General features: G+C 63.0%; 41 protein-coding genes, 1 tRNA gene and 1 pseudogene. 25 read left to right on the top strand and 18 right to left on the bottom strand.

Translation table 11 applies throughout. The features are described from left to right. The 5 genes from BEN48_RS19055 to BEN48_RS06265 all read left to right on the top strand — a co-directional run. Window positions 1–849: hypothetical protein (locus tag BEN48_RS19055; protein ID WP_070733751.1), on the top strand; the 849-nt coding region annotated here is incomplete at its 5' end. Between the two features lie 21 nt (window positions 850–870). Beyond that, the gene (locus BEN48_RS06250; RefSeq protein WP_070733752.1) at window positions 871–1,545 is read left to right on the top strand and encodes a response regulator transcription factor; all 675 of its coding nucleotides are present in this window, start codon (window positions 871–873) and stop codon (window positions 1,543–1,545) included. An 82-nt stretch (window positions 1,546–1,627) separates the two neighbouring features. Further along, a complete protein-coding gene (locus tag BEN48_RS06255; protein WP_070733753.1) occupies window positions 1,628–2,962 on the top strand; it encodes a sensor histidine kinase in 1,335 nt (444 codons plus the stop codon). A 203-nt stretch (window positions 2,963–3,165) separates the two neighbouring features. After that, window positions 3,166–5,754: a T9SS type A sorting domain-containing protein gene (locus BEN48_RS06260; RefSeq protein ID WP_125932504.1), complete on the top strand. Its 2,589-nt coding sequence runs from the start codon at window positions 3,166–3,168 to the stop codon at window positions 5,752–5,754. Between the two features lie 501 nt (window positions 5,755–6,255). Next, on the top strand, window positions 6,256–9,735 hold the full coding sequence (locus BEN48_RS06265) for a class I SAM-dependent DNA methyltransferase (RefSeq protein WP_070733755.1): 3,480 nt from the start codon (window positions 6,256–6,258) through the stop codon (window positions 9,733–9,735). Window positions 9,736–9,745: 10 nt separating this feature from the next. Here the strand turns inward: BEN48_RS06265 and BEN48_RS06270 are convergent, their stop codons facing one another. Further along, window positions 9,746–10,162, bottom strand: a complete 417-nt coding sequence (locus BEN48_RS06270) for a hypothetical protein (protein WP_070733756.1) — start codon at window positions 10,160–10,162, stop codon at window positions 9,746–9,748. A gap of 873 nt (window positions 10,163–11,035) precedes the next feature. On the opposite strand from BEN48_RS06270, the gene BEN48_RS06275 reads away from it, so the two are divergent. Next, entirely contained in the window at window positions 11,036–11,437 is a 402-nt protein-coding gene (locus tag BEN48_RS06275) for a DUF6122 family protein (RefSeq protein WP_193408658.1), read from the top strand. 55 nt (window positions 11,438–11,492) lie between these two features. Here the strand turns inward: BEN48_RS06275 and BEN48_RS06280 are convergent, their stop codons facing one another. The 4 genes from BEN48_RS06280 to BEN48_RS06295 form a co-directional block, all read right to left on the bottom strand. Continuing rightward, complete coding sequence (locus BEN48_RS06280; protein ID WP_070733758.1) at window positions 11,493–13,943, bottom strand: multicopper oxidase domain-containing protein; 2,451 nt, start codon at window positions 13,941–13,943, stop codon at window positions 11,493–11,495. 34 nt (window positions 13,944–13,977) lie between these two features. Continuing rightward, window positions 13,978–15,135 carry a DUF2231 domain-containing protein gene (locus BEN48_RS06285; protein ID WP_070733759.1) on the bottom strand — a complete coding sequence of 386 codons (1,158 nt, stop codon included), beginning with the start codon at window positions 15,133–15,135 and terminating at the stop codon, window positions 13,978–13,980. Between the two features lie 279 nt (window positions 15,136–15,414). After that, window positions 15,415–16,095 (bottom strand): class I SAM-dependent methyltransferase, encoded by a 681-nt coding sequence (locus BEN48_RS06290; protein ID WP_083320816.1) that lies wholly within the window; start codon window positions 16,093–16,095, stop codon window positions 15,415–15,417. 217 nt (window positions 16,096–16,312) lie between these two features. Next, window positions 16,313–17,035, bottom strand: coding sequence for a ceramidase domain-containing protein (locus BEN48_RS06295; protein WP_070733760.1), 723 nt, complete (start codon window positions 17,033–17,035; stop codon window positions 16,313–16,315). Window positions 17,036–17,072: 37 nt separating this feature from the next. Between BEN48_RS06295 and BEN48_RS06300 the strand changes: the two genes are divergently transcribed. Then, a complete protein-coding gene (locus tag BEN48_RS06300) occupies window positions 17,073–17,516 on the top strand; it encodes a transposase (protein ID WP_158010113.1) in 444 nt (147 codons plus the stop codon). Between the two features lie 28 nt (window positions 17,517–17,544). Here BEN48_RS06300 and BEN48_RS06305 read toward each other — a convergent pair whose 3' ends face one another. The 7 genes and pseudogenes from BEN48_RS06305 to BEN48_RS19665 form a co-directional block, all read right to left on the bottom strand. Beyond that, the gene (locus BEN48_RS06305; RefSeq protein WP_070733762.1) at window positions 17,545–19,704 is read right to left on the bottom strand and encodes a heavy metal translocating P-type ATPase; all 2,160 of its coding nucleotides are present in this window, start codon (window positions 19,702–19,704) and stop codon (window positions 17,545–17,547) included. Window positions 19,705–19,753: 49 nt separating this feature from the next. Further along, window positions 19,754–20,938 carry an efflux RND transporter periplasmic adaptor subunit gene (locus BEN48_RS06310; protein WP_070733763.1) on the bottom strand — a complete coding sequence of 395 codons (1,185 nt, stop codon included), beginning with the start codon at window positions 20,936–20,938 and terminating at the stop codon, window positions 19,754–19,756. A 33-nt stretch (window positions 20,939–20,971) separates the two neighbouring features. Beyond that, window positions 20,972–25,450: pseudogene (locus tag BEN48_RS06315) on the bottom strand (CusA/CzcA family heavy metal efflux RND transporter). A gap of 62 nt (window positions 25,451–25,512) precedes the next feature. Next, a complete protein-coding gene (gene pcaF / locus BEN48_RS06320; RefSeq protein WP_070733764.1) occupies window positions 25,513–26,718 on the bottom strand; it encodes a 3-oxoadipyl-CoA thiolase in 1,206 nt (401 codons plus the stop codon). A gap of 306 nt (window positions 26,719–27,024) precedes the next feature. Beyond that, on the bottom strand, window positions 27,025–31,383 hold the full coding sequence (locus BEN48_RS06325) for a DUF4394 domain-containing protein (RefSeq protein ID WP_083320819.1): 4,359 nt from the start codon (window positions 31,381–31,383) through the stop codon (window positions 27,025–27,027). 370 nt (window positions 31,384–31,753) lie between these two features. Next, window positions 31,754–32,653 (bottom strand): TonB-dependent receptor, encoded by a 900-nt coding sequence (locus tag BEN48_RS19660; RefSeq protein WP_394330925.1) that lies wholly within the window; start codon window positions 32,651–32,653, stop codon window positions 31,754–31,756. Continuing rightward, window positions 32,626–34,194, bottom strand: coding sequence for a TonB-dependent receptor (locus BEN48_RS19665; protein WP_241502195.1), 1,569 nt, complete (start codon window positions 34,192–34,194; stop codon window positions 32,626–32,628). Before BEN48_RS19665 ends, BEN48_RS19660 begins: the two co-directional genes overlap by 28 nt. Before the next feature lie 206 nt (window positions 34,195–34,400). On the opposite strand from BEN48_RS19665, the gene BEN48_RS06335 reads away from it, so the two are divergent. Further along, the gene (locus tag BEN48_RS06335) at window positions 34,401–34,931 is read left to right on the top strand and encodes a fasciclin domain-containing protein (RefSeq protein ID WP_394330926.1); all 531 of its coding nucleotides are present in this window, start codon (window positions 34,401–34,403) and stop codon (window positions 34,929–34,931) included. Window positions 34,932–35,148: 217 nt separating this feature from the next. Here BEN48_RS06335 and BEN48_RS06340 read toward each other — a convergent pair whose 3' ends face one another. Beyond that, window positions 35,149–36,288 (bottom strand): J domain-containing protein, encoded by a 1,140-nt coding sequence (locus BEN48_RS06340; protein WP_158010115.1) that lies wholly within the window; start codon window positions 36,286–36,288, stop codon window positions 35,149–35,151. 146 nt (window positions 36,289–36,434) lie between these two features. Here BEN48_RS06340 and BEN48_RS06345 point away from each other — a divergent pair, with 146 nt between their 5' ends. From BEN48_RS06345 to BEN48_RS06355, 3 genes are read left to right on the top strand one after another with little or no spacing between them, the layout of a single operon-like run. Continuing rightward, window positions 36,435–36,812, top strand: a complete 378-nt coding sequence (locus BEN48_RS06345) for a phage holin family protein (RefSeq protein ID WP_070733768.1) — start codon at window positions 36,435–36,437, stop codon at window positions 36,810–36,812. A gap of 6 nt (window positions 36,813–36,818) precedes the next feature. Continuing rightward, window positions 36,819–37,700 carry a hypothetical protein gene (locus BEN48_RS06350; RefSeq protein WP_070733769.1) on the top strand — a complete coding sequence of 294 codons (882 nt, stop codon included), beginning with the start codon at window positions 36,819–36,821 and terminating at the stop codon, window positions 37,698–37,700. Continuing rightward, window positions 37,672–38,487: a geranylgeranylglyceryl/heptaprenylglyceryl phosphate synthase gene (locus BEN48_RS06355; RefSeq protein WP_070733770.1), complete on the top strand. Its 816-nt coding sequence runs from the start codon at window positions 37,672–37,674 to the stop codon at window positions 38,485–38,487. The genes BEN48_RS06350 and BEN48_RS06355 overlap by 29 nt, the downstream gene beginning before the upstream one ends. Before the next feature lie 62 nt (window positions 38,488–38,549). Here BEN48_RS06355 and BEN48_RS06360 read toward each other — a convergent pair. Next, a tRNA-Thr gene (locus tag BEN48_RS06360) sits at window positions 38,550–38,625 on the bottom strand. A 285-nt stretch (window positions 38,626–38,910) separates the two neighbouring features. Between BEN48_RS06360 and BEN48_RS06365 the strand changes: the two genes are divergently transcribed. From BEN48_RS06365 to BEN48_RS06375, 3 genes are all read left to right on the top strand, one after another. Beyond that, window positions 38,911–39,168 carry a hypothetical protein gene (locus BEN48_RS06365; RefSeq protein WP_070733771.1) on the top strand — a complete coding sequence of 86 codons (258 nt, stop codon included), beginning with the start codon at window positions 38,911–38,913 and terminating at the stop codon, window positions 39,166–39,168. A gap of 138 nt (window positions 39,169–39,306) precedes the next feature. Next, entirely contained in the window at window positions 39,307–41,895 is a 2,589-nt protein-coding gene (locus BEN48_RS06370; protein WP_070733772.1) for a YfhO family protein, read from the top strand. Between the two features lie 201 nt (window positions 41,896–42,096). Beyond that, window positions 42,097–43,014: a 1-aminocyclopropane-1-carboxylate deaminase/D-cysteine desulfhydrase gene (locus BEN48_RS06375; protein ID WP_070733773.1), complete on the top strand. Its 918-nt coding sequence runs from the start codon at window positions 42,097–42,099 to the stop codon at window positions 43,012–43,014. A gap of 8 nt (window positions 43,015–43,022) precedes the next feature. Here BEN48_RS06375 and BEN48_RS06380 read toward each other — a convergent pair whose 3' ends face one another. Next, a complete protein-coding gene (locus BEN48_RS06380; protein ID WP_070733774.1) occupies window positions 43,023–44,183 on the bottom strand; it encodes a hypothetical protein in 1,161 nt (386 codons plus the stop codon). A 64-nt stretch (window positions 44,184–44,247) separates the two neighbouring features. Here BEN48_RS06380 and BEN48_RS06385 point away from each other — a divergent pair, with 64 nt between their 5' ends. After that, window positions 44,248–44,883 carry a DUF4230 domain-containing protein gene (locus BEN48_RS06385; RefSeq protein WP_070733775.1) on the top strand — a complete coding sequence of 212 codons (636 nt, stop codon included), beginning with the start codon at window positions 44,248–44,250 and terminating at the stop codon, window positions 44,881–44,883. 13 nt (window positions 44,884–44,896) lie between these two features. Here BEN48_RS06385 and BEN48_RS06390 read toward each other — a convergent pair whose 3' ends face one another. Then, entirely contained in the window at window positions 44,897–46,321 is a 1,425-nt protein-coding gene (locus BEN48_RS06390) for a Crp/Fnr family transcriptional regulator (RefSeq protein ID WP_070733776.1), read from the bottom strand. 129 nt (window positions 46,322–46,450) lie between these two features. Further along, the gene (locus tag BEN48_RS06395; RefSeq protein ID WP_070733777.1) at window positions 46,451–46,957 is read right to left on the bottom strand and encodes a regulatory protein RecX; all 507 of its coding nucleotides are present in this window, start codon (window positions 46,955–46,957) and stop codon (window positions 46,451–46,453) included. 109 nt (window positions 46,958–47,066) lie between these two features. On the opposite strand from BEN48_RS06395, the gene BEN48_RS06400 reads away from it, so the two are divergent. The 9 genes from BEN48_RS06400 (at window position 47,067) to BEN48_RS06440 (ending at window position 55,495) form a co-directional block, all read left to right on the top strand. Next, window positions 47,067–47,984, top strand: coding sequence for a DMT family transporter (locus tag BEN48_RS06400; RefSeq protein WP_241502196.1), 918 nt, complete (start codon window positions 47,067–47,069; stop codon window positions 47,982–47,984). A 233-nt stretch (window positions 47,985–48,217) separates the two neighbouring features. Then, complete coding sequence (locus tag BEN48_RS06405) at window positions 48,218–48,841, top strand: hypothetical protein (RefSeq protein ID WP_070733778.1); 624 nt, start codon at window positions 48,218–48,220, stop codon at window positions 48,839–48,841. 42 nt (window positions 48,842–48,883) lie between these two features. Continuing rightward, window positions 48,884–49,459, top strand: a complete 576-nt coding sequence (locus BEN48_RS06410; protein ID WP_070733779.1) for a hypothetical protein — start codon at window positions 48,884–48,886, stop codon at window positions 49,457–49,459. Between the two features lie 167 nt (window positions 49,460–49,626). Next, complete coding sequence (locus BEN48_RS06415) at window positions 49,627–49,887, top strand: AbrB/MazE/SpoVT family DNA-binding domain-containing protein (RefSeq protein WP_070733780.1); 261 nt, start codon at window positions 49,627–49,629, stop codon at window positions 49,885–49,887. Beyond that, complete coding sequence (locus tag BEN48_RS06420) at window positions 49,875–50,207, top strand: type II toxin-antitoxin system PemK/MazF family toxin (RefSeq protein WP_070733781.1); 333 nt, start codon at window positions 49,875–49,877, stop codon at window positions 50,205–50,207. The genes BEN48_RS06415 and BEN48_RS06420 overlap by 13 nt, the downstream gene beginning before the upstream one ends. A gap of 287 nt (window positions 50,208–50,494) precedes the next feature. After that, a complete protein-coding gene (locus BEN48_RS06425; protein ID WP_083320823.1) occupies window positions 50,495–53,137 on the top strand; it encodes a DUF5686 and carboxypeptidase regulatory-like domain-containing protein in 2,643 nt (880 codons plus the stop codon). Between the two features lie 272 nt (window positions 53,138–53,409). Beyond that, window positions 53,410–54,564: a BamA/TamA family outer membrane protein gene (locus tag BEN48_RS06430; protein ID WP_083320824.1), complete on the top strand. Its 1,155-nt coding sequence runs from the start codon at window positions 53,410–53,412 to the stop codon at window positions 54,562–54,564. A 10-nt stretch (window positions 54,565–54,574) separates the two neighbouring features. Then, on the top strand, window positions 54,575–55,189 hold the full coding sequence (locus BEN48_RS06435; protein WP_070733783.1) for a methyltransferase family protein: 615 nt from the start codon (window positions 54,575–54,577) through the stop codon (window positions 55,187–55,189). A 93-nt stretch (window positions 55,190–55,282) separates the two neighbouring features. Next, a complete protein-coding gene (locus tag BEN48_RS06440; protein WP_125932505.1) occupies window positions 55,283–55,495 on the top strand; it encodes a hypothetical protein in 213 nt (70 codons plus the stop codon). A 29-nt stretch (window positions 55,496–55,524) separates the two neighbouring features. On the opposite strand, the gene BEN48_RS06445 is transcribed toward BEN48_RS06440, so the two are convergent. Further along, window positions 55,525–55,917 carry a hypothetical protein gene (locus BEN48_RS06445; RefSeq protein WP_070733785.1) on the bottom strand — a complete coding sequence of 131 codons (393 nt, stop codon included), beginning with the start codon at window positions 55,915–55,917 and terminating at the stop codon, window positions 55,525–55,527. Window positions 55,918–56,400: 483 nt separating this feature from the next. On the opposite strand from BEN48_RS06445, the gene BEN48_RS06450 reads away from it, so the two are divergent. Continuing rightward, on the top strand, window positions 56,401–57,567 hold the full coding sequence (locus BEN48_RS06450) for a hypothetical protein (protein ID WP_070733786.1): 1,167 nt from the start codon (window positions 56,401–56,403) through the stop codon (window positions 57,565–57,567). Window positions 57,568–57,671: the final 104 nt, after the last annotated feature.

Below are 57,671 nucleotides of genomic sequence, written 5' to 3' on the forward strand. Positions count from 1 at the left end.
ATGGGGTGGCTGCTCGGCAGCCGGCCGGCCGCCGGACAGGCTGTGGGCAGCGGCCAGCCCACGGGCAGCCCGGCCGTGGGCGCCGACAGCGTGGCCCGGCACGGCGGCTTCACGGCGGCGCTCAACTACGGCAGCAACTCCTCGTTCTTCGGGCGCACCCAAACCACCCGCTACCCTTACCTGGCTGGCGAGCTCACCTACAAAAGCAAGTTTGGCGTGTGGGGATCGGCCGTGAGCTACGACTTGTTCGGCACCAGCAGCTTCGTGGACGAAACGGACCTGTCGGCGGGCTGGGACTTCGACTTGTCGAAGCAAGTAGACGCTTCGGTGAGCTATTCGCGCTTCCTGTTTGCGGCCAATAGCCCGCTGGTGAAGTCCAGCGTCAACAACTCGGTTGATGGCTACCTGGGCTGGGACTGGGGCTACGTATACTCGCGGCTGAACGCGGCCTACCTATTCGGCGACACCAGCGACTTTTTCTTTGTGCTCGACAACTCCCGCAATTTCGAGTTTGAGGAAGTATTTACGCCCAAGGGCTACCTAGCCATCGAGCCGCGCGTGAGCGTGACGGCCGGTACGCAGCGCTTTGCCGAAACCAGCTTGCAGCAGCAAATTGGGCGGGGCAAGGGCAAAGGCCCCGGCCGGGGCAACGGCGGCACCACCACCACTGTAACGACCACCACCCGCCTCCAGGTGCTCAACTACGAGCTGCGCCTGCCCGTGACCTACTCGCTGGGCGCCGTATCGGTGCAGGTGGCCTGGCGCTACGCCGTGCCCGTAAACCTGCTGCCCGACGACGTGTCGGGGGCGCGCTCCTACTTCACCAGCAGCCTGTCGCTGAACCTATAGCCTCTTTTTCCGGCACCGCGCATGACCGTTTTAATCGTTGAGGATGAGCGCACGCTGGCCCGCGAGCTGGGCATCTTCCTGCACAACCAGAATTTTGCCTGCACCGTGGCCCGCACCGCTGCCGAGGCCCGCTGGCAGCTGGCCGACACGCCCTTCGATTTCGTGCTGCTGGACCTGGGCCTACCCGACGGCGACGGGCTGGACGTGCTGGCCGAAGCCAAGCAGAACGAGCTGGCGGCGGCCGTCATCATCCTCACCGCCCGTTCGGCCGTGGAGGACCGCATCGGCGGGCTGGAGCTGGGGGCCGATGACTACCTGGCCAAGCCCTTTTCGCTGCCCGAGCTGCTGGCCCGCATGCACGCCATCACGCGCCGCCGCTTTGGGCTGCACAAGCCCACGGTGCCGGTGGGCGCGTTTTCCCTCGACCTGCAAAACCGCCGGCTACTGCATGCGGGCCAGGAGGTGGGCCTTTCGGTGAAGGAATACGACGTGCTGAGCTACCTGGTGCTCAATAAAAACCGAGTGCTGACGCGCCTGCAGCTCACCGAGCACATCTGGGGCAATCTCTCCGAAGCGGGCTTTGATTCCAACTATATTGACGCCCACATCAAAAACCTGCGCAAAAAGCTGGGCCAGCACGCCGATACCGACTGGCTCGAAACCGTGCGCGGCCTCGGCTACCGCGTGCGGGTGTGAGGCGGGGATGAATACACAAATTAAGAACGTCATGTCTCGGCTGCGCTCGACATGACGTTCTTCCTTATTTCAACTCATTTTCTTGAAGCTCAGCACCAAATTCTCCCTCTTCAACGCCGGTTCCCGCGTGGCCATTCTGCTGCTGCTGGTGCTGGGCCTGCCGCCGGTGATGAGCCGGCTGGCCCTGCTGAGCACCGACCAGCGGCTGGGCCAGAAAAAAGAGAAAGTGCTGAAGCTGATTCGCCGCAACGGCATCTCGGCTTTTATCGATGGCGAGCAGTCGTCCTACGGCAGCTACAACCTGCTCAAGGAGGAATTTATCTCCATTGAAGCCATTGTGCCGGGGCCAAAGATTGACGTCATCGAGGACTCGAAGCGGGCCGTGGAGGACGAAATTGTCGAATACCGGGTGCTGAGCTACTCGTTTGCTGAGGGCCGGCAAAACTACCTGCTCGAAATCGGGCGCAGCACGGGCAGCATCGGCGAAACGGAGCGCAACTTCCGCCGCTACGCCCTGTACATGCTGCTGGTGGCCGTGGCCCTCACCACGCTCGCCGACCTGGCCTTTTTTCGCTACCTGCTGGCCCCATTTTACACCATCATCCAGAAGCGGCTCAAAAACAGCCACTACCCGCCGGCCTTCGTCTTCGACCCCATCGAAACCAGCACCGATGATTTCCGCTACCTCGACGAGAGCCTGCGCGAGATGATGAGCACCATTCAGGCCTCCTTCACCAAGGAGCGGAAGTTTATTGCCGACGCCTCGCACGAGCTGCTCACACCGCTGGCCGCCCTGCAGTACCGCTTCGACAACATGCTGGCCGACGAAGGCCTGTCGGACGAGAACCTGATGCGGGTCGTGGAGTCGCAGCGCACCGTGTACCGGCTGCGCACCATCATTAAGTCCTTGCTGATGATATCCAAAATTGAGAACGACCAGTTTGTGCGCACCGACACCGTGTCGCTGGCCGGGCTGGTGACTGAGGTGTGCGAGGAAGTGCAGGACCGGCTGGAAGTGCTGCACCTCACGCTTACGCACGCCGTGGAACCCGATTTCACGGTGCGTAACTGCAACCGCGGGCTGCTGTTCACGCTCGTATTCAACCTGGTGAGCAACGCCATCAAGTACAACCGCGAGGGTGGGCTCATCTACGTGTTGGGCCGGCCCGCGCCGGCCGGGGCGGGCTACGTGCTGGAGGTGCGCGACACGGGCCACGGCATTGCCAAGGCGCAACTGCCGCACTTGTTTCACCGCTTCGACAAGGGTGCGACCACCGACCCGGACAGCTACGGGCTCGGGCTGAGCATTGCCCGCACCATTGCCGACCTGCACGGCGTGGAAATTGACGTGAACTCCATCGAAGGGCTGGGTACCTCGTTTCTGCTTACTTTTCCGGCTGCTTTGCCTAGCAGGTAGCCGCGCGGTGGCGGGTTATCATGTTCGCATCATGTTGGGCCGCTAGCCTTGTGCACTGGCTTGGGCTAGGGAGTGCTAATAACTGCTTCTTATCGACTAGTTTAGCGCATTCGGGCAGGCCCGAATTAAACTCTACGGTTCAGGGCATGTCTACGGTCTCACCGCTTTCATCCAATCCCAATTTCTCACACTTTTTTTCTTTTATGACGACACCCCTACGCTCAAACCGCTCGCTGAAAGAGTGGTATCGCCCAATGGCATGGCTCTGGCTGCTGGCCGCTTGCTGGTTGCCCAGCCAAGTCCTGGCGCAGTCGCCGGGTCCCGATGGCGGCACGCTGAGCCCGGCCACCAGCACGGTGTGCTCCGGCTTCAACTCCGGCACCCTCACGCTCACGGGCTTCACGGGCTCCATTCTGAAGTACCAGGCGGACAATGGCAGCGGCTACGTCGACATCGCCAATACCGCCCCGACCTACACGTTTTCCAACCTGCAAACCACCACCAGCTTTCGGGCCGTGGTGCAGAACGGCGCCAACCCCGCAGTGACTTCCACGGTAGCCACCGTGACGGTGAACCAGCCGCCCACGGCCACCATCAACTCGCAGGGGCCGACGCGGTTTTGCCAGCAGGGCACCATTTACCTGGTGGCGGGGCCGAGCGGCAACTTCACCTACCAGTTTCTGCGCAACGGCATCAACATTGCCGGAGCCACGAGCCAGGTGTATTCGTCTCTCGTCACGACCAGCGGCAGCTACTCCGTGCGGGTGACCGACGCGGCCGGGTGCTCTGCGATTTCCTCTTCTATTCAAATTCAGGTGCAGCCGCAGAACGTGGTGAACCTGAGCACGAACACGCCCACCACCTTTTGCCAGGGCGGCTCGGTGCTGCTCTCGGCCAACGTGAGCGGCACAGGAGCCAGCGGCTACACCTACCAGTTTTTGAAGGACGGCAACCAGATTCCCGGCGCCACTAACGCCACCTACTCGGCCACGACCAGCGGCAGCTACACCGTGGTGGTTGATAACCCGGCCACGTGCTCGTCCACGTCCAACGCCGTGACGGTGACCGTGACGCAGCCCACCGTGGCCACCATTAACTACCCGGCTGCCAGCTACTGCCAGAGCGGCGCAACCAACCCCACGGCTACGGTTACGCCCACGGGCGGCACGTTCTCCTCCACCGCGGGCCTGAGTCTGAACACCACCACGGGCACTATTGCCCTGGCGCAGAGCCAGCCCGGCACCTATAGCGTGGCCTATACCAGCGGCGGCAGCTGCCCCGGCACTGCCTCGGCCAACATTACCATTACGGCCGCCCCGACGGCGGGCTTCAGCTACGCGGGCGGCAGCCGCTGCGCCGGTACCACCGGCACGCTCACGCCAACTGCGGCCACTGGCGCCACGGCCGGCACCTATTCGGCTAGCCCGGCGGGCCTGAGCTTGAACGCCGGCACCGGGGCCATTGATTTGAGCCAAAGCCAGCCCGGCTCCTACACCGTGACCAACACGGTGGCCGCTGCCAATGGCTGCGCGGCTGTGTCGGCCACCACTTCGGTGGTGCTCACGGCCCAGCCCGTGGCCACGCTGGTGGCCGGCGGGGCCACCACCTTCTGCCAGGGCGGCAGCGTGGTGCTTACCGCCAGCGGCGGGGCCGCCGGCGCTACCTACCAGTTTCTGAACAACGGCCAGCCCGTGGCCGGCGCTACGAATGCGACGTTCACGGCCTCGGCGGGGGGCAGCTACAGCGTGGTCATCACCAATCCGGGGGGCTGTGCCAGCACCTCGGCCCCTACCACCGTAACGGTGAACCCGCAAACCACGGCTACCTTCTCCTACAGCGCGGGGGCGTATTGCCAGAACAGCGGCACCACGCCCACGCCCACCATCACGGGCACAGGGGGCGGCGCCTTCACGTCGGCTCCCGCGGGCCTGAGCAGCAACGCCAGCACCGGTGCCATCAACCTGGCGGCCAGCACGTCGGGTACCTACACGGTGACCTACAGCGTGGGCGGGCCGTGCCCAAGCACAAGCACGGCCAGCGTGACCATCACGGCTCCGGCCGTGGCCACGTTTAGCTACGCCAGCAGCAGCTACTGCGCCACCGGAACAACTGCCGCTACGTTGGCCACGGGTGGCGCCGCGGGCACGTTCACGTCCACCACCGGGCTGAGCCTGAACGCAACCACGGGCACCATCGATTTGAGCCAAAGCCAGCCCGGTACTTACGCCGTGACCAATACGGTAGCAGGTGGCGGAGGCTGCGCGGCAGCTTCGGCCACGGCCACGGCCACGCTCACCATCAACGCACTGCCGGCACAGCCCACGCTCACAAGCAGCGGAACGCTGCTCACGGCCTCGGCCGCGCCGGGCGCCACGTACCAGTTCTACCTGAACGGGGTGGCAGTAGCCGGCGCCACAAACGCAACCTACACCGCCACTCAGAGCGGCAGCTACACCGTGGTGGTGACCAACGCCACGGGCTGCGCTTCGCTGCCTTCGGCCCCGGTGGCAGTGGTGGTGGTGGTGACGGCGGCCCGCACCGGCTTGGCCGCTGCCAATCTCACGGTATTCCCCAACCCCACCACGGGGCGCCTGACGGTGACGCTGAGCGGCCGCCACTCGCGGGCCCAACTGGCGGTGTATAACGCCCTGGGCCAGGTAGTGCTGACCGGCACGCTGACCGCCAGCGCGGCCACGGGCGAGCTGGATTTGACCACGCTTGCCACCGGTGTGTACGTGCTGAAAGTGACCAGCACCGAGGGTAGCGTGACGCGCCGCCTGATGCGGCAGTAAGCAGATTAAACCCGTTTGCGATACGCCATTCCACACAACAGCGCCGTTTCGACAACTGTCGGAGCGGCGCTGTTGCGTTTGGGTGACCAGGTAGTGATGCGAAAAGCTATGGCTTTTGGAGGACGGTTCGACTTCGCTTAAGTACTCGTGCAGAAGTAAGCGTATGCTCTGGTCTGACCGCCCTAGGCGGTCTGACCGGTTGTCGTCGGACCGAAATTGCTGGTGCTTCAACCGGTCAGACCGCTTAGGGCGGTCAGACCAGTAGGTCCGAATCGAGTATGGCTACTTCTGTGCCAATACTCAGCATGACCGCCAACTGGGCACTTTTCAGTATTTAGGAACAAGTCTTCTGAGTAAAACCAGTCGGCAGGAAGACAGATTTCCGGCAAATGATGCCACTTGTTTGCCAACCGTTGGCAACTAACGCTACCTTAGCCGCTCTACCCACCCGCCGGCCTTTTCCGGAAAGCCGCGCTACTCCACCAGGAATCCTTCCCCCACGTGCACTACACCGACTTTGAAACCCGCTGGCTGAAATCCGGCGGCGCGGAGCGGGCCAACTACGGCCTGTTTCTCACCGACCTCTGCGACCTGCTGGGCGTGGCCCGGCCCGATGCCACCACCGACGACCCCGCCCAGGATGCCTACGTGCTGGAACGGGCCGTGACCTTTGGCAACAGCGGCGGCAAGGGCAGCACCGGCCGCATCGACCTCTACAAGCGCGGCTGCTTCGTGCTCGAAACCAAGCAGGGCACCGACACCCCCGACCAGCAGGCCCGCGCCGCCAAGGCCGAGCTGGGCCTGCCCGCCGACAAGCGCCGCAAGGGCCACGCCGTGCGCGGCACCGCCAAGTGGGGCCAGATGATGGAAGCCGCCCGCCAGCAGGCGCTGGGCTACGTGCGCGCCCTGCCCGGCTCCGAGCCGCGGCCGCCGTTTGTGGTGGTGGTAGACGTGGGCTACTGCATCGACCTGTACAGCAACTTCGCCGGGGTGGGCGACAACTACGTGCCCTTCCCCGACTCGCAAACCTACCGGCTGCGCACGGCCGACCTGGCCGACGAGCGGGTGCGCGCCCGCCTCACGCAGGTGTTTGCCGACCCGCAGGCGCTGGACCCCAGCCGGCGGGCGGCACAGGTGACGCGGCAGCTGGCCGGGCAGCTGGCGGCGCTGTCGGCGCAGCTGGAGCGGGCGGGCCACGCCTCCGACGCGGTGGCGCAGTTTCTGATGCGCTGCCTGTTCACGATGTTTGCCGAGGACGTGGCCCTGATTCCGAAAGACTCGTTTTCGGGGCTGCTGGCGGCGTATTCGGCTACCGAGGAGCTGCGGGGCCTGCTGCCCGACGCGCTGCAAAGCCTGTGGCACACCATGGACAAGGGCGGCTTTGCGCCGGACCTGCGGGCCAAGCTGCGGCGCTTCAACGGGCAGCTGTTTCACGAGGCCTCTGCCCTACCCCTCAACGCCGACCAGCTGACCTTGCTGCGCGAGGCGGCCAAGGCCGACTGGGCCGAAGTGGAGCCGGCCATCTTCGGGACGCTGCTGGAACGGGCGCTGGACCCGAAGGAGCGGCACAGCCTGGGCGCCCACTACACCCCGCGCCGCTACGTGGAGCGGCTGGTGGTGCCGGCCGTGGTGGCGCCGCTGCGCCGGGAATGGGCGGCGGCGCAGGCGGCCAGCGCCCGGCGCCTGGAGGAGAACAAGCCCAAAGAAGCCCGCGAGGAGCTGGTGACGTTTCTGCGGCGGCTGACGTCGGTGCGGGTGCTGGACCCGGCCTGCGGCTCGGGCAACTTCCTGTACGTGACGCTGGAGCACCTCAAGCGGCTGGAAGGCGAAGTGCTGACCGCCATCAACAGCTACGGGCAGACGGGCCTGCTCGACCTGGGCGGCGGCACCACCGTGAGCCCGCGCCAGCTACTGGGCCTGGAGCTGAACCCGCGGGCGGCGGCCATTGCCGACGTGGTGCTGAAAATCGGCTACCTGCAGTGGCACCTGCGCACCAACGGCATCACGCAGCTGGCCGAGCCGCTGCTCGATGAGTACCGCAACATCCGCCAGCAGGACGCCGCCCTGCGCCACGACGCGCCCACGCCCCGCCTCGACGCCCACGGCCAGCCCGTGACCCGCTGGGACGGCACCACTCGCCCGCACCCCACCACCGGCCAGCCCGTGCCCGACGAAACCGCCCGCACGCCCGTGCTCGACTACCCCAACCCCCGGCCCGCCGAGTGGCCCGAAGCCGATTTTATCGTGGGCAACCCGCCGTTTGTGGGGCCGGCCCGCATGCGCGACGCCCTCGGGGATGGCTACACCGAGGCCCTGCGAATAGCCTACAAAGGCAAGGTGCCCGACTCGGCCGATTTGGTGATGTACTGGTGGTACAATGCCGCCGCCGCCGTACTGCGCGGCCCCGCCGAGCGGTTCGGCTTCATCACCACCAACAGCCTCAAGCAAACCTTCAACCGCCGCGTGATGCAGCCCTTCCTGGAAGGCGACCCGGCCCCGCTCACCCTCACCTTCGCCATTCCCGACCACCCCTGGGTGGATGCCGCCCAAGGCGCCGCCGTGCGCATCGCCATGACGGTGGCCGAACGCACCACCGCCGCGTCCGCGGGCCAGCTGCTGGTGCTGAAAACGGAAGCCGTAGCCGAAGGAGAAGAAGCCGCTGAAGTGACTTTTGAGGAACAGCAGGGCCAGATTCTTTCGGACTTGTCAATTGGCGCTGCTTTGGATAGCGCCAAGTCTTTGAAAGCTAATTCGGCATTAACAAACAGAGGTTTTGAACTTGGCGGAGCTGGCTTTATTATTACCCAAGATGAAGCCCGCCAACTAGGCCTTGGTGAAATAGCTGGCTTGGATAAGTATATCCGACCTTATCGAAACGGACGCGACTTGGCAGACAAACCACGCGGCGTTATGGTCATTGATATGTTTGGACTTACTGAGGCTGAGGTTTTAACTAATTACCCGCTTGTTTATCAGCGTTTGGTTGAAAGAGTTAAGCCTGAGCGTGACCAAAACCGCGACGCAATACTCAGAAATAACTGGTGGCTTCATCGGCGTGCAAGAACAGACTTGCGCGATGCTCTGCGCGGCACTCAGCGCTATATAGCAACTGTAGAAACCTCTAAGCACCGTGTCTTTCAGCTTTTAGCTACTGACATTTTACCCGACAATAAACTGATAGTCTTCGCGCTAGATGATGCCTATTGTTTAGGTGTTTTGTCAAGTCGGATTCATACCACTTGGGCTCTTGCGACTGGCAGTTTCTTAGGTGTCGGTAATGACTCAGTGTACGCAAAGACGCGCACATTCGACCCCTTCCCCTTCCCTGCGGCCACCGAAGCCCAACAGGCGGAAATCCGCAAGCTGGCCGAACAGCTCGACGCCCACCGCAAGCGCCAGCAGGCGCAACACCCCACGCTCACCCTCACCGACCTCTACAACGTGGTGGAGAAGTTGCGCGCCGGGCTGCCCCTCACGCCCAAGGAGCAAGCCACCCACGAAAATGGCCTCGCCGCCGTGGTACTGGAGCTGCACCGGCAACTCGACGCGGCCGTAGCCGCCGCCTACGGCTGGCCCCCCACCCTCCCCGAGCCGGAGCTGCTCACGCGGCTGGTGCAGCTCAACCAGCAGCGCGCGGCCGAAGAAGCCGCCGGCACCGTGCGCTACCTGCGCCCCGCCTACCAGGCCCCGGCGGGCACGGCCCCCGAGCAGCTTTCCATGCGCCAGGGGCTGGCCCCCGACGCAGGGGGCAGCGCGGCCACGGCCACCGTGCGGCGCGAGTGGCCCACCGGCCTGGCCCAGCAGATGCGGGCCGTGCGCGAGGTAGTGGAAGGCAGCACGGGCGGGGCACTCACGGCGGCGGGCGTGGCCGGCAGCTTCGCGGGCAAGGTGCGCGCCGCGCAGGTGCAGCCGCTGCTGGAGTCGCTGGCCGAGCTGGCGCTACTGCGCCACGTACCGGAACAGGAGGCGTATGCGCTGTAAGGCAACGGGGCTACCCCACCTGCGCGAGCCAAGCCGTGGCTTCGGCTTCGGTTTCGAAGCGGCGGAAATACATGGGCGCCCCGTTGGCCTCCTGCACAATCTGGCCCATGGCGAGGCGCGTAAACACGTTGTGCGACATGACCACGGCGCCGTATAGCCCGGCCGGGTGCCGGGCGGCGGTGGCGCGCCAGAAGTCCACGCACCACGCAACTTCCTCGGGCGAGAAGGGCGTTAGCAGGCGCTGGTCGGTGAGGAAATGATGCCAGTTGTTGCGTTCCAGCACGTTGCGCAGGTGGCTAAACAGGCCCTGCAGGTCGGGCAGGGTATGCTTGCCGTCGTTGTATTGGAAGAGGGCGTAGCCGTCGGGGTGCTCGTAGAGGCGGCCGACGGCATTTTCGAAATACAGCCGGATAGTAGCAGGGGCCATTGAGGTGTAGAAGAGTAGCGAGGGCCCGCCGCGTATGGGAAGGGGTAGTTGTAGGGGCAAAGATAGCCCGGTTGTGGGGGCTTTCGGGGCGAATAGCTACGTGCGCCGGTGGGGCCGTGCGGAAGTGAGCGCAGAAGTGAGCGGGCTGGCGGTAGAACGTTATGCTCCATCTGGCGTCCGCTTGTCGAAGCATCTCTACCGCGCCATCTGTCATCCTGAGCTTGCGAACCGGAGGTCGGCGTAGCCAAGGACCTTATTACCCGGCAACGATTCGTTCTCCGGCGAGAGGATGCTTCCTTTGGTACGCCAGATTAGGCATGACAGGCGGTGGGAAGGATGCTTCCTTCGGTACGCCAGATTAGGCACGACAGGCGGCGCGGTAAAGATGTTTCGGCTGCGCGGACGCCAGATGAGCATGACGGCCTTTTTTGCTACGGTTACTTTTGCGTAACTACTTAAACGTACTTTTTCGGCCCGTTGTAATAACCCCGCATGGTTCTCTCGCCTGTTTTCCGCCTCCTGAGCTGTATCGCCGCCGGCCTGGTGCTGCTGCTGGCCGGTTGCCGGTCAGCCGCTGTAGTGCCCCGGTTTGCCGCTGCCAGCTATTCCTACCCTGCGCGGCCACTACCGCGCTCCGACACGGCGACGGCCCGCCCTGCCCACGAATTGGCCGCCACCTCGCACAGGCCGCCGGTAAAGCCGCCGGCGCGGCTCCGGGTCGCAGACTCACTAAATCACAGGCTATCAGGCAAGAAGCAACGGGCCAACCAATCGGCTGGAAGTTATCCGGTAGCAACCACTGCCGATACCGCGACCAGCTCAACCCAACTGATGCCTCAGCGTGAGGTACCCCGGCCATCCGCCCCCAAATTATTGAGCGCCAAAACGCTCGTGCATTACGGCCTGCACTTTGTGTTTCCAGCCGTATTGGCGCTGGTGTTTTTCCCCGTGATGTGGCAGGCCGCCTACCTGGTTATGTTGGCCACGATGCTCATCGACTTAGACCACCTGCTGGCCACGCCCGTCATCGACCCGCTGCGCTGCAGCGTGGGGTTTCATCCGCTGCACTCTTTTTATGCCATCCCGGTGTATGTGCTGATGCTCCTGCTGCCGGCGACGCAAGTGGTTGCCGTGGGGGTGCTTTTCCACCTGTTCACGGATACGGTTGATTGCCTGTGGTCTTTCCGCTACTGTCAGGAGTGTTACGTCAACTCCCGTATTCGGGGGCTGGCCGACTGGGTGCAGAAGCTATTGGGCCGTAAGGAGTTCGAGTAGGTTTCGAGTAGGTTGGGCAAAAAGCGTGTGCCGGCAACACGCTCGGAAAGGTGGCCTAATAGTGGAATGTGAGACCCGCGCCCCAGCCGTACTGGTTGTCGTAGTTGGTGCTCAGGGAGGCGTATTTGCCGACCATGTAGCGGAAGCCGAGGGAGAATTCCTTGTCGGTGTTGCCGCTGATGTCCATGAACACGTTGTTGCTTAGCGGCAGGTCGCGGCGCTCCAGGCGCAGGCGCAGCTGGCCGGTCAGGTCGGTGCGCAGCTCGGCGCGCACCAGCATCGGCAGCAGGTAATACAGGCCGAATTCGGCCTGGCGGCGGAAGTTGCGGTTGTTCTCCAGCGTGCGGCGGTTGCCGCCTTCGGCATCGGCGGCCGAACGCAGGGTTTTGTTGTCGCGGAAGTCGAAGCCCACGAAGCCGGCCCACAGCTGCTGCTTGTCGAGGTAGCGCAGCAGGTGGGTTTCGGTTTCGTAGTTGCCTTGGTAGTTCACCCGGCCCTCAAATTCCAGCGCGTTGCGGTTGTTGGAGAGGTTGGCTTCCAGATAGGCCCCCTGCGAATGCACGGCCAAATCAGCCCACGGGTACACGGCGTTGTCCTCGCGCTTGAGCACCTGGTAGCCGGTTTTGGCAAACTCGTTCTGCGGGCTGGCATCGTAGCTGATGACACGGGCCATGCCGGACATCATGTGGTAGAGGATGTGGCAGTGAAAAAACCAGTCCTGCGTCTCATTCGCTTCAAACTCGATGGTGACCGTACCCATCGACGGTATGTCGAAGGTGTGCTTCATGGGCGAGTAGGCGCCCTGGGCGTTGACCAGGCGGAAAAAGTGCCCGTGCAGGTGCAGGGGGTGGCGCATCATGGTCAGGTTGGTGAAGGTCATGCGCACGTTCTCGCCCCGGCGAATCGGGATTTTGTCGGCCTCCGACAGGGTCTTGTTGTCGAACGACCAGAGGTAGCGCCGCATGTTGCCGGTGAGCGTGAGCCGGATGTCGCGCCACTGCCGGGAGGAGTCCAGCGTGGTCGGGTTGAGGGCCCGCAGCTGGTTGTAGGTGAAGTCGCCGCCGCTGCCGCCCATGCTCATGCCGGCCATGCCGCCGCCCATGCTCATGCCGGCCATGCCGCCGCCCTGGTCCTGCATGCTGCCCATGCTCTTGCCGCCCTTCTCCTGCTCGTTCATCGGCCGGGTTTGCGGCGAGGGCGTTGTGCTGGCGGGCAGGGTGCCGTTTTGCATGTTCATGCCCGGCATGGCCGGGGCCTGATTCGGCTGCTGGTCCTTCATGTCCATGCCCGGCATATCGCCCCCGCTGCTCCCTTGCATGTTCATGCCCTTCATGCCTTTCATGCCCTTGCCGTTGGGGTCCAGTTGGCCGTTGCCGCCCATGTCCATGCCGGCCATGTTGCCCATGCTGCCCATTTCGCGCATCATCTGAAAGTAGTTGATGCGCGGCAGGTCGGGCGCTTTCAGCGGCTCGCCGGCCCCGAAATAGCTGGAAGTGTAGCCGGTGATGTCGTTGGCGGTGGCCCGCAGCTCGGCCGCGCCCGCGGGCGGAATGGTGATGAGCAGGTCGTAGGTTTCGGCCGTGGCAATTTCGAGCTTCGACACCGGAAAGGGCTCCACGTTGATGCCATCGGCCGCCACCACCTGCATGGGCCCGCCGGCGTACTGCAGGTAGAAGTAGGAAGAAGCGCTGCCGTTGATGATGCGCAGGCGCACCACCTCCCCCGGTTTGGCGTCCTTGAAATAGCCCTTTTCCCGGCCGTTGGTCAAAAACTTGTTGTAGTAGATGTCGGTGATGTCCATGGCCGGCATGCGGCCCCATTCCTGCTTCACCTTGTCTTTGAAGTAGCCGGCGGCAATGGCCTCGCCGTAGCTCTGGGTGGCGCCTTTCTGCACGGCAAACCACTCGCCGGCCCGCTTGAGGTAGCGCAGCACCTCCTTGGGCGGGTGGTCGGTCCAGTCGGAAAGCACCAGCACGTACTCCTTGAGCTCGTACTTCACGGCGTTGGGCTGGATGACGATGGAGCCGTAGAGCCCGCTCTGCTCCTGCAGCATGGTGTGGGAGTGGTACCAGTAGGTGCCGCTCTGAATCAGGGGAAAGGTAAACGTGTGGGTAGTGCCCGGCTCGATGGGGGCCGTGTTGAGGTAGGGCACGCCGTCCTCCTGGTTGGGCAGCAGCAGGCCGTGCCAGTGGATGCTGGTTTCCACGCTCATCTGGTTGTGCACCCGGATGATGGCCGTGTCGCCCTCGGTAAAGCGCAGCGTGGGGGCCGGAATCTGGCCGTTGATGGCAATGGCCAGGCGGGTCTTGCCGGTGAAGTTCACCGTGCGCTCGTCCACGTACAGGTCGTACTCCACGCGCTTGCCGGCGTGGCTGGCCCGGGGCCTCACCACGTGGCCGCGCAGGTCCTGGTCGGGGGGCGGGGTGGCGGGGCCGTTGGCATTCCCGGCCTTGGGCATGGCCTGGTGCTGGGGCGTCTGGGCAGCCAGCAGTAGCGAACCGAACAAAAAGAGCAGAAGGGCAAATAGTCTCATCGGTACGCTATTGTTTGTCGGTCTTGGGTTGGTTGCGGGCGGGGTTGTTGTCCTCAAAGCGGAACCGGTCCATCGGGTTGGCCGGCATGCTCATACCCGGCATCGTGGGCATGGCCTGTCCTTTTTCCATGCCGGGCATGTCCTGCATGTTGCCCATCGGCGGCCTGGCTTGGGTTGGCTGCCTGGGGCTTGGTGCCGGCATGCCGGGCATATCCGTCATGTTGCCCATGCCCTCCATTCCGGATTTGTCCTTGGCCGGTTTTTTCGCGCCGGCTGCCGGCTTATTCCTACCCGGCATGTTCTCCATTTCGGGCATGGCCTCCATCTGCATCTGCAGCTGCTTTGGTTTGGTCGGGCGGCTCATATCCATGCCAGCCGGCATTGGTTGGGTGCCTTTTGAGGACGGCATCTTCATGCCGGGCATGTCGGGCACGGCCCCCGCCGGCGAGGCGGACCGGGCCGGACGAGCGGGCTGAGAGCCGCTCATGTCCATGTCGCCCATCTGGCCGGGGGCAGTGCTGCTGCCCTGCCTGGGGGAATTGTTGCCGCTCATGTCCATGCCCGGCATTTCCTGGGAAGCAGGCATTTCCAGGGGTGCTTGTCGGCCTGAAGCTGTTGGTGAGTCGTTCTGTTGTCCCTCCGCACCTTCCGCCGCCACGTGCCCATCTGCTTCCATGTCCATGCCCGGCAGGGGTTCCTCCCCTCCGTGGCCGTGGCTTTTATCCAGCAGGCGGCCCTGTGGCCCCACGCCCTCTACGTAGATGAGCTGCGCCCCGCGGTGACCGGCCACCGACAGCACGCCGGCCGTGGCCACGGCCGAAACCAGCACCAGCACTTCGTAGGCCCGCCGCTCAATCCGGAAGTACTTGCCGATGCCGGCCAGCAGCAGCGTGATGCCAGACAGCCACAGCGTGTAGCCGGCGAATTGCTCGTGGGACGCATATACGGCCGCCGCCCGGGGCGCCAGGCCCACGGGCAGAGCGTGAAACACGGTGCTGGCGGCCAGCGCCCCCGCGAAGCCCCCGGCCATCACCCCAATGGTTATCCACTTCACCGGGGGCCAGACCTTGTACACAAGCACTGCCTGCAGGGCCGCGCCGAGCAGGAGGAGAACGATGGGGAAATGCACCACCAGCGGGTGCAGGTTGGGGAAATCTTCGAACATAGCGAGGGTTTCGGGGAGGAAAGCGCGGCCGCCGCTTGCCAATGCGCAACAGGCCACGGCTTCTACGGCTGAACGTACCCGGTAGGCGGCTTCTGGTACACCCGCCGGCAGCGCGTGATGTAGCTGAGCAGGCTGCTGGAGCCGGGCAGCTCTCCAAAGAGGTGATGTGCGCGGTGAGCCTGCGCGTGCGTAAACAGGAGGGGATAAGCTAGCTAAATTCTTCAAGCAGCGGCAATACGCTACGCAAGCTGGTATTCATTCATCACGAGTCAAGTGGTGTCAGCATCGGGCAATTACTACGTGGCCCCACCAGTTGAGGTAGCTGTAGGGGGCAGGGAACTTGGCAAAGTGCCGCGTTGTAAACCCCGCCTGTTCCAACACGGCTTCCAGCTCAGCTCGGGTGTACAGATTGGCATGCCACCAGCGCCGGATGAGCCAGTTCATCCAGATGGACTGCTGGCTGATAAAGAGCACGAAGGTGCCGTCGGGCTTGAGCCGACGGCGCAGGCCCGCCAGGGCCTCCACCAGCCGGGCTTTCGGCAGGTACTCCAGCATGGCCGCCGAAACGATGAGGTCGTATTCATGCCAGGTAGCAGGGAGTTGGTCGAGGGCGAGCACATCGGCGGCCACCATTTCCAAATGGGGAACCGGACGCCGGACCAGCTTCTCCCGAAACCGGCTGAGCATAAGCGGGGTCAGATCGAAGGCAGAGAAGTGGGCCGGTAGCAGGTGGCGCGCCTCCAGGGCCGCGTGCAGCGCCAGTGTTGTCGCTCCGGTTCCGCAGCCCGCATCGAGGATTTTCAGGTGAGGACGCAGCATATCCGCCTGCTCAAAAAAACGCTGAAGACCCTGTGGGTAGCGAAGCACGCGAATAAATCCGTCGTAAAGGCGGGTGCGGGCGGAATACAAGCCCCGGACCAGCTGCGAATTGCTCTTGACGGGTTTCAGGGAATTCGACATGAAATCTCGGGTAGTAGTCAGTAGTTATGTAAATGCAGGAGCTGGCGCAGCCTTCGGAAGACTCACAGCGGGATTCATCTTCCGGTTATTCATTTGGCCCGAATTCATTCGGCCGCATTTTCATGAGGCATGAGCGTTGAACGGGAGAAAACGAACGGTAGGCAGACACGCAACAAAGTGTGTCTGCCAGAGTGCTGGGGAAAGGCCAGCTTCTGAATCAGCCCCGCTTGCCTGCGTCAGTGACCAAGGGTTGCGGGGAAAAGCGCAGCACCGGAATGCCGGTGTAAAAGCGGTAAACGCAGTACAAGGCCAGGGCGTCCAGCCAGTGCCACAGGGCGTGGCCCGACACCCAGTGGTTTGTAGGGTCGCACACTATGTGCTTGACATCGAGAAGCCACAGTCCGTAGCCGAGCAGGAACGAACCCCAAAAAGCCCAGAACCAGCGGTAGGAGGGGCGGTAGTCTTGCCGAAAAAATAGAATGGCTTCCAGCACGATGCAGCACAGCACGCTTTGCAGCGCGTACGACGTACGGGCCAGGTCCCGGTCCCAAAACAGCAGGCCGAAGAACCCCAGAAAGAACACCCAGTATACCAGCACAATAGCCGGCTTGCCCCAATTTGTGAGTCGCCGCACGTTCATGGCAAACATGAAAGCCGAGCCCAGGTAAATAGTCGAGAAGTCGATAATGCCCCCGACCCAGGTTTCCGAAGCGTGGAAGAAAGCAGACCCCAGGCCCGTGGCAATGGAAATGTAAGCCAGGGGAATGAGGTGCCGCGCGTTGTGTTTTCCAGCGTGCCGAAATATCAGGTAAGCCACCACCAGAAAGCCCAGGTTGGAAACCGTATTGCCAGGCTGCCGCACCCAACCGCAGAGCGATTCCTCGCAGAACTGCGCGGCCGCATACTCAAACTCGTGCCAGGGGCAAGATTGAAATTCCATTTAATAAGGTTCGATGGGGCAATATTGTTGTTCAAGTATGGCAACGCCCAACAAGTTTGGGTGGGGCCTTGCAAGGTCAACCAGAAAAGAGCATCCAAGCAGCTATTTAATTTACGGCATTCCTCAGCGCAGCGTGGGCAGGCATTGGCGCGCTCCTGGCTGTGCTGGGACCGGACAGATACAGGCAGCCATTGCCGTGAGCGGCGCCGTCAACAGCGACATCTTTATCGCCTGCCTGCGCCAGGTGCTGGGTCTGATGCTGCGGCCCGGTGACATGGCAGTGCTCGAAAACCAGTCGGCCCAACAAGTAGCCGGGCTGGCAGGGGCGGTCAACGCCTGTGGCCCGCGCCTGCCGTACCTGCCGCCCTCCTCACCCGACTGCAATTTCATTAAACGCGCCTTCAGCGAGCTTGAAAACGTGGCTGCCCTTGCCCAGGTCAGGCTTTGCAGGCCGTTATTGGCACCGCCGCCTACTGGATAAGCGAGCAGGATGGATACCAACAGCTGGTTTAGCTATTAGGCGCGGGCGGGCTGCTGAAGTCCATGCGCTGAATGCGCACGGCGTTCAGGATGGCCAGCAGGGCCACGCCTACATCGGCGAATACTGCTTCCCACATGGTGGCCAGGCCGCCGGCACCGAGGGCCAGCACGGCGGCTTTCACGAGGAAGGCCAGCCAGATGTTCTGCCAAACTACCCGGTGGGTGGCTTTGGCGATGCGGCGGGCGGTGGCAATTTTGCTGGGGTGGTCGGTTTGAATGACCACGTCGGCGGTTTCGATGGTGGCATCGGAGCCCAGGCCGCCCATGGCGATGCCCACGTCGGCCAGGGCTATTACGGGGGCGTCGTTCACGCCGTCGCCCACGAAGGCCAGGCGGTGCCCGGCGGCTTTGAGGCGCTCCACGTGCGCGGCTTTGTCTTCAGGCAGCAGCCCGCCGTAGGCCTCCGTAATGCCCAGCTGCCGGGCCACGCGCTGCACAATGGTGTCCTTGTCGCCGGATAGCATTACCACCGTGCCGATGCCCTGCGCCCGGAGCTCCTGCACGGCCTGGGCGGCGTCTTCCTTCAGCTCGTCGGCCACGGTGAGGTAGCCGGCGTATTGTCCGTCCACGGCTACTACCACAATGCTGTCGGTCACCTGGTCCACCTCGGCCGGGTAGGCCACGCTGAATCTGGTGAGCAGCTTGGCGTTGCCGGCCAGCAGGTCGTGGCCGTCTACGCGGCCACGCAGGCCGTGGCCGGCTATTTCCTCCACGTTTTCCACGGCCAGGTTGGTGCCGCTGCCGCCCGCATGCTCCACCACCGCCTTAGCAATGGGGTGGGTGGATTTGGCTTCGAGCGCCGCGGCCAGGGCTGTGAAGCGGGCTGCATCCTGGGTAGCCCCGGTAGGGCCGGAGGCGGCCACCACCTGCTGCACGGCAAACACGCCCTTGGTGAGGGTGCCGGTCTTGTCCATTACCACGGTGTCAATCTCGCGCATCACGTCCAGGAAATTCGAGCCTTTGAAGAGCACGCCCACCCGGGAAGCCGCCCCAATGCCGCCGAAATAGCCCAGCGGAATGCTGATAACCAGCGCACAGGGACAGGAAATAACCAGAAACACCAGCGCCCGGTAGAGCCAGTCGCGGAACACGTAGTCGTCTACAAAAAAGTAGGGCAACAGCGTGAGCAGTACGGCCAGGCCCACCACAATGGGCGTGTAGATGCGGGCAAACTTGGTGATGAACTGCTGGGTTTTGGCCTTGCGGCCCACGGCGTCCTGCACCAGCGCCAGAATCTTGCTCAGCTTGGTGTCCCGGTAGCCGGCCGTGACGGTAATCTGGCTCAGGGTGTCCTGGTTTATCATGCCGGCCAGCACCACGTCGCCCTGCTGCTTGGTCTGGGGCACCGACTCGCCGGTGAGGGCAGCCGTGTTGAAGGTGGCGCGCGCCGAAAGCAGCGTGCCATCCAGCGCCACTTTCTCACCGGGCCGCACCTCAATAACGTCGCCCACGGCCACGGCTTTGGGGTCGAGCACCAGGCGCTGCCCGTCGCGCAGCACGCCCACTTCGGTGGCCTGAATTTCGAGCAGGGCCTTGATGCTGCGCTTGGCCCGGTTCAGGGCCGCGTCCTGAAACAGCTCGCCCACGGTGTAAAACAGCATCACGGCCACGCCCTCGGCGTATTCGCCAATGGCAAAAGCCCCAATGGTGGCAATGCTCATGAGCAGAAACTCGTTGAAGATGTTGCCTGAAGGAATGCTCAGCACGGCGGAGCGCAGCACCTTCCAGCCCACCAGCAGGTAGGCCACCCCAAACCAGAGCGGCCGCACGAAGCCGCTGAAAAAACCGACCTCGTAGTAGTCCATGGCAATGCCGGCCAGCAACAACACCAGACTGATGCCCGGCACCAGGTAGGGGTAGTCGCCGGCCGGGCCGTGGTTGTGGTCATCGCCGGAAGCGTGGTCGTGGCCGGCGTGCTCGTCGGCGGGCCGGCCGGCCAGGTCCACTACCCGCTTGCCGGGCGGATGGTTGTGGCCGCTGTGGTCGTGGCCGGGCACGTCGTGGCCTTCGGGCGAGGCCGCCGCCTTGGGCGTGAGCTGCTCGCGGGTGAGGGCCCCCACGTTTTCGAGCTGTACCTGCTTGGCGGTGTTCAGCTCTTCGTCGAGGTTGTCGGAGGAAGGGTTGGGCATGGGCGAAGAAAATCAGATGAGAAAACGCCAGGCCACAAACCAAGCCGGCCTACTCTTCCTCCTCGGCGTTTTTAAGCTTGCTGAGCAGCGAGTAAGCTCCTTCTACGACAAAACGCAGGGGTTTGCCCAATTCGGCGGCCGGCAATTGGAATTCGGTGTAGCCATCCTCGCTCACGCCGCGCCTGACGGGCACCATGCGGTAGGAAGCCGAGCCGGGCGGGCCGGCTGCGTTGGTGGCCACAAATACGTAGGCCTGGGCGCCGTACTGCACCACGGCTTTTTCGGGGAGCGTGGGCACGGTCACGCGGTTGGTTTCGATGACGGCCCGCACGAAGGTGCCCGGCAGGAGCTGCTCGTCCTCGTTGTCGAGGTGGGCGTGCACCCGCACGGTGCGCTCGTTGCTGATGGTTTTGCCGATGAGGTAGATGCGGGCAGTGCGTTCGCGGCCCACCGAGTCGTTGCCCAGGGCGAAGCGCACCAGCTGCCGCACTTTCACCTGCGGAATGTCTTTCTCAAACACCATCAGCTCCACGTGCAGGTGCTCGGGGTTCACTATTTCAAACAGCACGTCGGTGGGCGTCACGCTCTGGCCCACGCTCACGTTCACGGCTTTCACAAAGCCGCTTTGGGGCGTGCGCACCGCGGCCGTGGTCACCATGGCCCCGCCCACGGGCAGGCCCGCGAAGCGCAGCCGGGCGGCCTGGGCGTTGGTTTTCACCTTCATGGCCTCGTACTCGGCCTGCGCGCGCTGGTAGTTTTTCTGGGGGGCTACTTCCTGGCGGTACAGCTCGCCCTGCCGCTCGTACTCGGCCTTGGCAAATTTGAGCTGGCTGCGGGTTTCCAGGTAATCCTGCTGCAGCTGCACAAAATCGGGGTTGCGAATGACGGCCAGCACCTCGCCGGCCCGCACCTTGGTGCCCTGCAGCAGCTCGGTGTGCTGCACAAAGCCGCCCAGCGGGGCACTCACCGAGGTCAGGTTTTCGGGTGGCACGTCCAGCACGCCGTTCACTTTCAGGCCGCCGCTCATGGGGCGGTTGGTGAGGGAGTCCAGGCGCAGGCCGCCCATCTGCTGCTCGGCGGCGGTCAGCGTCACCTGGTCGGGGGTGGCGGCCTCACTCGTTGCGCCCGTTGCGGGGCTGGCCTCCGTTGTTTCGGCGGCTTCGGCGGGAGCTTCGTTTTTCCCACAGCCCAGCAGCACGCCAAGCAGTAAGCAATACAGGAGAATGGGTTTCATAAGAAAAGACTGCCGTGAAGAACCCGGCCCGGGCTACTGCGCGCCGAGCAGGTACTCCAGGTCGATGACGGTTTGGTTGTGTTGCAGCAGCGCGTCGAGGTAGTCGAGGCGCAGGCGGCGGGCCCGCTCCAGGTTGAGCAGGTATTCGGAGTAGCCGGTTTCGCCGGCCTTGTAGGCCAGGGTGGAGAGGCGCGTGATGACGGTGGCCTGCGGCAGGGCCGTTTGCTCGAAGTAGGCGAGGCGCTCCTGCTGCTCGGCGCGGCGAGCCAGCAGCTCATCAATCCGGCCAGCCAGCTCGGCGCGGTAGCGGCCCAGCTCGGCCAGCGCCACCTGTTCCTGCAGGCGGGCGGCCTGCACCCGGGCCTTGTGCGGCCCCCGCAGCAGGGGCACAGCCACGCCCGCCTGCACGCCCTGAAAGCGGGAGCCGGGCCCGTAGTAGCGTTCCACGCCCAATTCCAGCTGCTGGTAGCCAATGATGGATTGGTTGAAGTAGCCCACCGAGAACTCCGGCAGCCCGCGGGCCTGCTCCACCCGGGTTTCGGCCTGCCGCTGGGCTACCTGCTGCCGCAGCACCTGCGCCTGCGGACTGCGCGCCAGCGCGGCCGAGTCGGGGGCGGCGGGCACCGCGGCCAGCAGCACCAGGGGTCGCAGCAGGCTGTCGCACGGCTACGGTGGCGGGCACCTGCAGCAGGGCCTGCAGCTGCCGCTGCGCCACCCGAAAGTCGGTTTGGGCGGCCCGCAGCTGCGTCCGGATTTCGCCCTGCTGCACCAGGGCCGTGGCCGGCTCCAGCCGCGCCGCCTCGCCGGTTTTAAAGCGCAGGTTGGCGGCGCGCAAAAACTCGGAGTACACGCTGTCCTGCCCGCGCAGCACCCGTAGCCGGTGTCGTGCGTGCACGGCCTGCTCGTAGCTCAAGCGCACCTGCCGGCGCAGCTCGGCCCGCACCAGGGCCAGCTGCTGCTGCTGGCCTTCGATGCGGGTATCGGCTAGGTCGGCAGCACTACGGTACACGGCAGGCAGGCCCAGCGCCTGCGTGATGCTAAATAGATTGTCTTTATTCGCCGAGCTGTACTGCCCGTAGCTGCCCGTGATGGTGGTGCGGCCTACGTCGTAGGCGGCCCGGCGCACGGCCTGCTGGGCTTCCAAGGCTCGCTGCCCGGCCAGCACCGTGCCATTGGTTTGCAGGGCCTGCGCTACCGCTTGGGGAGCGGTGAGGGGGGATTGGGCTTTGGTGAGTAGTGGAAATAGTAGGAGCAGGAGCACGCCGGCTAGCTTCACCTCATGAGACCCCTCCGGGGCCCGGCCCCCTTCTCCCGCGGAGAAGGGGGAGCCGGTCATGCGCGGTTCCAAATCATCAGGCTCCCCCTTCTCCGCGGGAGAAGGGGGTCGGGGGGTTGAGGTTTTTCGCTCACTCAATGCATACAGCACCGGCAGCACCAGCAGCGTGAGCAGCGTGGCCGAAACCAGGCCCCCGATGACCACCGTAGCCAGCGGGCGCTGCACTTCCGCGCCGGCCGACTGCGACAGGGCCATGGGCAGGAAGCCCAGCGAGGCCACCGTGGCCGTCATCAGCACCGGCCGCAGGCGCACTTCGGTGCCGCGCAGGATGCGCGCCAGCGGGTCGGTCATGCCTTCTTCCTTAAGCTGGTTGAAGTAGCCGATGAGCACGATGCCGTTGAGCACGGCCACCCCAAACAGGGCGATGAAGCCCACGCCGGCCGAGATGCTGAAGGGCATGTCGCGCAGCCACAGCGCTACCACGCCGCCAATGGCTGAGAGCGGAATGGCCGTGAAAATGAGCAGCGACTGCTTAAGCGAGCGGAACGTGAAAAACAGCAGCACGAAGATGAGCAGCAGCGCCACCGGCACGGCAATGCTCAGGCGCTCGGTGGCCTGGCGCAGGTTCTCAAACTGGCCGCCGTAGGTGGTGTAGTAGCCCGGCGCGAACTTTATTTGTTGGTCTATTTTGGCTTGTAGCTCCTGCACTACGGTGGCCACGTCGCGGCCCCGCACGTTGAAGGCCACCGAAATGCGGCGCTTGGCGTCGTCGCGCTGAATCTGGTTGGGACCCTCGCGCAGTTCCACGCGGGCCACCTGCTCCAGGGGCACCTGCTGGCCGCTGGGCGCGGCAATAAAGAGGCGGCGCACACTGTTGATGTCCCTGCGCAGTCGGCCCGCAGGCGCAGCACCAAATCGAAGCGGCGCTCCTGCTCAAACACCTGGCCGGCCACCTCGCCGGCAAAGGCGGTTTGCACGGTGCGGTTCACGTCGGCCACGTTCAGGCCGAACTGCGCCAGGCGGTTGCGGTCCAGCGCCACCACAATCTGGGGCAGGCCCGTCACCTGCTCCACGTACACGTCCTCGGCGCCCGGCACCTGGCGCAGCAGCCGGCCCGCCTGCTGGGCGTAGTCGGCCAGCTGCTGCAGGTCTTCGCCGTAAATTTTGAGCACCACGTCCTGCTTGGCCCCCGAAATCAACTCGTTAAAGCGCATCTGAATAGGCTGCTGGAAGCCGAACGTGACGCCCGGAATGACGCTAAGGGCCTCGGACATTTTCTCGGCCAGCTCGTCGCGGTTCGGGGCCGAGGTCCAGTCTTTCTGGTCTTTCAGCACCACTATCAGGTCGCCGGCTTCCACGGGCATGGGGTCGGTGGGAATTTCGCTCGACCCGATTTTGGCCACCACCTCCTTCACCTCCGGAAACTGTGCCTTGAGAATGCCGCCGGCCTGCTGGGCTTTCTCCACGGTGTAGCTCAGCGAGGAGCCCGTGAGCGTGCGCATCTCCACGGCAAAGTCGCCTTCGCTGAGCTGGGGAATAAACTCCCCGCCCAGGGTGCGAAACAGGAAAAACGCCCCCACCAGCAGCCCCGTGGCCGCCGCCAGCACCACCGCCTGACGGCGCAGCACCACCTTCAGCAGCGGATGATAAAACCGGGTAAAAAAGGCCATCATGCGGTCCGAAAAGGTAGGTGTGGCGTCGGTGGACCGGCTCAGGGCCAGGGCCGCCATCATGGGCACGTAGGTGAGCGAGAGAATGAAGGCGCCCAGAATGGCGAAAGCCACGGTTTGGGCCATGGGCCGGAACATCTTCCCCTCGATGCCGACCAAAGCCAGCAGCGGCAGGTACACAATCAGAATAATGATTTCGCCAAAGGCCGCCGAGGAGCGGATTTTGCTGGCCGCGTGGTAGGTCTCGTCGTTCATTTCCTGCGCCGTGAGCCGCCCGCCCGCCGCGTGGCCGGGCGCGTGCCCGCCGTGCAGCCGGTGCACAATGGCTTCCACGATGATAACGGCCCCATCCACAATCAGCCCGAAGTCGATGGCGCCCAGGCTCATCAGGTTGCCCGATACGCCAAAGAGGCGCATCATGCTCACGGCAAACAGCATGGCCAGCGGAATCACAGACGCCACCACCAGGCCCGCCCGCCAGTTGCCCAAAAACAGCACCAGCACAAACACCACAATCAGCGCCCCCTCCAGCAGGTTGGTGGTCACGGTGTCAATGGCGCGGTTCACGAGGTGGGAGCGGTCCAGAAACGGCTCCACGCTCACGCCCTCGGGCAGGGTTTTGCGGATGGTGGCCATGCGCGTTTTTACGTCCTCAATGACCTCGGCGGCGTTGGCGCCTTTCAGCATGAGCACCAGCCCGCCCGTCACTTCGCCCCTGGCGAGGGTCATGGCGCCGTAGCGCACGGCCGCGCCGTAGCGCACCTCGGCCACGTCGCGCACCAGCACCGGCAGCCCGTTGCTGGTGCTGCGCACCACGATGTTGCCAATGTCGGCCAGGGACGTCACCAAGCCCTCGGTGCGGATAAACGCGGCCGTGGGGTTCTGGTCGAGGTAGGCGCCGCCGGCGTTCTGGTTGTTGGCCGCCACGGCCTGGTATACCTCGTTCACGGTCACGCCCAGCGAGCGCAGGCGCTCGGGGTCGAGCGCCACTTCGTACTGTTTCAGGAACCCGCCGAAAGAGCTCACATCAGCCACGCCGGGCGTGCCCAGCAGCTGCCGGCGCACCAGCCAGTCCTGAATGGTGCGCAGCTCGGTGGCGGTGTACTTTTTTTCGTAGCCCGGCTTGGCCCGCACCAGGTACTGGTATATTTCGCCCAGGCCGGTGGTTACCGGGGCCAGCTCGGGGCGGCCCGTGCCGGCGGGTATTCGGCTTTCGGCGTCGCGCAGGCGCTCGGTTACTTGCTGGCGCGCCCAGTAAATGTCAATGTTGTCCTCGAAGACGATGGTGACCACCGACAGCCCGAAGCGCGAAAAGGAGCGCACCTCCACCCGGCCGGGAATAGTGGCAATGCTCTGCTCGACGGGCAAGGACACGAGGCGCTCAATTTCCTGCGCGGCCAGCGAGGGCGCCACCGTGTACACAATTACCTGGTTGCTGGTGATGTCGGGCAGGGCATCAATGGGCAGCCGGCTGAGCGAGTAGCCGCCCCAGGCCACCAGGGCCATGGTGAGTAGCCCAATGATGAGCTTGTTGTGAATGGAAAAGTGAATCAGCCGGTCAAACATCCGTTGCGGTGGGAGTTAGGTCTAACGCTTCGGGAAAGTCCTGCGACGCGGCCCTTGTTTAGCTACACCCGCTCAATAATGACGGCGTAGCCCTGGCCCACGCCGATGCACATGGTAATAAGGGCGTAGCGCTTGCGTTGCTCCTGCAGCTCCAGGGCAGCGGTGTTGAGGAGGCGGGCGCCGCTCATGCCCAGCGGGTGGCCCAAGGCAATGGCGCCGCCATTAGGGTTGATGCGCGGGTCGTGGCCTTCCAGGCCCAGCCCGCGGATGCAGGCCAGCGCCTGGGCCGCAAATGCCTCGTTGAACTCAATTAGATTCATGTCGTTGAGGGTGAGGCCGGCTTTTTTGAGGGCCATCTGGCTGGCGGGTACTGGCCCGATGCCCATGTAGCGCGGCTCGACTCCGGCCACGCCCATGCTCACAATGCGGGCGCGGGGCGTGAGGTTGTGCTGCTTCAGGCCTGCCGCCGAAGCCAGCAGCAGGGCCGCCGCGCCGTCGTTGAGGCCCGAGGAGTTGCCGGCCGTCACGGAGCCGGTTTTGCGGAAGGCAGGCCGCAGCTTCGCCAGTCCTTCCAGCGAGGTATTGGCCTTGATGAATTCGTCGTGCTCGAAGAGCAACGGCTCGCCCTTGCGCTGCGGAATGGACACGGGCACAATCTCCCGGGCAAAGCGGCCCGAGTCGCGCGCCGCGCCGGCGCGCTGGTGCGACCCGTACGCAAACTGGTCCTGGTCCTCGCGGCTGACGTGGTCGCGCTCGGCCAGGTTCTCGGCGGTTTCGCCCATGGCATCGGTGCCATAAAGCTCCTCCATGCGCGGGTTGATGAAGCGCCAGCCGAAACTGGAGTCGTACATCTGCGAATCGCGGCCAAAAGCGGCGCTGGCTTTGGAGATGACCAGCGGGCCACGGGTCATGTTTTCCACGCCGCCGGCCACAAACAAGTCGCCGTCGCCGCTCTGGATGGCGCGGGCTGCGGCAATGCTGGCCGACAGACCCGAGGCGCAGAGGCGGTTCACGGTTTCGCCGGGCACCGAGGATGGCAGGCCGGCCAGCAGCAGCGCCATGCGGGCCACGTTGCGGTTGTCTTCGCCGGCTTGGTTGGCGCAGCCCATAATCACGTCGGCAATGCCCGCCGGGTCGGCCGTAGGGTTGCGCCGAAGCAGCTCCTGAATAACGTGGGCCGCGAGGTCATCGGGGCGAACGGGGGCCAGCGTGCCGCCAAAGTTTCCAATCGGCGTGCGAATGCCGTCAACGATATATGCTTCGGTCATAAGGAGAATAAGTAAGCAGGCGCCAATTTACGGCCAAACGCCCCCCCCGCACCGGCCCAACAGATTCGGCCGGGGTTTTTTCACGCTTTGCTGCTGACACATTCTTTCCATAGCAATGGGTCCTGGCACCGCTAGCGCGTGGGTTAGGCCAGGGCGCTTTGGGCCGCTCCGCACCTCTGGCTTCCACCCTCGGCAAAGGCATTTTCCAGGTGTTACTACTTTCCGAAACCCTGCGCTTGACAACAAAAAAGCCCCGCCTGCGATGTGCAGACGGGGCTTTTTAAGCAAGTAAAACCAGGTTGGCTACTACTCGATTACCAGGCGCTTGTTCACAGTGCCTTGCTCGGTTTGCATCCGAACCGTGTACACACCGCGGGCAATGCCTGCAATGGAAATCGGACGGGCGTTGCCGGCGGGCAGTGTGGCGCGCAGCACCACCTGGCCCAGGGAATTCACCAGCTGCACCTCCGTGGCCTTGCTGGCCAAAGCAGCGGGCAGGTTGATGGACACCGCGTCGCGGGCCGGGTTCGGGTACACCGACACCTGCTGGCTAACTGCCGAAGGAGCATTGGCGAGTACCGTTTTCTGGCTGATGAGCAGCGAGAAGCGGCCCGTGGCCGTGGCCCCGGTGGCTACCGTGAAGGAATAGCCCCCCGGCTGGCTCAGATCGAAGGCCGTGCCGGTGAGGGCATCCTGCAAGTAAGCGCGGGTGCCGGCGGGCAGACGCAGCAGCTCGGAGGCTTTGAGCGTGTTGGCACCCGCCGTGGTTTGCACGTGGAGCGGCACAGTCACGTCGGTGCTCATGAGGGCGGGCAGGCCATTCACGGCCAGCAGGGTGCTGGCGTCCAGGGTGCTGGCCACTGCCAGCGGCGAGCCACCCAGCAGCTTAAAGGCATCCAACTCCGAATCGAAGGCCGCCGTGGCGGCGGCGTCGAAGTACACCACGGCCTCATCAGCCAGACCGGCGGCGTTGCGCAGGTCGAGGCGCACAAGCGGGGCCGTGAGGGCACCGCGCTGAAACACCGGGTTGGCGTAAGCCGTGATGCGGGCCGTGTTGTTGAAGGTCAGGTCAGCTGTATTGCTATTAGCCCGTACAAAGAAGCCCTGGGCCACCGGTATCTCGACTTGGCCCCCGTTGGTGGCGGCCCCATTCACGGTGTAGGTGGAGTAAGTACCGGCGTACTGGCCCGACGAGCGGAACACGTACACGGTGGCGTCCACGTTGTTACGCACTACAGCGTCCCAGCTGATGGCCGAGGGGTAAGGGTTGCCGCGCAGGTGGAAGCCCGACATGGTCTGCGCCCCGCGGGTCAGGTTGCCGGTGTTGTAGGTGCCGTTGTTGAGCGCACCCACGAAGTCCACCGTTTCCGCCGAAGCAATGTTCACGGTGTAGCCGCGGGTAACCTGCAGTGGGTCGTTGAGGGTGTTGGGCGAGAAGAAGCCCTTGTCGAAATCCTGGGGCGCGGGGTTGCCGCTGGTTGTCACCCGGCTTTCCTCGTAGCCAAATACTGTTGGGAAAGGCACCACGGTGTTGCCTTGCGTGTTGTAGGCAGGGTTCACCACGGGCGTGAAGCCCGGCGTAGCCAGGTCGGCCACTGTGCTGCCGGTTACCGGCGCGGAGTAGTGGCGGTAGCCCAGGCCGGTGTTGCGGCTAGGGTCGATGTAGCGTTGCACGGTGGCCGTGCCGCTGGTCGTGCTGCTGCCGTTGTTCACTACCTCGGCGGTGCCTTTGGCATTGGAGAGCAGCGTCAGGTTGGCGTTGGTGGTCAGGGTGCCGGCGTTGAGGGCCAGTACCCGCTGCACGCTGGTCGGCGCGTTAAGCGTCAGGCCGCCGGGCGTGCTGGCGGTCAGGTTCTGGAACTGGGTGGCTGTGCCGCTGATAGTTTGCAGAGTCGCGCCAGCGAAGCGCACCTCGCCGGTGCCCGCGCCCAGCACCGTGCCGCCGTTGTTAATAAAGTTGCCGTTCAGTGTCAGCAGGCTCTGGTTGGCCGTGGTCAACGTAGCGCCATTGCCCAGCGACAGGCTATTCACTTGGCGCGGGTCGCTTACCACGGGGTCATTGGCCACGTCCGGAATGTTTACGTTGTCGGTGGCGGTAGGTACCTGCATGGGGCTCCAGTTGCCTGCCTTAGCCCAGTCGGTGTCTATCGCACCGGTCCACGTTATGCCCGCCAGAATAACCGGAGCGGGCTCCAGGAAGGCCGCCAGACCGGTCAGGTTGCTGCCGTTGCCGATGCGGCCCAACAGGCTGGTGCTGCCCGTACCCAGGTCGATGGTATAAAGGTTGTCGGTGGTGGTGCCTGTGAGCGAAGCCGCCAGGAAGCCCGTGTTCGCAGGAGTAGCGGGGGTGGTGAGGTCGGTGAAGATGTCAAAATCGACGCCAGTGGCAGTGTTTACCACAATCCCGGAGCTGCCAACTGTGGTGTTGGTGCCGGCGTTGGGGTTGCTGAAAATTACCAGTTCATTGGTAGTCTGGTCGTAGCCGTACTGCGTAGTGCCCGTGGCGGCGTTGTTGTCGTTATTGGTATAGGCCGTACCCGACAGCGCCCGCCCGGTTGAGCCGTCGGCTGTTTGTACGAGTACCCCAGTGTCCGGATGGAGACGGTAGTTGTTGCCGTTGGCGCCCAGCAGGCGTACGCGGTCGACCACAGGGTTGAAATCAAACCCAACGTCGGAAGTTCCTCCGAGCGAAACGGCATTGAGGCCGCCCACCGCGCTCAGGGCACCAGTGGTTAGGTTGAGGGTGTAGAGCTGGCCCTGCTGAGCGGTGGCGTTGTAGCCTAGGGCGTACAGCAAGCCATTGAAAGGCCGGAAGTCAGTGCCCACCAGCACTTGGCTAGCTCCCAGGCCGGTGATGTTCACCGCCGTGCGGATGACGTTGGGGTTGCCCGAATCAAACGAAATCAGGTTGCCACCGGCCACGCCGTACAGCAGGCGACCCACCAGCGCGGGCTGGGTAAGAGGCGCGATTAGGGCCGCTACGTCGCGCACCGGGATGCCCAGGCCAATGGCGCCCACCAGCGTGGGCGTGCCCGTGTCTAAGTTGAGCGTGTAGAGATTGCTGTTGGCCTGCCCGTTGGGGTTGGCCGTCAGGAAAGCCCGGTTCAACGAAGCAGCGTTGTCGTAATAAATATCAAGGTCGACCAAGGCGTTGGCCTGGTTCAGGGCCAGGCCGGTGTTGCCGTCAGTGTTCAGGACACCAGCGTTTGGCGGGTCTTGCGTGGTCAGAGTGCTCAGGGCCTCGTCGATGTCGTAGAGCTCAGTGGAGGTGCTGCCGGCAAAGCTGTTGCGGTAAGCCACCGAGCCGATGCGGGGAATAGCGCCGGCATTGACGTCGCCGGCGGCGTAGGTCAGGGTGCCATCGGTGGCGGCAAGAGCGCCGTTGTTGGGATTGAGGCGGAAGTTGGCGCGGTTGGTGCTCACCACCCGGATGCGGTCAACCGTGGGGTTGAAGTCAAAACCGATGTTATCGGTAGCGCCGCCCAGTTCCAGGCGAATGGCTGCGCCCACCGACGTAGCTACGCCCGTGCTCAGGTTGATGGTATAAATCTGGGTATTGGCGCCCGCAGTAGCGGCATCGTAGCCGATGCCAAACAGCTGCCCGGTGTTGGGGCGGAAGTCAGTGCCCACCAGCGTCTGCCCGGTGGCAAGGCCGGTGATGGTAACCGCCGAGTTGATAAAGCCCGGCGTGCCCGAGAAGAAAGAAATCAGGCTGTTGTTCGTCGTCACGGCGTACAGCTGCTGGCCGCTGGCAGCCGGCGCGGTCCGGTCGATGGCAAAGGCGATGTCGCTGATAACCAAAGAGGAAAACCCATTGCTTACAAGCGAAGCATTGCCGGTAGCGAGGTCAAGATTGTAAAAGGCGGTAGAGGTGGGGTTCAGCGCGGAGGTTACGGCCAGCAGGGTGCTCTGGGCCCGCGTCATGGGGTCGGTGTAGATGTCGAAGTCCGTCTGGTCGCCGGCGGTTAGCAGCGAGGCACTGTTGCGCATGACGGTCACGCCGGCCGTCAGCACGCCGTCGTTGGGCGGGTTCTGAATGTAGAGCGTCGAGCGGCTCTCGTCGATGTCGTAGAGCGTGGTGCTGGCCGCACCTATAAAACTGTTGGTGTAGGCCACCGAGCCCACCACGGGGTTGTCGGTAGAAGGTGCCGGAAACTTGATGTTGCCGTCGGTGAAGGCCAAGGCGCCGTTATTGGGGTTGAGGCGGAAGTTCGCGTCGTTGCTGCTCGTCACCCGGATGCGGTCTACGGTGGGGTTGAAGTCGAAGCCAATGCGCTCGGTAGCGCCGCCCAGCTTCAGCTCCAACGAGCTGCCCACGGTGGTGGCAACCCCGGTGGTGGTGTTGAGAATGTAGAGCTGGGCCGTGCTGGCACCGTTGTAGCCCAGGGCAAACAGCTGGCCGGTAGCGGGGCGCGAGTCGATGCCTACCAGGACCTGCCCGGCCGTGACGCCGGTAACGGGCACCACGGTGGGAGCGCTGCCCAAGGCCAGGGAAGCAGCGCTAAAAGTCACAAGCCCGGCTCCGTTGGGCGTGATGCCGTACACGGTTTGGGCTTGGGCGCTGGGCGCGGCGGCCAATAGGCCCATGGTTAGGGCGGCGGCAGACAGCACCCGGGAGGTGCGTTGCCATAAACCCAATGCGGAGGAAGGTAATGTTGTGTTCATACTTGCTTGTAGATTACTAGAAAAGTGAACGGATAAAAAGAGGCGCCAGCCACTGAAGCCAACGTATACAATAGATGAGGTACGCGAATCCTATGGAATAGGATTTGAATACTGAACATTAAATTCGTTTAATGAAAAGCAAAACGCTAGTTAGGGGTGCCCGGCCTATTTGAGGCTATGTATTAGGGAGTTCCGAATGTTACCCCCAAGTGCCCGGAATGTCAGCTGTTCTTGGCGCAGCAAGCAGCAAGTGGCCCGCATGCCGCGGCACCTACCACGGCCAAATCACACGCACCTGCCACCAGCCGTGTTGGGTGCCGGCCGGCACATCGGAGAATTGTCCAACTTTGGCCCCGCTATTGGTGAAGGTTTAAAACTCCACAATGAAGCCAATAGTGGGCACCACCAAGGCATCATCGTCCAGGAGCAGAATGGGCACGGCGTTGCGGCCGTCGGGGCGCAGGGGCTGGCCGTCGGTGGTGGTGTAGGCGCTGTTGTCGGCGGTGCGCTCGAAGGTGTAGGTGGGCGGCGAAACAGGCTTGGTGAGCAGCGCGTTCTGCACGTCAATGTAAAAGTCAAAGCTCAGGCGGCGCAGGCTGATTTTCTTGTCCAGGCGCAGGTCCAGCTGCTGAAAGCTCTTGAGGCGCCGGGTGTTGAGGCGGCTGTAGTCCAGCACGCCCGTGCCCACGGCCTGGTAGCTGGCGCGGCTGGCGGCCTCGTCGTAGGGCGTGTAGGGCGCGCCGCCGCCCACACGGTACTTGGCGCCCACTTCCCAGCCGCGGCCCAGCTGGTAGCCCAGCAGCCCCGACCCCAGAAACCGCGTGTCCCAGGCCGTGGGCTGGTACACGCCATCGGCCCCCGAAAACTCCGAGCGGAAGCCCGTGAGCGACACCACCGCAAACAGCTTGCCGCTCAGCTTCTGCTGGAAAAAGGCCTCGGCCCCGTAGGCGCGGCCCCGGCCGGTGCTGGTCACGGCCTCGTTGCCAATGGCGTTGAAGTCGCCGCCCAGGTTGGCCAGGCTGATGCCGTCGCGCACGCTCACCGGGTAGTTGGCGTACTTCTTATAAAAGCCCTCCAGCGTGAAGCGCGTGGCCTTGCCCGGCAGCCACTCCAGGCCCGCCACCGCGTGGTCGGACCGGATGTAGCTACTACCCGAGTTGAGGCGGGTGCCCCGCTCATCGCGAAAGCCCAGGATGGTGCTGGGCGGTATCTTAAAGTAGCGCCCCAGCGAGGCGTTCAGGTTCAGGGTGGGACGCAGGGCGTAGGACAATGACGCCCGGGGCGAAAGCGTGCGGTCGAGGCGGTAGCCCTGGGCCAGGGCCGAGGTACCATGGCCCGAATACCGGCCGACACGGTCAGGCGGCTTTCGGCGCCGTAGGCCCGGGTGGCCTGCGCAAAGGCCCCGTAGCGCACAAAATCCAGGTCGGTCACGAAGCGCACCGTCACGGCGGGGCTCACGAGCGTGCCGCTGGCGTTGCGCACTTCCGAGCGGATGCGGTTGGTCAGGTTGTTGTCGTAGTGCTGCAGCTGGCCCACCAGGCCGTAGCTGTACTGCCAGCGGCCCACGCGCTTGTTCACATCGGCGCGCAGCTTGTTTTCTACTTCGCCGTTGCGGGCGGCCAGCTTACGGAAGGCTTCCTGGCCCTCAAAGCCGTAGGTAAACTGGTCGGCCTGGCCGTATTGCTGGGTACGGCTCAGGGCCACATTCACGAAGCCATTGTCCACTAAATGGCGCAGGTTCGCGCCCACCGTGTAATTCCATTGGTCAATGGTAGGGTTGGAGCGCAGCACAAATTCCTTGGAAGGCGAGCTGTTTTTGGGCGCCTTTATTTCAAAGTGGTCAATGGCGCCCAGCCCCAGGGTGGTAATGGTGGTTTTGGGCGAGAGCCTGGTGGTGGTTTTGAACTGAAAATCGTAGAAATCTGGCCGGATGGGCAAGTCAATCAGCTTAAAGAGCACCTGCAGATAACTGCGCCGGGCCGAAGCTAGAAATGTGGTATTCGGCGTAAGCGGCCCCTCCAGCGTGGCCGCTACTTCGGTACCCGACGTGCGCAGGTTGCCCTGAATGCGCTCGGAGTTGCCGTCGCGCTGCCGGAACTGCAGCACCGAGCTCAGCGCGTTGTCGTACCGCGCCTGAAACGCGGAGCTGCTCAGCGTCACGTCTTCAATAAAGCTCACGTTGAGAATACCAGCTGGCCCGCCCGCACTGCCCTGCGTGGGAAAGTGGTTGATGACCGGCACCTCGATGCCGTCCAGGTAGTACACGTTTTCGTTGGGCGCCCCGCCCCGGATAATGATGTCGTTGCGGAAGCCGGCCGTGCCGCCGCTGCCGCCGCCGCCCACGCCGGGCAGGCTCTGCACCACCCGCGAAATGTCGAAGTTGCCGCCCGGGTTGCTCTTTATTTCCTCGGTGGTGAGGCGCTGCACGCTGAGCGGGGTTTCGGGCGTGGCTACCCGAATGGCGCGGCTGGCCGTCACGGTTACTTCGCTCAGGGCCTGGGGCGCGGCATTTAGCTCCAGGTTGAGGGTGTTCACGTTGCCACTGCTCAGGGCAATGTTGGCGCGTAGCAGCGCATCGTAGCCCACGAAGGTGGCGCGCAGGTTGTAGGGCCCGGCCGGCACGCCCGTAAGACGGTAGCGTCCCTCAGCATCGGTAGCGGTGCTAAAATCAGTGCCTTCCAGGGTGATGCTCACGCCGGGCAGCACCTCCTGAGTAGCGCGGTCGCGCACGGTGCCGGCCACGGTGCTGGCGTTTTGGGCCCGGCTGCCAAGGGCAAGCAACAGAAAACACAGCAGGGGTAGAATGCGCATAAGGCAGCAAGCAACAGGTGCGGCAAATGGTTTGTGGGCACACACCCTGGCGCGTGACCATCCCGGCCGGACGCGCCCGCAATCAGGAAAAATCCGCTTCAGGCAATCCGTTGGCGCAAGCCGTGGCGTAGGTGGGTCATCTTTAAAACAACAACCATTTATTTATTCTGATGAAAAAGACTTTGTTTTCGCTCGCCTTGGTTGCCATGTTCAGCGTTGGTGCTACCACCACTGTTTCGGCCCAGTCCAAGACCAAGACCGTGATGGTGGGCGGCGCACCTATGTACCCCACGAAGAACATCGTGGAAAATGCCGTTAACTCGAAAGACCACACCACCCTGGTAGCCGCTGTGAAGGCTGCTGGCCTCGTAGAGACCCTGCAAAGCGCTGGTCCCTTCACCGTATTTGCTCCTACCAACGCTGCTTTCGGCAAACTGCCCGCTGGCACGGTAGAAACCCTCGTGAAGCCCGAGAGCAAGGAGACGCTCACCAAAATCCTGACCTACCACGTAATAGCCGGCCGCATGACCGCCGCCGACCTGATGAAAGCCATCAAAGCCGGCAAAGGCAGCGCCACCCTCAAAACCGTGAGCGGCGGCACCCTCACGGCCATGATGAAGGGCAAGAAGATTGAACTGAAAGACGAAAAAGGCGGTATGTCGATGGTAACCATCGCCAACGTGATGCAAAGCAACGGCGTTATCCACGTAGTGGACACAGTGCTCCTGCCTAACTAATCTTCTCTGAGCTATCTAACAAACGCAAACAACCGCTGCCGGCCCCGTGCCAGCAGCGGTTGTTTGCGTTTTGGGAGCAGGATGGATTCTTGCAGGTCGGTCCCACAATGCGGGTTCATCGCTCTGCTTGCGCCTGCTAAATGTTGGTCGTGCAAAAGTAACCGCAGCAAAAAAGAACGTCATGCTGAGCGCAGCCGAAGCACAACGTTCTGAATTCTCACCTGCACTTTTCCTCCGCTGTGCGGGCGTACTCGTAGCCCAGCAGCAGGGCGCGGCGGTAAAACTCGCAGGCAGCGGTCGTGTCGCCGGTGCGGCCTGCCAGCCGGCCCAGCAGAAAATGCGTGCGCCCATCGCGCGGCCGGGCCTGCAGCACCTCAAAATAAGCCGTGCGGGCGCTGTCGTAGCGGCCCAGGGCCGTGAGGGCCAGCCCGCGCACCTGCACGTAGTGCCAGGGCGTGGCCGCCCCGGCCCGCCGGCGCTGAGCCAGGCCGTAGTCAAGGTCGGCCAAGCCCTTTTCGGGCTGGGCCAGGTCGAGCAGGCGGGCGGTGCCACGGGCCAGGTAAGCGGCGCTCAGGGTGCTGTCCAGCACCAGGGCGCGGGTAAAATTGAGCTCCGCGGCGGTGGGCAGGCCAAGGTCGGTTTCGCAGCGAGCCAGTCGGAACAGCATGTCGGCGGCCCGGCGGCGGGGCTGGGGCTGTAGCAGGGCCGCCTGGAAATCGGCGCGCGCGGCACGGGGGTCGCGGTTTGCCAATAGCTCCAGCTCGGCCCGTCGGCGCAGGGCCGGCGCATAATCGGGGCGGAAGTGCAGGGTTTCGTCCATGAAGCTGTAGGCCGCCGCCAACTGGCCCCGGCCGTAGGCCTGCATGCCGTCTTTGTAGTTGCTGGCGGCCGTCACACGGTCCATGGTCACCTTCACGGCCAGCGCAAACAGCGCAATGCCCAGCAGGAATAACAGCGTCAGCACCCAGTCGCGGCGGTTGAAGCCCGGGCGCTGGCGCGGAATGCGCTGGTAGTGCCGCTCGTGGCTGCCGGCGGGCGGGCGGGTGCGCAGCGGCGCGGGCGGCGGCATGGGCACCCCGTACACGTGCTGGGTGGCGGGGCGGTGCTGCTGCTGGCGCCGCACGTCCTCGGCCCGACGGGCAGCCTGGGCGAGCTGGAAATCGTATGAAGCGCGGCGGCCGGGGTCGCCCAGCACGCGGTACGCCACGGCCACGGCCTTAAACTGGTCCTCGTACCGCAGGTCGCCGCCGTGCTTGTCGGGGTGGTAGCGCACCACCAGTTGCCGGTAGGCACGCTTTATTTCGGCGGCCGTAGCAGTGGGGGCTACTCCAAGGACTTGATAATGATTTTGACTCACGCTGGGCACCAAACACGACTGACCACACAAAAGTCAGCCACGCGCCGAAATTTTCCGTAGAACCGGCGCAGTCCGCTGCGTTTTTTTTCTGATGTTGCGGATATATTTCAGCCTTTTTTCTTTCTTGCACTCCAATTTCGCGCCGTATGCTCTTCGACGACGACACCTCCAAAACACCCCGCAACGACAGCCTGATTGGCAACCTGACCGGCTACCTCGACACGCGCATTGACCTGGTGCGGCTGGAAATCCAGCAAAAAGTATCCACAGTCTTCGTGAGCACCGTTCATGGCGTAACGCTGGCCCTTCTGGCCCTGATGTTCGTTATTTTCCTGAGCGTATTTGCCGGGCTGGCCCTCAATAGTGCCCTCGATAGCTCCTTCTGGGGCTTCGGCATTGTGGCCGGCTTCTACCTCATACTGCTGGTGCTCGTGCTGGTGGGCGTGGATAAAGCCGCTTTCCAGGGCATTGCCAACAAGGCGCTCAAAGACACCATTTACAAATCTGACAAACGCCAAGCCTAGCCTGCTATGAGTGACTTGCACAATCCCCTGTTCGACGAAGAAAAAGAATTCCTAGAGCGGAAGAAGCTCGAGTACGAGCGCGCCCTGCGCGGCGACGTAGACCACATCAAGGACCAGTCGAAAACCGTGGGCAAGGTGGCCCTGGTGGGGGCTGGCCTGGCCGGTGGCATCTGGCTCATATCCAAGGCCTTCGGTGGAAAGAAGCGCAAGCGCAAATTCCGCAACGAGTTCAGCCAGGATGACAACGAGGCCGGTTGGGACGATTTCGGTTCCGACGACACCGCCGATTTTGATGCCGACAACGGCTTTGGCAGCGAGTACTACACTGCTGGCAATGGCAAGCGCTACAAGAGCGTGACGCACAGTAAGTCAGCCTCGGCTTCGGCCCAGGTCTTTATGGACGAGGACGCTGACGAAAGCGACAATGACGACGATGCTGCCTTGGGAATTGCACCCGTTAATGGTGCAGCCAAGCTCAAGGCCGCCAGCCGCCAGGAGCACGAGCCCTCGCCGTTCGACACCGAAGATTTTGAGGACGACCCCTTCCAGGATTTGCCCTACGACGACAGCCGTCGCCTGCCCGCTTCGCATGCCTTCGACGAAGGAAACGGCCAGCTTGCCGCCCTGGCACCGCGCCAGCCCAGCATGGTGGCTGGTGTGTTGCAGTCCTTCCTGCAGTCCGACACCGGTAAGATATTGGTGGCCCAGGCGGCGGCTGTAGTGCTGGCCATGGTGACAAAAAAAGTGAGTGAGTTTTTCCCGGCCGACAAAAATGCCGACCTTGCGAACTCCCCCGACCCCGCACCAGCCGATAACGGGTTTACTCCCGTCAATTCGCCCGCCACTCCCAGTTCCCCGGATGCGTTCACCCACTCCGCTTCTCTATGATGAGCTCTGCACTCGCCAGCAGCAAGGCCGCAAGGCGCTGGCCGTGCTGCTCGACCCAGATAATTTAGACGAAGACAGTCTGTTACACCTGTTGCGCCTGAGCCAGGCGCATCCGGTTGATTACTTTTTCGTGGGGGGCAGCCTGGTGCTAAGTTCGCACCAGGCTGCCCTTATTGCGTTGATTAAGGAGCACTCCACGGTGCCGGTGCTGCTGTTCCCCAGCCACAGCCTGCACCTGGATGGCCCTGCCGATGGCGTGCTGCTGCTTTCGCTCATCTCGGGCCGCAACCCTGATTTTCTGATTGGCCAGCACGTGGTGGCGGCGCCGCGCCTGCGCGCCAGCGGCCTGCAGCTGCTGCCCACCGGCTACATGCTGGTCGAATCGGGCCGGCCCACCACGGCTTCCTACATGAGCGGCACCGCGCCGCTCCCTCACAACAAGCCCGGCATTGCCGCCTGCACCGCCCTGGCCGGCGAGCAGCTGGGCCTGAAGCTGATGTACCTGGACGGCGGCAGCGGCGCCCAAAACCCCGTGTCGGCCGCCATGATTGCAGCCGTGCGCGAAGCCGTGATTGCTCCCATCATCGTGGGTGGCGGCCTCAATACCGGCGAAAAAGTGTACGCTGCCCTGGCTGCCGGGGCCGATGTGGTGGTAGTGGGCAACCATATTGAGGCCGAGCCGGAATTCCTGGCCGAAGCTGTTAGCGTAGTCGCCTCGTTCAATACCGCGGCAACTGCGGGTGCCGGCACCCAGGGCCCCGCTTCTGAAGCGGCATTCGCTTCATAAAGAGGCTCCAGTAAAAACAGAAAGGCCCTTCTCGCATTGGAGAAGGGCCTTTCTGCTTTTACTGGAGCCTCTTATTGGACTCGAACCAACGACCTGCTCATTACGAATGAGCTGCTCTACCAGCTGAGCTAAAGAGGCGTAATTCCCAGCCAGCGTATTGGATGGGACTGCAAAGATAGGCACCACGCCGGAAGCCGCGCAACCGCTGTTCGGGAAAAGTTTGGTAACCCCTTTGTCGGGCCGGGCGTTTTGCTGCACAATCAACCCTTGGCTGTTGTGGAATTGCTGCGCGGGGTTGCGAGTACCGTGGACCGAGCGCTGCGGAATAAGTAGTTGCACCAAAATCAGTTCAAAATACGTTGCCAAACAGTACGTCTGCACGCGCTGGCTGTACCTTGCGGCGGCATTTACGTTTCTAGCTCCATGCGTTTCTGGTTCATCCTCATTTTGGTTTTTATTGCGCTGCGCTACGTGCTGCCCATTGTGCTGCGGCTGGTGCTGGCGGGGTTTGTGCGCAAGCAGATGCGCAACGGCGGCTTTATGGCGCCGCCGCAGCAGCCGGGCCCGGTGGCGGTGCCCGGCGAAGTCCGGGTAGACTACGTGCCGCCCGCAGCCGCCGAAGCCGATAAGCCGCAGGGTTTCAAAGGTGGCGAATACGTTGATTTTGAGGAGATAAAATAGCGCGCAAAGTTGCGCAAAGTAAAAATCAAGTCTCGCTAAGGGGAGTGCTCACACCCTGACGAGACTTCTTTTTTCCTTCGCGTAACCCTGCGCGACTGTACCTTCGGGCACGTTTTTGTGTTTTCTAAAATCGCCCCGATGGCTGCTGTTGCTTCTGCTTCTCCTATTTCGTCTGCGCCCTGGTGGCGGCGGGCTTTGCCGCACGTGCTGGCGGTGCTGTTTTTTGTGGTGCTGGCCAGCCTGTACTTCTCGCCTATAATGTTCGAGGGCAAGAGCCTGGCCCAGCACGACATCACCCAGTTTCAGGGCGGTGCCCACGAGGCCCAGGAGTACGCCAAGGCCATGGGCCGGGAGGCGCTGTGGACGAATTCCATGTTTTCGGGCATGCCCACCTACCTCATCAGCCTGCACTTTCCGGGCGACTGGTCGGGGTACCTGCAAACCATTATGACCCTGGGCTTGCCCGCCGTGGTGGCCAATTTGTTTCTGGCGCTGCTGTGTGGCTACATTCTGCTGGTGGCGCTGGGCGTGCGGCCGCTCATAGCCGTGGCCGGTGCCGTGGCGCTGGGCTTTTCCAGCTACAACCTCGCCATTCTGGCCGCGGGCCACAACACCAAGAGCATTGCCCTGGCCTACGCGCCGCTGGTGCTGGGCGGCGTGCTGGTGGCCTACCGCCGCGATAAGTGGCTGGGTGCCGCGCTATTTGCCGTGGGCCTCACCCTAAACGTGCGCGCCAACCACCTGCAAATCACCTACTACTTGCTGCTGTTGATTGCCATTTTCGGCATCATGGAGCTGGTGGCGGCCTACCGCGCCGGGCGCCTGCCCGAGTTCTTTAAGCGCACGGCGTTGTTGGGCCTGGGCGCGGCGCTGGCCGTGGGCGTGAGCTTCGGCCGCCTTTACACCACCCTCGAATACAGCAAATACAGCAACCGCGGCCGCACCGAGCTGAAAACCTCGGCGCCCACGGCTCCCGGCCAGGCCCCCGCAGCGGCTGCTGCCGACGAGAGCACGGGCGTGGACCGCGATTATGCGTTCCAGTACAGCTACGGCGTGGGCGAAACCATTACGCTGCTCATTCCCAACTTCTACGGCGGCGCCAGCGCCATGCCGCTCGGCACCGATTCTAACCTGGCCAAGGCAGGCCTGCCGCAGGAGTACCTGGCCGGCATGCCCACCTATTGGGGCCAGCAGAGCTACACGGCCGGCCCGGTTTACATGGGTGCGGTGGTGTGCTTCCTGTTCATTTTGGGCCTGTTTGTGGTAGACAAGCGCACGCGCTACTGGCTGCTGGCCGGCACCATCCTGTCTATTCTACTGGCCTGGGGCAAGAACTTTGAGACGTTCAACTACCTGATTTTTGACTTGCTGCCGGGTTACAACAAGTTTCGGGCGGTGAGTATGGCGCTGGTAATTGCGCAGCTGGCTATGCCCATTCTGGGTGCCCTGGCGCTCAGCCGCGTGCTACGCCCCCGCACCGCGCCGCAGCCTGTAGTGCCGGCCGACGCGCAGCTGCACCCAGCTCTGGCCAAAGCGGTGAAGGCTGCTGGTACAACAGTGGCCGCTCCGGTATCGGGCGAGGCAGCGGCCTTGCTGCCCCAGGTGCTCTACGCGGGTGCCATCACGGCGGGTCTGTGCGTGCTGGCGTACCTGGCCAGCTTCAGCTTCGATTTTGCCGCCCCCATTGATGGGGAACTGACCAAACAGGGCTTCACGCCGGAGCTGCTCACGGCCCTGCGCGCCGACCGCGCCGACCTGCTGCGTAGCGACGTGTGGCGCGGACTGCTGTTCATTGGCGCGGCGCTGGGCGTGCTGTATTTTCATTTGAAGGGCAAGCTGAACACCATGCCAGCCGCTGCCATCATGGTGCTGCTGGTGCTGGTTGATTTGTGGGGCGTGGACAAGCGCTACCTCGGCAGCGACAAGTTCCAGCCCACCAGCATTGCGGCCAGCTTCCAGCCCACCCCGGCCGATGAGCTGATACTGCGGGACACCGACCTGAGCTACCGCGTGCTCAACCTGGGCAATCCTTTCAACGAAGCCCAGACGTCGTACTTCCACAAGAGCATTGGCGGCTACCACGGCGCCAAGCTGCGCCGCTACCAGGACCTCATCGAGCGCCAGATTTCCAACAACAACCAGCAGGTGCTCAACATGCTGAACATGCGCTACCTCATTACCGGAGACCCCAAGCAGCCCGTGCAGCGCAACCCTGGAGCGCTGGGCAACGCCTGGTTTGTGCGGGAGGTGAAAACCGTGAACAGCCCCGATGAAGAAATGGCCGCCCTCAGCACGCTCAGCCCTGCCACCGAGGCCGTGGTGGACGTGAGCAAATTCGCCCAGCAAAAAGCAGCCACCTACGACGTGACTGGCTCCACCATCAAGCTGGTTGGCTACACCCCCGACGAGCTCAACTACCGCTACACCGCTACGAATCCCGGCTTGGTGGCCTTCTCGGAAATTTATTATGCCGATGGCTGGCAGGCCTTTATCGACGGCAAGCCGGTGCCGCACATTCGGGCCAACTACGTGCTGCGCGCCCTGCAGGTGCCGGCCGGCTCGCATACCGTCAGCTTCAAGTTTGAGCCTAAGTCCTACGCCATCGGCAACGGGGTTTCGCTGGCCTCGAGCATTGCCTTGCTGCTGGTGCTGGTAGGGGCGGGCGTGTACGCCTTCCGCCGCAAGCGCGTGGCCAATGTGCCGGTAGCCGCCGTGCCGGTGGCTTAGAGACGGTCTTAAAAATACCCTCACGCCCGCCTCACCCCCTAACCCCCTCTCCAAAAGAGAGGGGGAACTAGCCTTAGTCTCTAATATTCTTGTTTCTAAAGGGTAGGGTTGAAAAAGCTAAAAACTAGTTCCCCCTCTCTTTTGGAGAGGGGGCTAGGGGGTGAGGTGGACGCGAGCGCAGCATTGTTCAACTCTGGAATCGTGGAGGAGCTTTTGCAGGAAATCAACGAGCCCATTGCGGACGCACATGGCGTGCGCCTGCTGCTGTGGCGCGATGATTTGGCGAACCCCGACCTGCCCGGCAATAAGGCCCGCAAGCTGAAGTACAACCTGGCAGCGGCCCGGCAGCAGGGCCACCACACCCTGCTGACTTTTGGTGGTGCGTACTCCAACCACATTGCTGCCGTGGCCATGGCTGGCCGCCTGTTCGGCTTCAACACCATTGGCCTGATTCGGGGTGATGCGCCAGCGGAGGGCCACGAGCCGGCCCGTCTGAACCCCACCCTGGCCCAGGCCACGGCCGATGGCATGGCCCTGCACTACCTGGACCGCAGCAGCTACCGCCGCCGGGCCGAGCCGGAATTCCTGGCTGAACAGCTGGCGCGCTTCGGCCCGGCGTACGTGCTGCCTGAAGGCGGCACCAACGCGCTGGCCCTGCCCGGCTGTGCCGAGCTGGTGGCCGAAATCCGCCAGCAAACGAGTTTTGACGCTCTGGCCGTGGCGGTGGGCACGGGTGGCACCCTGGCCGGACTGGTCACAGGACTGGCTGAAACCGAGCGAGTCCTGGGCGTGGCAGCGCTGAAAAACGGCGGTTTTCTAAAAGCCGAAGTAGATGCGCTAACTCATTTGGCGGCTGGGCGGGCTTTCAACAACTTCTCGCTGCATACGGACTACCACTTCGGCGGCTACGCCAAATACTCGGCGGAGCTTTTGGGCTTTATTCAGCAATTCCAAGCCCGGCACGGTGTTCTGCTCGACCCCATTTACACCGGAAAAATGATGGCGGGGGTGCTGGATTTGATTGGGAAAGGCTACTTCGCGCGGGGCAGTACGGTGGTCGCCGTTCATACTGGTGGGCTGCAAGCCTGGGCCGGCTGGGGGGAGAGGTTTGGGGAGTAGAGGTGCAATCAGGCTGCTCTACCACGCCAATAGTGCTCCACTTCCAAGGCGGCCATGACAAAAACCAGAGGCAGAACCGGCGCTAGAAACCGTACGTCCCAGTCGTCGACGGTGAGCATAGTGATGGCCGTTTGCAGGAGGAAAATGCGGGCCAGGAACAACCGGCCGGGCCGCCAGATGCCAGCGCGCCGGGTAGCCAGAGCCGCCAGCACGTAGGCGGGCCACAGCACGGCCACGCCTACCACCCGGTGCGCCAGCGAATAGTGCGGCTTGAGGTAGCTGATGAAAACGAACAGCTTGCCCAGCATCAACCGACCCAGATAGATGGGGTTGTGCAGGGCGAAATACACCACCCGCGCCACCGGTCCGGTGCCCGGCGCCGGCATATCCAGCGGCTGGGCCTGGTGCACCGCCCAGAGCTGGTACTGGAAAATAAGCTCGCCGCGCTGGTAGGTATCCATCAGATAATAGGTGGCGAGCTGGTGGTTGAGCAGGCGCCAGAGCAGGGGCGAGAGCAGCACCAGCACCAGCAGCGCTAGGCGCCACAGGCGCGGGTTTGGGCGCCGCCGCAGGGCGTCTAGGCCCGCCAGCCCAGCGGCCAGGGCCACCATGAAGCCGTTGGGCCGGGCCAGCGCCGTTAAAATCAGCACCAGAATCAGCAGCGCCCAGTCCTTACGCCGGCCCTGCCGCACCCGGGTGAAAGCACCGAAGGACAGCGCCACCAGGCTGATAAACAACGACTCGGTGAGCAAAAAGACGTTGAAACGCTGGATGTCGGGCCAGGTGATGAAGAGGAATGTGGCCAGCGCTGCCGCGCCGCACCGGCCGTCCGCCAGCCGCCGGGTGCCCCGGTAGATGGCCCGCGTGGCCAGCGCCGAAACGGCCATTTGCCCCACCACGATGCCCCACCAGCCCAGGCCCAGCCACAGCCAGAAGCTCTGAAACAGCGGGTAGAGGATGTAGCGCAGGGTGTGGCCCGGCCCGAAGTGGCCGTGCTCGGCTATGGCGGCGGCGTAGCCGAGGTAGTGGCCGCTGTCGTTGACAAAGTGGGGGCCCCGGAACTGCGCCAAAAACGCCAGCTGCACCAGCACCCACAGCCCTGCTAGTAGCGCCGGGTGGTGCGGGCCCAGGCGCTGGCCGAGCAAACGAAACAGGGAAAGCAAATGCATGGGTTGCAAAGCTAGGGCACTGCCCGGCCCAACGCCGCGGCGTGGCACCCGTACTTTACCATATATGAACATCATTCGTCTTTTTCGCCGCCTGCTCCCGCTGCTTTTCCTGGTGGGGTTGGGGTGGTTTTTGTGGCGCCAGGTGGCCCCCACGCTAAGCACCTGGACCGGCCTGGCCGACCCCAACCCGCAAGTCACAGTGACGCACAACACCGTGCTCACGCAAGTGGAGGCCCTGGGCCGGCTGGAATTGGTGCGCTACCGCTTCAAGGACGTGGTGGAGTACAAGCGCCGCGCCTACCGGTTTTTGCCGGAGTCGAAGATAGCGCTGGTGGTGGCCGGCGAAGCCGTGGGCTGCATCGACCTGCGCAAGCTGAAGCCGCAGGACGTGGTACTGGAAGGCGACTCGGTGGTGCGCGTGTCCTTGCCCGCGCCCGAGCTGTGTACCTTCCAAATCAACCACAAGCAAAGCCGCGTGTTCAGCACCGAAAACGGACTGTTTCAGGATGCCGAGCTGGTAGACGAAGGCTACAAATACGCCGAGGCGCAGGTGCGCAACGCCGCCCTGCAGTCCGGCATTCTGGCCGAAACCCAGCGCAACGCCGAGCAGATTCTCGTGCCGCTGCTGCGTACCCTCACCGGCCGACGGGTGATATTGGGCCAACAGATGCAGTTGCCCAAACCCAGCCCCAAGCAGTAAGAGTGGCCCACGGCTACGCTGTGGCTTGCATCTTCTCGTTTTGGCGGCGCAGGCGCTGGCACAGCACCCGCAGGATATTACGCAGCACCTCCGGTCGGTCCCCCATCACGTCGTAAAAGTCGTCTTGGTCGAGGCGGAGAGCCAGCACCGGCTTCAGGGTCCGCGCCGTGGCCGAGCGGGGCTCGGCATCGAGCAGCGCCAACTCGCCAAAAAATTCGCCGGCTCCGAAAGTGGCCAGATGGAGGTTGCCGTTGAAGATTCCCACCTGTCCTTCGTGCAAAATGAACAGCGCCGCGCCGTGGTCGCCTTTGGCAAAAATTTGCTGGTCAGTAGCGTATTCCACCTCGTTCATAATGGGCACAATGGCGCTGAGAACGTGCTCGGGTGTTTCGGCAAATAGAGCCGTATTTTGAAGGATGCGAATCCGCTCCAGGGCGGAAACACGGGCAGAATCGGAGTCGGCTAGCATGGCAAAAGGAGGCGCCGCGTGGGGCCAGTGGTGGAGCAAAGCTTGGTGTACAACGGGCTGGTTTTCGGCCAGGCGACGCAGCGCGGCAATGGCGCTTTCGCGCACGAGCCGGTTTTGAGCGCGCAAATGGGGGAGCAGGGCTTTCACCGTGGCGGCCGTGGGCTTCCAGGCTTCCAGGGCCTGGGCCAGGGTCCAGTCGGCGAAAGCGGCCAGCCCCTGCACAGCCACCAGTTCGGCCACTGGGGGCAGGGCGGTGGGCGGCGGTCCCAGCAGCTGGTCGAAGGCCCGCGCTTTGGCGAGGGGGGGCGCCGTGCCGAGCAGCGTTTGCAGGCATTGGTACACCGGCTGCGGAATCAGGTGGCTGAGCAGTTCCAGCGCGGTGTCCTGGCGCTCGGGGGCCGCGTGGGCCATCACGTTGCGTTGCGCTTCGGCAATGAGCTGAGGAGAGTAGAGGCGCACAAGCAGCCCGAACAGACGGCTTTGGATGCCTTGCAACTCGTAAGCCAGGGCCTTGGCCAAGACCACCGGGGCAGTGGCTTGGCCGTGCAGCAGCTGCCGGGCCAATTGCAGCTCGCGCTGCACCACGGTTTCAAACACGGCGGCCTCGGCCGGCTCGGGCTTGGGGGTGGAGGCGCGCAGGGCCGCGGCCCGGGCAAACAAGTTTTCGTTTCGAATCAGCTCCACCATCAACTGGCGGCTGCCCGGAGTATCGAAGAGTCCCGCTACCTGGGCCATGCGGCGCAGCAGGGCCGCGTCGGCCGTGGCCAGGGCGGCAGGCAGGGCCGCAGCCAGCGCTGGAATTGCGCTCGGCCCCAACTGCTCCAGGCACTGGGCGGCGGCGCGGTGCTGCCGCGGGTGGCCGAGGGCGGCCACCAATGCGGGCGCGTCATGAGCTGGCAGGTCGCCCTGGGCAGCTTCTTCACCGGGCTGGATGCCCAGCAATTGCCCCAGGCTTTTTCGAAAAGTCATTGACAGATAAAGGAATGGTGGCGCGAAGCACTTTGCAGCGCAAGGTAAGGAGCGTCGGCTGAGGGCGCTTGCTTACGACCGTTGGCGCAATCCGGCGCCCGTAGCCGGGCTTTTCACAGCAGGGTGCCGCTACTCGTCGTGTTCCGGTGCTTTGCCAAGGTCGTCGAGGGCCATTTTGATGAGGTCCTGCTCGTAGCCTTTGCCGGTGAGGTACTGCGAGATTTTCATGCGGCGCACCCTGGGGTTTTTCTCTTTTTCCTGGCGGTCTTTCTTCTCCATCACGTCCACCAGGTTCTGGTAGTATTCTTCGCCGTCTATTTCTTTCATGCCCGATTTGATGCAGTACTCACTGAGGCCTTTTTGCTTGAGCTCCTGCAGGATGCGGCGGCGGCCCCACTTCTTGTGGCGGTAGTGGCCCCGCACAAACGCCTGGGCAAACCGCTCTTCATCCAGCAGCTTTTCGCGGCTCAGGCGGATGATGATTTCGCCGGCTTCGTCCTCGTCCAGGCCGTAGGACCGCAGCTTTTGCTCTACTTCTTTCTGGGTGCGCTCCTGGTAGGCGCAAAAGGCGGCAATTTTTTGCAGGGCCTCGCCGGGGGTATACTGCTTGGGCGTTTTGTCGGGGCTTTTAAACATAGAGGGGAAGCAAGTAGGGAATAGTCCTGAACAATGCGCCCCGCACTTCGTTACCCAAGCCAGCGCACATTTGTGCAATTATTACTCCGGCGCCCATGCCCCCCGCTGTTTGAAACTGCAACTGACCCCCGGCGTGCGCCAGATGCTGCTGAGCACCTTGCTGTTTGCGGGCATGAATGCCTGCGTGAAGCAGCTGCACCACCTGCCCGCGCTCGAAATCATTTTCTTCCGGTCCATCTTTTCCATTGTGGTCAGCTACGTGGCTTTGCGGCGGCTGCACGTAGCGCCCTTTGGCAATAATTACCGCCTGCTCATTGGTCGGGGCAGCACCGGGGCGCTGGCGCTCATTTGCTACTTTCTGGCGCTGCAAAATTTGCCGCTGGCCACGGCCGTGACGGTGCAGTACCTGGCCCCGATTTTTACGGCCGTGCTGGGCATCTGGCTGGTGCGGGAGCCGGTGCGGCGCTGGCAGTGGGCGTTTTTTGCGCTCAGCTTTGGCGGGGTGCTGCTGGTGCAGCAGGGCGGCCCGGCCATCTCGGCTACCAGTGCCGCAACCACGGGCGGGCTGGCCTTTCTGGCCATTGGGGTGCTGGGGGCTTTTGTGTCGGGCTTGAGCTACAACGCCATTCGCAAGCTGCGCGGCCTGGAGCATCCGTTGGTAATTGTGTTCTACTTCCCCCTGATTTCGCTGCCGCTGGCGGCGGTGGCCTGCCTTTTCCAGTGGACCACGCCGCACGGCACCGACTGGCTCTGGCTGCTGGCCTGTGGCATCTTCACCCAGGGCGCCCAGCTCACCATGACGCGCGCCTACCAGATGGAGCGCCTCAGCCGCGTGGCCCCGCTCAACTACTTGGGCATGTTCTACGCCCTGGGCCTGGGCTACGTGTTTTTTGCCGAAGCCTTCGGCCCGCTGGCCTACGCGGGTATGGCGCTGGTGCTGCTGGGCGTGGGCCTCAATGCCTGGTACACCCACCGCGTAGACGCCCGCGCCGCCGCGCTGCCGCCCGCCGAAGAGGTGGTGGCGTGAAGTGGCCCGCCCCGGAAACGAAGCACAGGTCACGCCAAGTGCGATATAGGGACGACAAGCTAAAAGCTGGAGCAAGCCGTTTGAATAGGAGGGTTATCCCTTAGTTCGTTTAACAACTCCCATGATTGGTAGCCGGAAGGCAAGCCATGAATTGTGCGCATGAATAGACACGCTTCGGCTTACCTTGGCCCTGTTACAAGCCGTTTCAAGTAAATCTATTTTCGTGTCTGCCCATGAAATTTTCTACCCCCGTTCTGCTGCTTGCCTCCTTGCTGGGCCTGACCCGGTGTAACTCGCAACTCATGCCCGTCCCCGAGGATAAGATGCCGGCCGCCACCCAGACCGGCGCGAATACCGCCGGCTGCGTCGTAGACGGCCTTACCTGGGTGCCCCGCCACAACGGCCAGATGATGAACGGCACCCCCCTACCGGCCATTGACGCCCTGTGGCGCAAAGTCCGGGGCGGGAGGCACCCGCTGGAGCTTACCCTGACCAAGAACATTGACGACCGGACGCACGTGCATGGCGAAACGAGTCTGAAACTGTACGTGCCCGACATTACCGGGCCCGGCACCTTTGCGTTCGACCAGTCGGCCAACCGGTCCGTCCTCAATGGGCCTATTGCCTACGCGGCTTTTTACTTCAACAAGCCATCCCCGGACCAAGAGCTAATGACAGGGCCCGGCGCTCCGGGCCGCCTTGTTGTGACCCGCCTCGATACCGTGGCCCGCATCGTGTCAGGCACCTTCGAGTTCACGCCCGCCGAGGTCACGAGCGGGCTGACGGGCAACGGAACGCCCATTCCGGGCGGAAAAACCGCGCGCATCACCGAGGGCCGGTTCGACTGCAAATTCTAAGCGCCTTTTCCAAGGGCCTGCCTCACAAAACGCTCCCCTGTTATGAAACAAATGGCTCTGTCCCTGCTCAGTCTGGCACTCACGCTGAGCAGCTGTGAAAAAGAAGGGGTGGACGCCCTGCCCAAAGCCACCCAAAAGGGGCTAAACAAAATGGGCTGCCTGGTGGACGGCAAGGCTTGGCTGCCTTACCGGGACCCCGTGCAGCAAGGCGGAAACCGGCCGCCGATGGTGGCCTACTGGCAGCGGCGCGAACAGGGGCGCGTGTCGCTCACGATGCTCTTCATGCGGAATACCCGACCCAAGCGGTTTGGTTCACTGGTGTATTTGTTTGTTCGGGACATCACGGGGCCGAGCACCCTGGCTTTGGACCAACCGGCCAATCCGCAGCTCACGTCGGCCAATCCGGCATACGGCGCCTTCATCAATACTGATGAAACCCCTGATTTGGACTATCTGACCGGGCCCACGGCGACCGGCCATCTTACCATTACCCGCTTCGACACCACCGCCCGCGTGGCCTCCGGCACCTTTGCCTTCACGGGTCGGGCCGACGACAACAGTGGCCGTACCGTGCAAGTCAGCGAGGGCCGCTTCGATGTGCAATTGGAACGACGCTGACCGGCTGGTGATGTTTGCTGCGTTTATAATAACGTTGATTTAAACAGTCTATATCTTTCTGATTAAGGCTAGGAAGAGCCTTTATCATCTATAGAGGTGCTGTGTTCTAACAAATGAAACCAACAGCATTTAGTGAATGTAATTACATTGTACATACATTTGCTGCCATGAACACGCGCCTGATTCGGGTGGGCAATTCCCAAGGGATTGTACTGCCAAAGAAGTTACTGCAGCAGTACCAGTTGACCGGTGAGGTCGACCTGCAGCCCACGCCGGAGGGCTTACTCATCAGGCCCGTCGTGAAGCCCCGCCGCCAGGGCTGGGACGAGCAGTTTCAGCAGGCCATTGCCCAGGGCCAAGCTCCAGAGGGCGCACTGATGGAGGGATTTTCGGACGAATCCTTTGAAGAAACGGAATGGCAGTGGTAGCAGTGCAACGCTTCGAGGTATGGCTCATCAACCTCGACCCGACCCAAGGCAGCGAAATCAACAAGGCCCGCCCCTGCGTGGTGCTCTCGCCCGACGAGATGAACCGCTACCTGCGCACGGTGACCATTGCGGCCCTGACCAGCACCCGGCGCGACTATCCTTCCCGGGTGGATTGCACCTTCCAGAGCAAGGAGGGGCAAGTCGCGCTCGACCACATCCGCTCGGTGGACAAGACCCGCCTGGTACGCCGCTTAGGCGTGCTGCCCAAAACAACGGCGCAAGCGGTCTGCGACCGGTTGCAGGAGCTATTTCAGTACTGATAAGGCTTGTCTAGCTCTTTGCCCCAGCGGGAGGATTCTGTTCCGCCTCGGTAGGGTGTTGTCAACAGTATAGAGTAAAACATCCAGCTAGGGCGTTTAGCCCCAACTTTCAGCGGCACAGCCTTTTTCCCCCTTTGGCGTGACCTTGTGCTTCTTTTTCCGATAGCTCCCAGTATACAACGGTGCTATTGCTTCAATCCACAAGGCAACCTTATGGCCCTGGCTGGCATTTGTTGCTGCATGGGCCCGTAACTTGGACGAGCCTTTTTCTGCTATTTGCCGCTTTTATGTTGTTGACTGCGTTGCGTCTCGTTGGGTTTGTGTTGCTGCTGAATGCCTTGCCAGCGTTGAGTTGGGCCGGCATCATTAAGGGCACGGTGCGTGGGGCCAACAACGAGGGCCTGGCGTTTGCCAACGTGGCCGTGCGCGGCGCCTCCACCAGCACCGGGGCCAACGAGCAGGGCCAGTTTCAGCTGCGGCTGCCGGCGGGGCAATACGAGCTGGTGTTTCAGTACGTGGGCTACCGGCCCCAGATTCAGCCGGTGCGCGTGCAGGGCGGCGATACCCTGCTGGCGTTGAACGTGACGCTGCAGGCCGAGTCCTACAACCTGGGCGAAGTGCTGGTGAAATCCACCGACCGCGACCCGGCCTACGCCATCATTCAGCAGGCCCAGCAGTGGCGGGCCTATCACCGGCGCGAGGTGGCCTCCTACCGGGCGCGCGTCTACATCAAAAGCCTGGGCCGCATCAACGACACGCCGGAGAAAATCATGGGCCTGTTCAAGCTCGGTCCCGACATCAAAAAAGGCATTTTCTACCTCTCCGAGAGCCTGTCCGACTTCAGCTTCACGCAGCCCAACGTGGTGAAGGAGCGCATGATATCGAGCCGGGTGAGCGGCGACTCGCGGGGCCTGAGTTTCAACCGGGCCAGCGCGGGGCGCAACCTGGGTTTCTACGATAACCTCATCAAGCCGGGCTTTTCGGAGCGGGGTTTTGTGTCGCCCATCGCCAGCAACGCCATGCTGTTTTACAAATACGAGCTGGTGGGCAGCACCCCGCAAGGGGGCGTGACGGTGCACAAAATTCGGGTGACGCCGCGCCGCCGCACCGACCCCGTTTTCTCGGGCTTCATCTACATCGTGGACGGGTCGTGGCGCATTCATTCCGTGGCGCTGAACCTCGACAAGGACGCGCAGATTGACTACGTGGATGAGCTGACCATTGCCCAGCAGTACGCCCCGGCGCCCGGCAACGCCAACGTCTGGCTGCTGCAGTCGCAGCAGGTGCAGGCCAAACTCTCGGGCCTGGGGTTCAAGGGTTCGGGCTACATCACGGCCGTGCTTTCGAACTACGCCAACGTGGTGCCCACTTACCGCACGCCGCCCGTGGCCGCCACCCCACCGCCCGCATCGGATAAAGACGATGCCCCCGTAGGCCAGGAAACCGCCGCCCAAATCCGCAAGCGCAAGCCCGACCTGCGCGGCCTCAGCGCCCAGGTGCGCAAGCAGGTGAAACAGACCCAGCGCGACTCCCTCAAAACCGACGTGCTGGCCCAGATGCCGCGCGGCCAGGTGCAGCTCATTGAGGCGGGCGTGAACGAGCGCGACTCCGCCTACTGGGACCAGGTGCGCCCCGTGCCTCTCACCGCCGAGGAGCAGAAGGACTATGCCGTGAAGGACAGCACCGAAGTCATTCGGGCCTCGCGCCCCTACCAGGACTCGCTTGACCGCAAGCGGAACGAGTTCCAGCCCATCAACCTGCTGCTGGGCGGCTACACGTACCAAAACAGCTTCAAAAAGCAAACGGTATCGGTGCTGCCGCTCTCGCGCATTGTGCAGTACAACACCGTGGAAGGGGGCGTGCTCAATGCCCAGGCCGTGTTCCGGCAGCGCACCGACGACCGGCGCTCCTTCACCTTCACGCCCACGCTACGCTACGGCTTTAGCAGCAAGGAGCTGAACCCCAGTATGGAAATTGCCTGGCAGCTGCACCCCGCCAAGGTGCAGCGGGTTTCGCTGTCGGTGGGCCGCACCATCGAGAATTTTGACCGCAACTCGCAGCTCACGCCCGCCATCAACAGCGTGTACACCCTGCTGGCCAACCGCAACTACGCCAAGCTTTACCGCCGCGAGGGCGCGGAGGTTTCCTTTGCCACCGAGCCCCTCAACGGCCTCAATCTAAACGCCAGCGCGGCCTACTTCAGCCGCCACCAACTGTACAACACCACCAGCGAGCTGCTGCGCGATGTGCGCGGCCGGGCGTTCACGCCCAACCTGCCCGTGAGCGAGGAGCTGCCCAACACCAATTTCGGCCAGAGCGAGGTGCTCACCCTGGGGCTGTCGCTGGACTTCAAGCCCGGCCAGCGCTACATCAGCCGGCCCGATGGCAAGTTCAATCTGGGCTCCAAGTACCCCACCTTCAACTTGCAGGGCCGCCTGGCCGTGCCCGGCGTGCTGGGCTCCGACGTGCGCTACCTGCTGCTGCAAGCCGGCGTGCGCGACAACGTGCCGCTGGGCCTGCTGGGCACCAGCAGCTACCGCGTGAGCGCGGGCGGCTTCGTGGGCCGCCAGCAGGGCATGACCTTCGTGGACTACCGCCACTTCTCGGGTAATCAAACCATCCTGGCCGGCAACTTCAGCAACTTCCAGCTGCTGGACTACTACCGCTTCAGCACCAACAACTCCTACCTCGAAGCCCACTACGACCACCACTTCAACGGCTTCTTCCTCAACAGTATCCCGCTGCTGCGCAAGCTGAAATGGCAGGAGGTAGTCTCCGTCAACTACCTCACCACCAAACAAGCCGGCCACTACGTGGAGCTGGGCGCGGGCATCGAGCACATCTTCAAAGTGGTGCGGGTTGATTTTTACACCGCCCTGCAAAGCGGGCAGAAGCTGGGCACGGGCCTGCGCGTGGGTCTCGGGTTTTAAACGCCTGTCATGCTGAGCCTGCGAAGCATCCTCTCACCGCTGAACAATTCGTTGTGGCGTGAGAGGATGCTTCTCAGGCTCAGCATGACAGGCCCGTTTCAGTAAGCGGCTGCCAGCTGAGCATGACGGTTCTGTATTCGTTCTCATGGCTTTCTCTACTTGCGCTGAGTTAACGTAGTCCCGGCCTCAGTGAGTAGCTGTTCGCATTTCAATCCAACCACCAGCCCCAGCACGTAGCTCGCCTACCCGATACCGGCCTTACCTTGCTCGCTATGCGTCTATTTCCGTTGTTGATGTTGCTGGTGTGTAGCCCGCTGGCAGTGCTGGCCCAAACCCCAGGACCCGAAACGCCCACCATGCCTGCGCCCGCCCCGGCGGCGGCTCCCAAGCGCGACAAGCCCAGCTTCATTCCCTTTCCCATTGTGTTTTCGCAGCCGGAAACGGGCCTGGGCTACGGGCTGGCCGTGCTGCCGGTGTTCCGGCTGGGCACCGATACCACCACGCGCAAGTCCAACGCCCGGCTCGTTGGCTGGCGCACCCAGAAAAAGCAGAGCCTGATTCAGCTCACGCACAGCGTGTTCACGCCGGGCGAGCGGTATCTCTTCTCCGGCGAGGTCAGCTTCTACAATCAGTTTCCGATTAACTACTACGGCTTCGGGCCCAAAACGCGGCTGGAGGACAAGTCGGTTATTGAGTACAAAGTCCTCATCTTCAATCAGCGTGCGCTGAAGCGGCTGGCGCCGGGCCTGTTTGCCGGCCTGCAGTACCGCCTCACCGACCTGCGCAACGTGCAGCTGAACGAGGGCATCGACGAGAACCCACTGCGCAGCCGGCTCTTCGACCGCCCCGCCCGTGAGTACCAGCAAAACACCTTCATCTCGGGCCTCGGTCCGGCCCTGCTCTACGACGCCCGCGACAATGTGCTGAGCACCTTCCGCGGCAACTACCTTGAAGTGTCGGCCCTGCTCAACGGCGGGGCCCTGGGCAGCGACTACCGCTTTGGCCGATACCTGCTCGATGCCCGCCATTTTCGGCCCCTGACCACCGACAACAAAACCATTCTGGCCCTGCAGCTGGTGGGGCAGTTTCAGGGCGGCAACGTGCCCTTCCGGGAGCTGGCCAACCTGGGCGGGTCCAACCTGCTGCGGGGCTTCTACGAAGGCCGCTACCGCGACCGGCAGCTAGTGGCCGCCCAGGCCGAAGTGCGCCGGGTGCTGTTCGGCCGCTTCAACGGCGTGCTCTTTGGTGGCGTGGGCCAGGTGGGCAACACCCTCAGCGATTTCGACCAGGGCGGGCTGAAGGTGGCGGGCGGCGCCGGCCTGCGCTTCCGCTTCAACCGCCTCGACCGCCTCAACGTGCGCCTCGACTACGGCGTGGGCACCGGCAAATCCAGCGGCGTGTACTTCAGCATCGGCGAAGCCTTTTAACACTGGGTTTATGCTGCTACTTGCCTTTTATTGGACCATTTACTTCGCGCTGCACAGCCTGCTGGCCACCACGTGGGTGAAAAGCGCTGCTGCCTGGCAGTTCCCGCGCGCGGTGCGCTTCTACCGGCTGGCCTATAACCAGGTATCGGTGTGGGGCTTCCTGCTGATACTGCGCTACCAAACCCAGCTGCCGTCCACGCTGTTTTTTGCACCCGGCCCGCTGGTGATGGCCATGGGCTACGTACTGCTAGTGCTGGGCGTGCTGGTATGCATAGCCGCCCTGAGGGGCTACGACCTGGCCGAGTTTGCAGGCTGGGCCTACGTGCGGCGCGGCACCGCCGCCGCCGATGGCACCCTGCGCATTGCGGGGCTCAACCGGCTGGTGCGCCACCCGCTGTACCTGGGCCTGCTGCTGGGGCTGGCGGGGTTCTGGCTGCTGGCTCCCTCGGATGTTCGCAGCATTTTTGTGGGCTGTAACGTGGCCTACGTGCTGGTGGGCACGCGCCTCGAAGAACGCAAGCTGCTGGCCCGGTTCGGGGCGGCCTATGCGCGCTATCAGGCCCGTGTGCCGCAGCTGCTTCCCCTGAAATGGCGAACCACTCCGCCCGGCAACGCACCCAGCTAACGGCTGCTCAAAAAAATAAGTCCAACAGAAGCCAGTCGAACGGAGGAATACTGCCAGGTGAAAGCGCGGGAGAAATTCAATGGCCGGGTTGTGGTGTCCATTGATTACGGGCAGCAGCAAAAGCCACTTTCCGAGAATCTGTTTCGCGACCCGGCCGGCCAGACAGTGGAGTTTAATTCGGCCGTGGACGCACTGAACTGGCTGAACGCTCAGGGTTGGGAGCTGGCCAGCACCTTCTTCCTCGTCGATGACGGCGATAGCGCGGCGTACTACGTGCTGCGCCGTCGTTTGCCAAAGGCGGGTTAAAACCACCGTTTTTGTGAACGAGTGAGAAATTACCTGTCCTTGAATTGAATATTATCAACCTCGAGCTTGTAGCCAAACATGTTCCTTAAGTTAGGGAACGTGGTCAATCCATAACAGCTTTTCTTACGGCCCGTGAGCCGCACGCGCAATCCTTCCACTTGGTATTGCGACGGTAAACGGACAGCAGGCACTAAGTAATGTTCCAGCCGGTAGCTACCTCTGGCTATGGCTGCTGTATCAACGATAAGGCAGTAAGTATCTAGTTGTGTCAGTGTAACAACGGCTTCTCTATTTTGATAATCCTCCAAGACACGCTCGTTCTTGCACGTTTGTCCCGTGGGCGTTGCATCGGTCTTTTCCGTGCACCCACTCCCCGTAAGCAGGAGCGCCAAGGAAAGAGAAAGACCCAGCAGTATTTTCATGGTGGTTGGGGTTGTGTAAAGGTGCTACCAATTAAGGTAAAACCGAGGAAGGACTAAAGCCCTGACCGCTCGCATATCCATTTGGTTGCAGCAATCAAATGCTCCTTTCGGTGAACGCCCAACAGCAGCCCGGCACTTGGTGCCTCCACACCTGCTGAAGGGTGACGCAAGTTTAAGAAATTAGTCTACCATTCAAAGTTTAAGTAAACGCACTCGGGGATGAGTTTACTAAATTCGTTTTGAGACTACTTGAAGCAGTTGTTGATGTCTGTCAGGATATTCCCGCTTGAGGGGCAAAAGGCAAACGGGAAAAAATGACTGGTTCTGAGCCAGGTCCCGCCTCGCCCGCCTGAACGGGTTGCTCCCTGCTTCATGGCACGGCTGGAAAATCCACTGGTACACGTTGGGAGTAGATAAGCCAGTGGCGCGTTGCCCCGCCGCGACGGTTACCTTGCGACTCTTTTCTTGATTTAGCCCCTGACTATGCGCTTGTTGGAAGTATTGACCCCCGCTCAGGCCCGCGAATTCATTGAGTTTCCGGTGCGGCTGTACGCCGGCGACCCCAACTACGTGCGGCCCCTGGACTGGGACATTGAAACGGTGTTTAGCCGGGAGAGAAACAAGTATTTCCGTCACGGCGAGCTGATTCGGTGGCTGCTGGTGGATGGCGCGGGCAAGACCCTGGGCCGGGTGGCGGCCTTTGTGAACGAGCGCACCGCCCACACCTTTGCTCAGCCCACGGGCGGCATGGGCTTTTTCGACTGCGTGGACGACCAGACCGCCGCCGATGCGCTGCTCACCGGCTGCCGCGAGTGGCTGCAGGGCCGGGGCATGCAGGCCATGGACGGCCCCATCAACTTCGGCGACCGCGACCAGTGGTGGGGCCTGCTGATTGATAACTTCGGCCCGCCGCTCTACACCCAGAACTACAACAAGCCCTACTACCGGCGCCTGCTGGAGAACTTCGGCTTTCAACTGTATTTCAACCAGTTTACCTACTTCCGCAAGGTAGCGGCGCCGCTCACGCCCGAGTACCAGGAGAAGGCCTCGGTGCTATTCGAGGACCCCAACTACAGCTTCGAGCACCTGCGCGTGGCAAACCTGGCCAAGTACGCCGAAGACTTCCGCCAGATATACAATAAGGCCTGGGTGAAGCACGACGGCGTGAAGGAAATGACCGCCGAGCAAGCCGCCAACATCATGCGCAAGCTGCGGCCCATCATCGACGAGAAAATCTGCTGGTTTGCCTACTACCACGGCCAGCCGGTGGGCTTCTTCATTGCCCTGCCCGAGCTCAACGAGCTGTTTCGGCACGTGGGCGGCAACCTCAACTGGTGGGGCAAAGCCAAGTTTGCCTGGTACCGCTGGCGCGGGGCCGTGCGCACCATGACCGGCATCGCCTTCGGCATCGTGCCCGACCACCAGCGCAAGGGCCTGGAAATGGCCTTCATCCTGGCCGCCTCCAAAACCGTGCAGGACACCAGCAAGGTGCACTACGAGGACTTCGTGATGAACTGGATTGGCGACTTCAACCCCAAGATGATGCGCGTGGCCGAAACCATCGGCGGCGAAATCTGGCGCACCCACGGCACCTTCCGCTACCTGTTTGACCGCAACCAGGTATTTGAGCGCGCCCCGGTGATTGAGTAGCTGGTGCGGTGCTTAAACAAAAAATCCCTGGCCTACTGGCCGGGGATTTTTTGTTTAAGCTTTGAACGTCATGCTGAGCGCAGTCAAGCATCTCTACCGCAGTG

The organism is Hymenobacter glacialis (assembly GCF_001816165.1).
GTDB classification, from domain to species: domain Bacteria; phylum Bacteroidota; class Bacteroidia; order Cytophagales; family Hymenobacteraceae; genus Hymenobacter; species Hymenobacter glacialis.

Coding starts and splice junctions, on each gene's coding strand:
- BEN48_RS06250 (WP_070733752.1), top strand. CDS start 871: ATGACCGTTTTAATCGTTGAGGATGAGCGCACGCTGGCCCGCGAGCTG.
- BEN48_RS06260 (WP_125932504.1), top strand. CDS start 3,166: ATGACGACACCCCTACGCTCAAACCGCTCGCTGAAAGAGTGGTATCGC.
- BEN48_RS06270 (WP_070733756.1), bottom strand. CDS start 10,162: ATGGCCCCTGCTACTATCCGGCTGTATTTCGAAAATGCCGTCGGCCGC.
- BEN48_RS06285 (WP_070733759.1), bottom strand. CDS start 15,135: ATGTTCGAAGATTTCCCCAACCTGCACCCGCTGGTGGTGCATTTCCCC.
- BEN48_RS06290 (WP_083320816.1), bottom strand. CDS start 16,095: ATGTCGAATTCCCTGAAACCCGTCAAGAGCAATTCGCAGCTGGTCCGG.
- BEN48_RS06295 (WP_070733760.1), bottom strand. CDS start 17,035: ATGGAATTTCAATCTTGCCCCTGGCACGAGTTTGAGTATGCGGCCGCG.
- BEN48_RS06300 (WP_158010113.1), top strand. CDS start 17,073: ATGGCAACGCCCAACAAGTTTGGGTGGGGCCTTGCAAGGTCAACCAGA.
- BEN48_RS06305 (WP_070733762.1), bottom strand. CDS start 19,704: ATGCCCAACCCTTCCTCCGACAACCTCGACGAAGAGCTGAACACCGCC.
- BEN48_RS06310 (WP_070733763.1), bottom strand. CDS start 20,938: ATGAAACCCATTCTCCTGTATTGCTTACTGCTTGGCGTGCTGCTGGGC.
- pcaF (WP_070733764.1), bottom strand. CDS start 26,718: ATGACCGAAGCATATATCGTTGACGGCATTCGCACGCCGATTGGAAAC.
- BEN48_RS06325 (WP_083320819.1), bottom strand. CDS start 31,383: ATGAACACAACATTACCTTCCTCCGCATTGGGTTTATGGCAACGCACC.
- BEN48_RS19665 (WP_241502195.1), bottom strand. CDS start 34,194: ATGCGCATTCTACCCCTGCTGTGTTTTCTGTTGCTTGCCCTTGGCAGC.
- BEN48_RS06335 (WP_394330926.1), top strand. CDS start 34,401: ATGTTCAGCGTTGGTGCTACCACCACTGTTTCGGCCCAGTCCAAGACC.
- BEN48_RS06345 (WP_070733768.1), top strand. CDS start 36,435: ATGCTCTTCGACGACGACACCTCCAAAACACCCCGCAACGACAGCCTG.
- BEN48_RS06350 (WP_070733769.1), top strand. CDS start 36,819: ATGAGTGACTTGCACAATCCCCTGTTCGACGAAGAAAAAGAATTCCTA.
- BEN48_RS06355 (WP_070733770.1), top strand. CDS start 37,672: ATGCGTTCACCCACTCCGCTTCTCTATGATGAGCTCTGCACTCGCCAG.
- BEN48_RS06365 (WP_070733771.1), top strand. CDS start 38,911: ATGCGTTTCTGGTTCATCCTCATTTTGGTTTTTATTGCGCTGCGCTAC.
- BEN48_RS06370 (WP_070733772.1), top strand. CDS start 39,307: ATGGCTGCTGTTGCTTCTGCTTCTCCTATTTCGTCTGCGCCCTGGTGG.
- BEN48_RS06380 (WP_070733774.1), bottom strand. CDS start 44,183: ATGCATTTGCTTTCCCTGTTTCGTTTGCTCGGCCAGCGCCTGGGCCCG.
- BEN48_RS06385 (WP_070733775.1), top strand. CDS start 44,248: ATGAACATCATTCGTCTTTTTCGCCGCCTGCTCCCGCTGCTTTTCCTG.
- BEN48_RS06390 (WP_070733776.1), bottom strand. CDS start 46,321: ATGACTTTTCGAAAAAGCCTGGGGCAATTGCTGGGCATCCAGCCCGGT.
- BEN48_RS06395 (WP_070733777.1), bottom strand. CDS start 46,957: ATGTTTAAAAGCCCCGACAAAACGCCCAAGCAGTATACCCCCGGCGAG.
- BEN48_RS06405 (WP_070733778.1), top strand. CDS start 48,218: ATGAAATTTTCTACCCCCGTTCTGCTGCTTGCCTCCTTGCTGGGCCTG.
- BEN48_RS06410 (WP_070733779.1), top strand. CDS start 48,884: ATGAAACAAATGGCTCTGTCCCTGCTCAGTCTGGCACTCACGCTGAGC.
- BEN48_RS06415 (WP_070733780.1), top strand. CDS start 49,627: ATGAACACGCGCCTGATTCGGGTGGGCAATTCCCAAGGGATTGTACTG.
- BEN48_RS06420 (WP_070733781.1), top strand. CDS start 49,875: ATGGCAGTGGTAGCAGTGCAACGCTTCGAGGTATGGCTCATCAACCTC.
- BEN48_RS06425 (WP_083320823.1), top strand. CDS start 50,495: ATGTTGTTGACTGCGTTGCGTCTCGTTGGGTTTGTGTTGCTGCTGAAT.
- BEN48_RS06430 (WP_083320824.1), top strand. CDS start 53,410: ATGCGTCTATTTCCGTTGTTGATGTTGCTGGTGTGTAGCCCGCTGGCA.
- BEN48_RS06435 (WP_070733783.1), top strand. CDS start 54,575: ATGCTGCTACTTGCCTTTTATTGGACCATTTACTTCGCGCTGCACAGC.
- BEN48_RS06445 (WP_070733785.1), bottom strand. CDS start 55,917: ATGAAAATACTGCTGGGTCTTTCTCTTTCCTTGGCGCTCCTGCTTACG.
- BEN48_RS06450 (WP_070733786.1), top strand. CDS start 56,401: ATGCGCTTGTTGGAAGTATTGACCCCCGCTCAGGCCCGCGAATTCATT.